This is a genomic window from Stenotrophomonas sp. 3(2025), from assembly GCF_052665395.1.
On the sequence record NZ_JBQOIF010000010.1, the window covers coordinates 56,272 to 110,684 of the forward strand.

A 54,413-nucleotide genomic window follows, 5' to 3' on the forward strand; every position below is an offset into this window, starting at 1 on the left:
GCGGGGGAGGCTGGGGGCGGTTGGAAGCAGACCGATTACGAAACGCACGCGCCGATCGTGCAGCCTGATCGGCCCAACGAACTGTGATGGAGCGGTGGTGGCCGGTCGCAGCAGGCCACCGTCCGCCAAAATTGGTCGCGTCAAGCTATTGCGACGCAGCCCGCGCAGGCTGAATCCAGTCAGCCATCTGAAACCGCCGCTGTCGTAGGATCTGCACCGTGATCGGGGCCGATGGACGGACCCTCCCGGCCGGCACCCGCTGGCCACATGCAAGGGAGATGCAAGCAATGCAGGTAATGGATGCCCATGGGGGCAATGAACAGATCGCCTCCGGCCGTCGGTACTGGAAGGTGCTGGCCCTGTGCCTGGCGCTCACCGCGTGCCAGGCGCCTTCTACCCCGGCATCGGCCGAAGCGGCGGCCGCTCCGGTTCCGCTCGCCGCGGCAGCGCCCCCCCATGCAGTGACCGGTGATTCCTCTCGGTACCCGGATGCGTCCTACACGGACGGTCGCCTGCGCCCTGCTTATGGCTGGTGCGTGGATGGCGTGGAGGATGCGGGCAAGCTGCAGGCCTGCGGCAAGGATGAACTGGCCTATCAGGAAGGGCGCCTGCAGGAGGGTGCCAGCAAGACTGTTACCGGGCTCGACGCTGCTGCGAAGCAGGCGTTCCTTGCCACCCAGGTGACCTGGCGCAGCGATACCGACCGTCATTGCGCCGCTCCGACCAATGCCGGTGTGGATGACCTGCAGAAGGCACAGGAGTGCCGCCTGTTCCGCGTGGCCAACCGTGCCGACGCATTGATGGCGCAGAGCGCCCCGCCCGATACCTCCTACACCCAGGCAACGCTTCGACCGGAATTCATCCGCTGTGTGCAGCAGGCCCGTGGCATGAACGACCATATCCAGGCCTGCGGCGATACCGAGCTGGCCTACCACCAGACGCAGCTGCAGGCCGAAGTGGCGCGCCTGATGAACGGCCCCGACAGTCCGGCCAAGGACCGCTGGATGGACGAACAGGCCACTTGGGCCGAGGACACCGACAAGCGCTGCAGCCCGGCTACAGAGAGCGTGGGCCAGGCGCTGGACGCGCAGTCGTGCCTCATCAACCGCTACGCCAACCGCGCGGTGGAACTGCAGGCGCGCGAGCGCCGTTGATGTCAGCTGAAACCTGAATTCAGTCAGGCATCGGCATTCTTCGCTGGCGTAGCATCCTCACCGTGATGGGGCCGATGGACGGCTCCTCTTTGCCGACCCACCCGGCGACTCACCAGGGAGAAGCAAGCAATGCAAGCCTTGAGCGCGCCTGCGCGCATTGATCGATCCGCCTTTGAAATCCGACGCGGAATTGCGCTGGTGCTGTGCCTGTTGCTGGGCGCCTGCCAGGCCCCTTCGGCCGACAGCGCCACGGTTGCCGCTGCCGCCAGCGCAGATGAGCCCACACCGGCAGCCACATCGACACCGGCCAGCGCGACGCCTGCAACTACAGCCGCAGATGCCGACGCGGATGCCGATGACTTTCCCGCGCCGCTGCCCGATGCCTCCTACACCCAGGCCAACCTGCGTCCTGCGTACACCCGTTGCGTGGACGCCAGCGAAGCGGTGACAGCACGCCTGCAGGCATGTGGCGACGAGGAGTTGAGTTACCAGGAAGACCGCTTGGCCGAGATCGTTGCCGGTGTCGTGGCAAGTCCCGACAGCAAGGCCAAGGATGACTGGATGGATGCGCAGGCTGCCTGGTGGTCGGACACCAATCGCCATTGCCGCTGGGATCCCAAAACCGATGGCCAGGGCCAGAGGCTGGACGCGCAGTCGTGCCGCATCAACCGCGTGGCCAACCGCGTTGACCAGCTGCAGGCCGCTGCACGGAGCAAGTGACCTCAATCCACCGCATTGCCAACTGAGAGGAGTCCTTCGACATGGATGTAGTGACCGACGCAAGGAAGGCGATGGAACACTGGCATCGCGGCCAGACCTCCGCCCGTTTTGAAACCGACAACCGTGGTCCAGGCTGGATTTCCTCGGGCAAGGGTGACCATGGCGGCGTGTCCTATGGTAGCTACCAGTTCGCCAGCGCCGTTGGCGGGGTGGACGAGTACCTGAAGTCGTCCCGCTATGCGGACCAGTTCCACGGCCTGAAGCCTGCGACGGAGGCCTTCAGCGAGCGCTGGAAAGCGGTGGCCGCACGCGACGAAAAGGGCTTCGCCCAGGAACAGCACGATTTCATCCAGCACCAGTATTACGACGTGCAGATGGATCGCCTGAAGAAGGTCGGCGTGGACCTGCAAGGTCGCGGCCCTGCCGTGCAGGACGCGCTGTGGAGCACGTCGGTGCAGTATCGCAACATGACCCGTGGTGTATTCCAGAATGGCCTGAAACAAGCCTATGGTGATGATTACAAGCTGTCCGATCTGAGTGATGAGCAGATTGTCCGGGCCGTGCAGGATTACAAGCACGCCAACGTCCAGCGCCATTTCGAGAGCTCGCCCAAGCAGTGGGATTCGCTGCGCGAGCGCACGCTCAATGAAAAGTCCGAGCTGGTTGCGCTGGCGCGCTACGACAGGATCAACCACGACCCGCAACCGTACCGGGGCAAGACCTACGAACAGGCGTTCGGCGAGCCGGCGCATCGTCAGTCCGCCGCGCGCCCGGCACGTGCACCGATGGCCGACGGTGTGCTGGTGCAGGGCGAACGCGGCAATGAAGTGCTCGCGCTGCAGCAGAAGCTGGCGCAGGCCGGCTACACCGGTGTGGATGGCAAGGTGCTGAAGCCCGACGGCGATTTCGGCAGCGATACCTACCACGCGGTGCGTCAGTTCCAGAAGGCGCATGGGCTGGAAGAAGACGGCAAGGCGGGGCGTGACACGCTGTCTGCACTGAACGCCGGGGTTCGCCCACCCGCACAGACACCGGCACCGCCATCGGTACCCTCGCCAGAACGCCACGAGCCGAAGGCGCCCTCTACGGATGGTGCGCCGCTGGCGGCCGCCCCCGGTGGCGGCCGCATCACGGTGATCGAGCCCTACGGCAATGTCACCAGCAACCGCACGCTGGCCCACGGCATCAGTGGCGAAACGGCCTATCGCGAACTGAAGATCCATCACCCCAACACCAATGCCGAAGCCGTGCGCACCGGCGATGCCCGCAAGGCCGACCGCCAATCGGGCATGGTCGAAGGCGAGATGGAGAACATCCGTACACGTGAGGACAAGAATGACATTCCGCTGGTGCGCAAGGACCTGATCCTCACCGATCGCCTGGGCAGTCGCGATGTGATGATTCCGAACCCGGTGGCCGGCTACGCGCAGTTCAACAAGGACGCGACCAATTCGATCAGCCTCTACAGCCACCCGGCCGGCGATCCGCGCCGTGAGCTGGTAGGCCAGGTGCTGCACGGCGCCGCCGGCACGTCGCCCTACAAGAACGGTGACTTCGTCGAGTACGGCGCCCCGCTGATCCAGCAGTCGAACGCCGGCAGCAAACCGGTGCACGCGCATATCGAAGTGGAGCCAGCGCAGTTCCGCCGCTACCTCGGCGACATGCTCAACGACCGCATCACCCTCGGCGGCAAGGTACTCGCGCAGGGGCCGGAAGCAGCGCAGGCCGCACGCGCCACGCAGCAGGCGCCGATGGCCGACGGCATGCTGGTGAAGGGCGAACGCGGCGATGAGGTCAAGGCGCTGCAGGGCAAGCTGGCCGCGCTGGGTTACACCGCCGCCGACGGCAAGGCGCTGGGTACCGATGGCATCTTCGGCAAGGACACGCTGGCAGCGGTCAAGCAATTCCAGGCCAACAACGGCCTGGAGCAGGATGGCAAGGCCGGCCGCCAGACCCTGGCGCGCCTGGACGACCCGGCCGCAGTGAAAGCCGGCGCGCAGACCGCCGCCGCCCCGGCACGCGCCGAACCGACCGCACCGGCAGCGCCCAGCATGCGCGATCCTTCGCATGCCGAGAATCCGCGCTTCAACCAGGCCCTGGAGAAACTACAGGAGCTGCAGCAGCAGCGCGTGCAGGCTGACCTGTGCCCGCTGTTCGCCAATGCACAGGAAACCGAACGCGCCGCCGGCCAGCTGGCCTACGAGAGCAAGGTCGCCGGCATGCGCCAGATCGACCATGTGGTCGCACGCCCCGATGGCAGCGGCTTGTTCGCCGTGCAGGGCAATGTCGGCGACCCGGCTGCGCAGCGCACCTTCGTCGACAGCCGACAGGCCGTGTCGCAGTCGGTCGAGGCCAGCACCCGCCAGACCGAGGAACTGGATGTCCAGTTCAACCAACGCGTGCAGGAACAGCAGCAGGAGCAGGTGCGCAACCGCGGCCTGTAAGCCTGCTGCACTGTGGCCGAAGTCTCCGGGCCCAACGCCCCGGGGCCTTCTGTCGATTCATTCTGCAGGGTCGACCCGCCGGTACACCCCGAACTGGGTCCTGCGCTGGCCCATCGGGATGATCAGGGCCAGCAGGACTGCGCCTCCGTCCACCTGCTTCACAACCAGGTCGTTTTCCACCGTGCAGGACAGTTCCACGCGCGACCAGACGCAGCCGGCGCCGGCCTCGCCCGGTTTGCACGATGACCACCGGTTGATGACCAGCTGTTCTCCTTCGGCGCTGTAGCTCTTGCTGGAAGCGCTGCCTGCAGCCTCGATGCCGGTGCCGTCGGCGGCATGGAAGCGGGCCACCAGCCGGCTCGCCTCCTGGCGGATCGTGACCTGGTGGATGTCCTTGTTGTAGACGCCAAAGAGCCTGGAAAGCGCGCCGATGGGCGCATTTTCCTGTCCTGCCGACAGGTAGGACGGCCGGTTGTCGAAGGTGGCGCCTTCGGTGAAGTCGCATCGTGGGCCGAGCTTGATCTCCGCGAGGCGCGTGTCGCGGACGCTGCTGCAACCACTGCCCAAGGCCAGCACCGTCAGCAGGGTGAGGCAGGCGAGGCCAGAGCCCGCCAGCGAGGATGCAGTCGGTTTCATTGTGGCTTCCCTTCCAACAGATGCGGTGCAACAGGAACTCGCGTACCGAGTATCCCCACGCAAGGGCGGCAGCGGCAACCCGGCCTGCATCCCCGGCTGCCCGCCGCCATTCATCCGCCCGGTGTAAACTATTGATCTCACTGGCAATGCCAGTCTCCACGATCAACCGCCCGATGACGTCCGCCACCGCCCGTTACGCTGATTCCCTGCGCCTGTCCGTCGCCCCGATGATGGACTGGACCGACCGCCATTGCCGGGTGTTCCACCGCCTGCTGGCGCCGGGTGCGCGGCTGTACACCGAAATGGTGCACGCCAATGCGGTCATCCATGGCGATCGCCAGCGCCTGCTCGGTTTCGATGCCAGCGAACAGCCGCTGGCACTGCAGCTCGGTGGCAGCGATCCGGCCCTGTTGGCGCAGGCCGCGCGCATCGCCGCCGACTGGGGCTACGACGAGGTCAACCTCAACTGCGGCTGCCCGTCCGACCGCGTGCAGGCCGGGCGTTTCGGCGCCTGCCTGATGCGCGAGCCGGTGCTGGTGGCCGAATGCGTGTCGGCCATGGTCGAGGCAGTGGACATCCCGGTGACGGTGAAATGCCGCCTGGGCGTGGACGAGGACGACAACTACGAGGTATTCGCCAGTTTCGTCGACCGCCAGGTCGAGGCCGGCGCCGCGATGGTGGTGGTGCACGCCCGCAATGCCTGGCTGAAGGGCCTGTCGCCGAAGGAGAACCGCGAGGTTCCGCCGTTGAAGTACGACTGGGCCTACCGGCTGAAGCAGGAGCGCCCGGCACTGCCGGTGGTGCTCAATGGTGGCCTGGCCAGCATCGAGGCGGTGCAGGCGCAGGCCGCGCACGTCGATGGCGTCATGCTCGGTCGCGCGGCGTACCACGACCCCTACCTGCTGCATCAGCTGGAAGCGCTGCAGACCGGCGCGCCGCTGCGTCCGCGCGGCGAGCTGCTGCGCGCCCTGCGCCCGTACATCGAAGCCCGCCTGGGCGAGGGCCTGGCCCTCAAGCACATCACCCGCCACATCCTCGGCCTGTTCCACGGCCAGCCCGGCGGCCGCGCATTCCGCCAGGTGCTGAGCGAGGGCGCCCATCGCCCCGGTGCCGACTGGATGTTGGTCGAGCAGGCGCTGGCAGTCACCGAACGCGAAGCCGACCGCGCCGCTGCGTGACGTCAGTCACATTCCTGACTTGACAAGGGCGGCCGTTTCGTCCCGAATGTTCACTTAGATGAACAGCGGTCTGGAGCATCTGGAAAAGTTCAGACCGGATTCACTGCCCGAAACCAAGAATTTGCAAAAGATTTGTAAAACGCCGGGTTTCATTCCGGTGCCCGGATTTACGACTTTTGAACGAATCGCCGTGCTCGGCTAGGATCGCATCGATGTCTTCCGCTCCCTTCCACCGCTGTATTGCCCTGGCCACCTGCGTGGTCCTGGCGGCTGCCCCGCTGTCTTCGGCGCTGGCGCAGGACCCGCAGCGGGAACAGGGGCGCGCAGAAATGATGGAGCGTGGAGGCCGTGGCGCCAGCAACGAGCGCTCGCTGTCCGATGCCGTGCGCCGCGTGCAGCGCACCACCGGTGGCCACATCCTGGGCGCCGAGCGTGTGCCGTTCGATGGTCGTGACATCAACCGGGTCAAATACATGGACGACCGCGGTCGGGTCCGCTACATGGACGACCCCGCCCCGGCACGTTCACAGCCGCGCACGCCGCGGTCGGATATGTCATCACTACGCGGCGATAACCCCTGAACAGGGATAGTTGTCGCTATCAACCCGTACCCACAGGCCTCCGGGCCGCACCCAGCACACTAGGGAGAGTTCATGCGTATCCTTCTGGTCGAAGACGAAGCCCCGCTGCGTGAGACCCTGGCAGCCCGGCTCAAGCGCGAAGGTTTTGCCGTCGATGCAGCGCAGGACGGCGAAGAAGGCCTGTACATGGGCCGCGAAGTGCCGTTCGACGTCGGCATCATCGACCTTGGCCTGCCCAAGATGTCGGGCATGGAGCTGATCAAGGCCCTGCGCGACGAAGGCAAGAAGTTCCCGGTGCTGATCCTGACCGCGCGTTCGAGCTGGCAGGACAAGGTCGAGGGCCTGAAGCAGGGCGCCGACGATTACCTGGTCAAGCCGTTCCATGTGGAAGAGCTGCTGGCCCGCGTCAACGCGCTGCTGCGCCGCGCCGCCGGCTGGAGCAAGCCGACCCTGGAATGCGGTCCGGTTGCTTTGGATCTGGCCGCGCAGACCGTCAGCGTGGCCGGCAGCAATGTCGACCTCACCAGCTACGAGTACAAGGTGCTGGAGTACCTGATGATGCATGCCGGTGAACTGGTCTCCAAGGCCGACCTCACCGAGCACATCTACCAGCAGGACTTCGATCGTGACTCGAACGTGCTGGAAGTGTTCATCGGCCGCCTGCGCAAGAAGCTGGACCCGGATGGCGAACTGAAGCCGATCGAGACCGTGCGCGGTCGTGGCTACCGTTTCGCGATTCCGCGCAACGAGGGCTGAGGCCTTCAGCAGGCGATAAACGATGTCCGGCCGTCTGTGGTTCTTCCGACGCTGGCGGCCGCGCTCTCTGCAGGCGCGCCAGATGTTCGCCGCGTCCGTGGGTCTGGTCGCGTTCCTGGCCCTGGCCGGTTACGCGCTTGATGCCGCCTTCGCCGATACGGCGAAGGCGAACCTGCGCGAGCGCCTGAAGAACTATGCCACCGCCTATGCGGCCGGCATCGACTTCACCCGCGACCGCTCGCTGTACATCCGCGAGCAGCCGCCGGATCCGCGTTTCGACGTGCCCGGCAGCGGCCTGTACCTGCAGGTCGTCATGCCCGACGGCAAGGGCAATTCGATGTCCGCCGAAGGCCCGATGCTGCCCACCGTCGGCGGTGGTCTGCTGGCCCCGCGCCAGGAAGTGTTCGAAGGCCCGCTGCCGATGATCCAGATCGACGGCAGCCAGGGCTCGGTGTACCGCTACGGCTTGGGCCTGGTGTGGGATGCCGACGCCGACCCCGCCACCGAATTCCCATACACCATCTACGTGATGGAAGACTCGCGCGCGCTGGGTGCGCAGCTGCGCGTGTTCCGCAGCCGGGTCTGGTTCTACCTGGGCGGCATCGGCCTGATCCTGCTGCTGCTGCAGACGGTCATCCTGCAGTGGAGCCTGCGCCCGTTGCGGCGGGTGATCACCGAACTGACCAAGGTCCAGCGCGGCGAGACCGAGCGCATGAGCGAGCGCCACCCGCGCGAGCTTGAGCCGTTGACCGACAGCATCAATGCCTTCATCGAGGGCGAGCGTGAGAACCTGGAACGCCAGCGCAACACCCTGGCCGACCTGGCGCACAGCCTGAAGACGCCGATTGCGGTGCTGCGTACGCAGATGGACAGCGGCGCCGGCGATGGCGCCCTGCGCGAAGAGCTGGACGTGCAGCTGCAGCGCATGAACAACCTGGTGTCCTACCAGCTGGCACGCGCGGCCTCGTCGGGGCACAAGCTGTTCTCGGCACCGCTGCCGATCGAATCCAACGCCGAGGAAATCGTGCGCGGCCTGGAGAAGGTCTACGCGTCCAAGGGCGTGCTGTGCGAATTCGACATCGACCCGGCCGCGCGCTTCCACGGCGAACCAGGTGACCTGCAGGAGCTGCTGGGCAACCTGCTGGAGAACGCGTTCAAGTGGGCCAAGCGCCGCGTGCTGCTGACCGCGCAACCGTTGCCGGCGCCGAATGCGCGTCGCGCCGGTCTGCTGCTGGCGGTGGATGACGATGGCCCGGGCATTGCTCCGGAGGACATCGGCAAGGTGCTGCAGCGAGGCGTGCGCGGCGATGAGCGCGTACAGGGCCACGGCATCGGCCTGTCGATCGTGCAGGACCTGATCAAGGACTACCGCGGCGAGCTGCAGGTGTCCCGTTCCAGCGAACTGGGCGGCGCCCGTTTCGAAGTGCGGCTGCCGCCGGGGCCGTAACGATCCGTTGCAACCCGATCCGGTCGACGTAGACCCTCGGGTAGCGCCGGGCCATGCCCGGCGGACGGATGAATCACCCGACCATTGCCGGCGGCTCACCATAGAACCGCCGCAGATGCGCAGCCACCTCCGGCAACGCTTCGGCCAGCAGGTCCGGCGCAGAGAAGTGGTACTCGCTGGCGACCGCGAAGAACTCTTCCGGCGCCTCGGCCGCATACGGATCGATCCGTGTTTCCACGCCGGCATCCACCTGCGCACAGAACGCGTCGTACGATCTCTGGAAGTCGGCAGCCCACTCGCGTTGCCATGCACGTGGCAACGGCGGCGTGCCGTCCATCGCACCGTCGAGTGCATCCAGCTTGTGCACCATTTCATGCACGGCCACGCAGTAACCCTCATGCGGTGCCGCCAAATCGGCCTGCACATCGGCCCACGAAAGAATCAACGGACCGCTGTCCCACGACTCGCCGATCAGCTCGTCATCCCACTCGTGCAGTACGCCGGCGGCATCCATGTGGCTGCGATGCACGCGGAACGCATCGGGGTAGACGATCAGCTGCGACCAGCCTTCCAGCCCCACCTCGCCGAACTCCAGCAGCGGCAGGCAGCACAGTGCGGCCAGCAGCACGCCATCGGCCGGCTGCAGCTGCAGGTCGCCGATGGGGGAGATGGTCTTCTCATGCAGGAAGCGCGTGGTCAGCGCGCGCAGGCGTGCATGCCGTTCGTCGTCCAGGCCGCGCAACCACGCTGCGCGGTGGCAGGCATCGTTCCAGTGTGCGTCTTCGATCGGCCGCGGCGCGGGCCGCAGCCACTGCAGCAACGACTTGATCAGCGGAACATACCCGGCAGGTAGCTGTGCCACTTCGGCGCACGGATGCGCTGCAGTACATCGTCGTCACCGCCACCACCGCTGCTGGTCGCGGCGGCCGGACGTACCGGTGCCGGCTTTGCGGCCGTCGCTGTCGGCGCGTTTGTCGGTGTGCGCTGCGAGGCTGCATCGCTGGCCGAATAGACGCAGGCGCCACGGTTGTCATCAAGCGCTGCTGTGGCAGACGCCGCGAAGGGCATCGTCAGCAGGATCAGGCAATGGGCATAACGGCGCATTGACGACATCCACGTTAAGGGAAGGTGAGTTCCCGATTCTAGCCCGAACCCGGCGCCAGATTGGAAGCCCGGCGGAACCGGGGCCGGCGGGCGCCGCTGGCGGGTTTCCCGCATAATTCCGTCCTGACCTTGTGGAAGCTGCCGTGGACGATCGCCAATTGCTGGCCAAACTCGCTGCCGGTCGCCTGTCCGGCGACGCCCTGGCCCGTGAGCTGGGCCAGACCCGGGCCGCCATTTGGAAGCGAATTCAAGGGCTTAGGGCCGCCGGCGTCGAGGTTGAAGGGCGCGCAGGCGAGGGCTACGGGCTGACCCGGCCGGTCGACCTGCTGGACGCCGGGGCCATCCGCGCCGGCCTGCCCAAGGAGGCCGCAGCACTGCTGCACGACCTGCAGGTGGCCTGGACGGTGGACTCCACCAACGCCGAATTGCTGCGATGCAGCGCGCCCCAGCGCGGTGTAAGCGTCCTGTTGGCCGAGCGCCAGACTGGCGGCCGTGGCCGTCGAGGGCGCACCTGGGCGTCGCCGCTGGCCGCCCATGTGTATCTGTCGGTGCTGCGCCTGTTCGAGGGTGGCCTCGGCCGCTTGGCCGGGCTGAGCCTGGTCGCCGGCGTCGCCGTGGCCGAAGCCCTGCACGACCTGGGCTACACGCAGGCGCAGCTGAAGTGGCCCAACGATGTGCTGGTCGATGGCCGCAAGCTGGTGGGCCTGCTGGCCGAGGGTGGTGGCGAATACGCCGGCCCGGCGCGTGCAGTGATCGGCATCGGCATCAACGTGCACATGCCGCCGGCCTTCGCCGAACAGATCACCCAGCCGTGGGTGGACCTGGACACGCTGGCCGGCGCATCGGTGGATCGCAACACGGTGGTGGCCGCGGTGCTGGCACGCCTGCTGCCGGCGCTGGAGGAATTCGACCGGGAAGGGCTGGCGCCGTTCCTGCCGCGTTACGCAGCGTTCGACATGCTGGCCGGGCGCGAAGTGCGCGTGCAGCTGGATGGCGAATGGCAGCACGGTACCGCGCTCGGCCTGGCTGACGATGGCGCGCTGCGCGTGCGTATCGATGGCCGCGAGCGCCTGCTGCATGCCGGCGAAGTCAGTGTGAGAAAAGCATGAGCGACTGGTTGTTCGATCTGGGCAATTCGCGCTTCAAGTTCGCGCCGTTGCAGGGTGACCGTGCCGGTGATGTGCAGGCCTGGGCGCATGGCGCCGAAGGCATGGCCGGGCAACCGCCGCATAGCCTTCCCAGTGGCGGCACCGCGTTTGTGGCCAGCGTCGCCGCGCCATCGCTGACCAGCGCGATGCTGGATCAGCTGCAGTGCCGCTTCGAGCACGTGCATGTGGTGCGCACCAGTGCCCAGTGTGCAGGCGTACGCATTGCCTACGCCAAGCCGGAAAAATTCGGTGTCGACCGCTTCCTGGCGCTGCTGGCTGCCGCCAAGGCACAGCGGCCGGTGCTGGTGGTCGGTGTCGGCACCGCGTTGACCATCGACCTGCTCGATGCCAACGGCCAGCACCACGGTGGACGCATTTCCGCCTCGCCGACCACCATGCGCGAGGCGCTGCACGCGCGCGCGGTGCAGCTGCCGGCCAGCGGCGGTGACTACAGCGAATTCGCCAACGACACCGCCGATGCGCTGGCCTCCGGCTGCGATGGTGCCGCCGTGGCGCTGGTTGAACGCAGCGCCCGCCAGGCACAGGCGCTGCTGGGCGTCATGCCGTCGCTGCTGGTGCATGGCGGGGGCGCACCCGCGCTGATGCCGCTGCTGGACGGCGCCGACTGTCACCCCTCGCTGGTGCTGGATGGCCTCGCCCGCTGGGCGGTGCACCAGCCCGCAGGCTAGTATCGGCGCATGCTGACCCGTGCCCTGATCGTCGTGCTGGCGATCCTCAATCTTGGTGTTGCCACCTGGTGGCTGTTGCGCGATGAACCCGCGCGCGCGCCGTTGCCACCGCCCCCGACCGGCGTGGCCGAGCTGCGCTGGTTGCCCGGTGGCACCGATGCGGCCGTGGCCGCGCAGGCCTCGGCCGCGGCACCCACTGAAGCACTGGTGGAGCGTGAGGCAGCGCCGGCTACCGCCGTGGCCGCTGCCCCCGCACCGGCAGCGGCGACACCTGCAGCACCCGGCAAGCCCGCCGAACCAGTGAAGGCGCCTGAGCCGATGGCCGCCGTCGCCAAGCCAGCGCCCGAACCGGTGGCTGAGAAACCCGCAGCCCCGGCCGTACCGCCGCGCTGCCTGGCGCTGGGCCCGTTCGCCGACCGCGCCGCTGCCACCGCTGCGCAGAGCCGTGCGGGCAACCTGTTGAGCCAGGTGCGCCTGCGCGAGCAGCCCGCCGCCAGCGGCAGTGCCCGTTACCGCGTGCTGTTGCCCGCCGCCGCCAGCCGCGATGACGCGCAGGCCACGGTCAAGCGCATCGTCGCTGCTGGGCTGAGCGACTACTACATCATCAGCCAGGGCGACGAGGCCAACGCCATTGCGCTGGGCCAGTACCGCAACCGCGAGGGCGCCGAACGGCGCATGGCCGCGGTGCAGGCCGCCGGCTTCCAGCCGCGCCTGGTGGCCAGTGGTGATGCCGGCCAATGGTGGCTGGAAGGGCAGCTGGCCACCGGCAGCGAACCGGCCCAGGCGCAGCAGCGCAGCGGTGCCGCGCAGCAACGGTCGCTGGAATGCACGCGACTGCGCTAGAATTCCCAAACCACGGCGCTGCCGTCGGCGTTTCACCCCGTGCCGCTTTAGCTCAGTTGGTAGAGCAACTGTCTTGTAAACAGTAGGTCATCCGTTCGATTCGGATAAGCGGCACCACAGAGGAATCGCCGAAGCGCCTTGAATTCAGGCGTTTCAACGAAGAAGGTCAGCGCATTGCGCTGGCCTTTTGGCATCCGCCGGTAAAATTAGCCCTTCTTTTTTGGTTTCACGGCCGCGCTCACCACTGGTACAGAATGGTCGTAGAGCTGTCGCATGGCCTCGGTCATGTGGCCACCGGATGCCTTGTCCCCGCTGTCGGTGATGCCCCGATGTTTCAGGCTGTGAGGCGCGAAGCGGCTCTCCCTGTCGATGATTCCCTCGGATATGGCACGTCGGATCAACCCCTGCCAGGCGCTGTCCAGAGCCGACTTGCTCAGGGGGTCCGACTCTGTGACGATCAGGCGCCGCTGTTCCGGGTTGATCGGCGTGGGCCGGCGATGGGCGTCCATCCGCTCTTTCCTGTACGCCTGAAGCCAGCTGACGGCGTCGTGCAGTTCTTACGTCCACTTCGTGACGATGTCGCGGGAAACGCTTGTCTCATGCTTCAGGCCATGGCCAGCCTCTCCGCTCTCATCGCTCGCGGATGCGCTCATGAAACGTGCGTCACGCTTTGCTTACTGAGAAATGCCCCACTAGGATCGGAACCGCAGCGCTGTGGCGTTGCAGGGGGGGATACCACTTTCTCGCAAAGGAGCATGCATGAAGTTGGTCATATCTGGGACACTGCTATTGGCTTTAGTAGTAAGCGCGCCAACAAAAGCGCAGCAGCTGCCCCCGCAGACAGGATTGGGTGACTGCGTAGATTTCATAATCTACGCTTCGCCTACATTGACAAATCAGGTGAACACGGCTCCCTACACCTTTGCATACTCAAGCTCTTCATGGATCGATAAGGACAACAAGGTGGTTTACGTGATGAACTACACCTGTTCTTCGGAAAATCTTCATGGCCTCTATGGAGCCGTGGGCCAGGTCTCACATGAGATGGGGCATGCATTTTTTGATGCGCCGGCATCCTTGGCAGGACCCAAGGATGCATTCGTCAAGCGCATGTGCACGGATGAGGGGCGTGCTGTCCTGAACAATTGGAAAGCCCGATCAGAGATCTTGGATACATCAGAGGGGACGGCAGAAATTCCACTTATCGCTTCGAATTCCTCACAGCTACAGGCAATCATATTGGCCGGCGGCGAGAAGCTTGACGAAAGGGTTGGAAGCAGCTTCTGCGACAACAACACCAACTCATTGACAGGCGAAAACTATCGCACCTTCTATGGAAAATGGTACGACGAGAACGTGGGCCCACAATCCCTTTATGGCACGGAGGTCTGAACTATGAAGACCAAAATTTTCGCCGCCATGTCGGCATTGGTAATACTTTATGTAGCGCCTTTGCACGTGCGAGGGGCAGGCACGGATCTACCCATTCCGAAAGCCTCAGAGCCAGCTTCTCGTGAAGACCAAAAAGCTCTGTGGAAGAGGGTGGAACAACTCTCATTTGCCGCCGTGGCCGGTGCGGACAGCGTCAAGCGTGCTTTAGCGCTGGAGCGCGGCCGTCTGCCTGGCGGAGAAGTATCTGATCTGGCTATTGGTGATCGACTCACTGGCACAAATGTTGCGCTACAGCTCGATCCTGCGGGAAAGCTGGAAGAGCTTTCATTCGACCTTCGCGGAGGCTGCATTTCGACGCGAACTCTTCTGTCGCAGTATCCCAATCTACTGGTTCTTCAGGTTCCGCATGACCCGCGGGCCAATTCGCTGGTCGGCACCACCATTGGAGGTGCACTGGCAACATTCCGAATGGCCCCAGGACCAGGACCTTGCGCGATCGGTGTGACCGTCCAGACCATTGAAATGGCCAAGGCGCAGCTTCTGCTGCGCTGAGGTAAAACGCGCCGCCGGCAGTTGCACGTCGGCGGCGCCTAACGCAAGCAATTTGTGCGGAATTGAAGCCAGACGCCTTACGCGATCTGGCGGGCGCTGTACTGAACAACAGCCTTGCCGGCAATGAACAGGTCATCGGGGGCAGCATATGGCGGGAACAGCAGGTCGGCGCTGACGATGTAGACCCCATCGGACCGGCGCTGCAGGCCCTTGATCTGCGTTTCGCCGCCAATGTTGATCACGTAGATGGCGTCACCATCGAAGTAATCGACGGCGGTATCGACCATCACCACGTCACCATTGTTGATGACGGGTGCCATGGACGGGCCTCGACCAGTGATGAGTTTGAGACGACCAAGCTGGGGCAGGAATCCAAGGCGTTGCCGGGTATCCCACTCTGCATAGTCCATGCTCCGGATCACTTCCGGGAACTCCTCATTCACCACACCCACTCCCACTCACGCGTGCCATTGGCCCCTTCGTCCGGGCCAGTGAACGACAGCGACATGACTGCATCGCCCACGCGCTGATCGGACAGGCAGGCCAGCGTCCGTGCGAATGGCTCTTCCCATGGGTTGCCGAAGAACTCCACGTGCAGGCCGCCCTACAACGGCGCCACGGTCACCCGTTCCTGCAGCGCTGCCCACAGCGGGCCGGCCGGGTCCTGGATATCCAGCTCATGCTCGGCGGCACTGTCCAGATTGAAGGCATGGATGCGTTGCTGCAGCGCCAGCAGTTGCTGCTGCGCGTGGTCGATGGGAGGAGCTGTCATGTGTGCATACCGGACGTCCGTGTGATGCGCCCGATGATAGCGCTGGCCTGATGGCGGTGGTCTGCGGCCCGTGATCGGTTGCTTGATATTCCTCACGGTCGAGCAACTCCGGCAGCCCCCATACTGGCGCCCTCCACTCAATCCTCACGAGGAAGCCGACCATGCGCCGCCACCGCTTGCCCTTGACCGTCGCGCTGCTCGCCAGCGCCTTCACCGCACCGGCGATGGCCGCCGTGCCGTTCTTCAATGCCAGCTGCCCCGGTGGGCTGGATGTCCATGCAGACGAGGGCGGGCCGGTCTATGTGCAGGGCCGCGAGACCACCCTCAAGCGCTTCAACGATCGCTATTTCGAAGCGCGCGATGCCAACAGCGGCACCACGCTTTCAATCAGCACCGGTGACGACGGTACGCCGCAGGTCAGCTACACCGGACGCGGCGGTGCCAACGGCATCTGCCAGGTCAGCAACAACGGCACGCCGGCGGCTGCCGTGGAAGGTGGCAGGCACCATCGTGATCAGGAGCGCGATGACGATGCAGCACTGCCACGCGAGGTGACCTGCGAATCCACCGACCAGCGCCAGGTGTCCTGTGACATGGACACGCGTGGCAATGTGGAGATCGTGCGCCAGCTCAGCCGTACCCGTTGCGAGCAGGGCAGCAACTGGGGCCTGTCGCGGCATTCGGTCTGGGTCAACGGCGGCTGCCGCGCGACGTTCCGCAACATGTCCAAGGCTGCAGCCAACGCGCCAGCGGGCGATACCGCGCTCGGTTCGTGCAACGCAAGCAAAGGCGCACAGGGCACGCTGGTGACCCAGGTGCCGGTCGGCACCGATTACCAGGAACTGATCATCGATTATCCCGATGGCCGTTTCCTGTGCATGATGCGCAACGACGGCCGGGTGCAGAGCGTGACGCCGATTCGCCGCCGCGGGGGTTGAGCTCATCGTGCCTGCAGCCCTAAGGTGACCACCCTTACACCCGTCTGGCGGCACCACCATGTCCCATCTTCTGGCCAAGGCAGCCGAGAAACAGGATCTTGACCGAATCGACGCATTGCTGGATGCGGGTGCCGATATCGAGTGGCAGCACAAGGGCACCGGACGTACTCCGCTGCTTTCGGCTGTGATCGCCGGAAAGACTGACTCGGTGTTGCGGCTTTTGGACCGTGGCGCCAACATCCAGCACGCCTGCACGGCGGTGGGCTTTACCGCAATGGGATGGGCGGCCGAGCGCAACGACGCAGACATCGGACGCCTGCTGATCGCACGCGGCGCCTCGCTGGACGCGGCCTCCCCAGAACTGCATCGCACACCGCTGATGGTGGCGGCGCAGGGCGGTCATCTGCCGATGGTCGAGCTGCTGCTGGCTGGCGGTGCTGATGTCGCACGCGTGGATTTCGAAGGACGTAATGCGCTGTCGCTGGCCGAAGCGCGCGGGCATGCGGCTGTGGTGCAGTGCCTGCAGGCAGCGGGCGCGCAGATGCCACCGATGTTGGAGGAGGCGCCGCCGCTTGCGTGGCCTGAACCGGCCGCAGAGGGGGAACCGGCATCAGTGGTGCGTGGCTATATGCTGGCCTGCAATGAGTGGGAAACGCGTGGTTACCGTGATGCCAAGGTCGGTGGAGTCCTGCTCGGTAGTGCAGCATTCCAACAGGAGCGCTCGGACATCCTCGCGGCCTGGTGTACCGACCGGAAGCGGGTGTATTCCACGGGCATGTCGGTGGGCAATCCGCCGGTGCACGTGCCGGAGGACCTGCTGGCCGCGGTCGGTCAGCCGACGGCCTCCAAGGCCGAAGTCCTGGTACGTGACCATGCACAGAAATCCCGCGCGCTGCGTTACGAGCGCCTGTTCGTGCTCAAGCGCGTGGCTGGGCAGTGGCGGATCGACCTGCTGAAGAAGCGCCTGTTCCGCACCGAAGCGTGGTCGTCGGCGATTCTCTGAGCACGGCCCGAAGTGCCGTCAGCCGGCGGCGTTGTACAGCACTACCCACGCCAGCATCAGGGCGAACATGCCGGCGAACGTCAGGCCAAACCACAGCGCCGCCACCTTCACGTTGCCGATCAACGCTGCCAGCATCCGCTGCGGCTCGCTCTTCAGGATCGGATATTCGGCGTGTGCCTTGCGCAGACGCTGCCAACCCAACCCGAGGAATACCAGGGTCGAGAACGGCACCAGCAGGAGCGTCGCCTGCATCAGCCAGCCATTCGGCGACGCATCCATCGAGCTGCTCAGCAGAATCGCAAAAACGGCGATGGGCAGCGCCCCGATGAAAAAGCGCGGCCAGGCGGTGTTGATGAAGGGCGACATCGCAATCTTCCATGAGGGGCGGTCGGGTCCGCGCGGCATCATGCCATGCCATGGCCCTGCTGCACCGCCGCGAGTGGTGTCACATGCGTCTGGCTAGACTGTGCTTCTTTTTCGTTCGCAGGAGGCACCCATGGCCCATCATCCCGCCGTTACCCTGATCGGCGTCCCCACCGACATCGGGGCGGGCCATCGCGGCGCCCGGCTGGGGCCGGAAGCGCTGCGCGTGGCCGGCCTGCCTGAAGCACTGGAAGCGCGTGGCGTGGACGTGCGCGACCTCGGCAACCTGGACGGCCCGCGCAACCCGTGGACCGCGCCGGTGCAGGGCTACCGTCACCTGGACGAGGTGGTGGCGTGGAACCACGCGCTGATGGAAGCCAGCTACGCCGAACTGCAGGCCGGCCGCATGCCGATCATGCTGGGCGGCGACCACTGCCTGGGCATCGGTTCGATTACTGCCGTCGCGCGTTGGTGCCGCGAGCAGGGCAAGGACCTGCGCGTGCTGTGGCTGGATGCGCATTCGGATTTCAACACCAGTGAAGTGACCCCGTCGGGCAACATCCACGGTATGCCGGTGGCCTGCCTGTGCGGCCTCGGCCCGGATGCGCTGACCAGGCTGGGTGGCACCTCGCCGGCCATCAAGCCTTCGCAGATTCACCAGATCGGCATCCGTTCGGTGGACCCGGAAGAAAAGCGCCTGATCAAGACCCACAAGGTCGATGTCTACGACATGCGCTACATCGACGAGAACGGCATGAAGCGCACCGTGGAAGCGGCGCTGGCCGGCATCGACGAGAACACCCACCTGCACGTCAGCTTCGACGTCGATTTCCTCGACCCGAGCATTGCCCCGGGCGTGGGCACCACCGTGCCGGGCGGGGTGAATTACCGCGAAGCGCAGCTGGTGATGGAGATGATCGCCGACAGTGGCCGCATGGGCTCACTGGATATCGTCGAACTCAATCCGCTGCTGGACAACCACAACAGCACCGCCGAACTGGCCGTGGACCTGGTCGAAAGCCTGTTCGGGAAATCGACCCTGATGCGCGACTGAGAGGATCCAGCCTGAACGGTTGGACGAACCGTTCACACGCGCTCCACGCCCCTGCCGCCAGATTGCACCTCACGCGGCAGTGTTTGCTTCTAGCCAGCCTGCCGCCCCGATCAATACAACCGAACCCCGTGATTGAGCGGTGTAGCGGCAAACCCAAGGAGAAGCCCATGAAGCGCGTAGTTGCCCTGATGCTGTTGTCGATGTTCTCGGTGGCCCTGCTGGCCGGTTGCAACACCGTTGCCGGTGCCGGCAAGGACGTGCAGAAGGCTGGTGAGAAGGTTGAGGATGCCGCCAAGGGCAACTGAGCCTGAGGTGGTGCGCACTACGGAAAGGCCGGGATCTTCCCGGCCTTTTTCATGCGCGCTCGCTGCGTGTGGACGCCGCGTGTCGACCGGTAGTGAACCATTCAAGCAGGTGAGCAGGGCTTTCATGGCCGGTTGACCGTGCTTCAACGTGCACTGCGCGATGCTGCAGCCACGGTAACAACGCCGTTGCATACCAAGGAAGCCTCAGCAATGAACAAAGACATCATTTCCGGCAAGTGGTCCCAGCTCAAGGGCAAGGCCCAGGCGAAGTGGGGCGATCTGACCAATGACGATTTCGATGTGGCCGAGGGCAATGCCGAATATCTGGCGGGCCGCCTGCAGGAGCGCTATGGCTGGGCAAAGGACCGCGCAGAAACCGAAGTGCGCGACTTCGAGAAAGCGATGCACAAGGATTACCCGGACTACAAGTAACCGGGCGTCGAACGCCCGCGTTATGCCCCCACCGACAACGCCCGCGCCGGAAGGTGCGGGCGTTGTGCTGTTTGCCAGATCAGCGCACCGGCGGGTCGGGCACGTAGCGGTTGGGGAAGGCCTGTGGCTGGCGATCCAGGCGCGAGGGCGAATCGATCAGGATGCCGCGTGCACGCAGGTTGCGGGCGCTGTCGTAGCGCAGCTGCAGCACCTGTGCCGGGCTGCGGGTGGCGCGTTCGAAATCGGTATCGCGCACCGAAGAACTTTCGCGCGCACCGTGCCCGGTGCCCAGCGCAGGTGCCTGCGACTTGGCCGAATAACCTTCGATGCGGCTGGCGCTGGCGTCGGCCGCCGCCGAGGCTTCGGCCGCCGCCGGTGCCGGCCCGGCGCGACCGCGCAGGATCGGCTGCGGACGCGGATACCAGCGACGTGCTTCCTCGAACACCGCCACGCCGACCACGCCGACGTTGTCCGGGCGGCCGGTGCGGCTGGCATAGCTGCCGCTGGGGCTGCTGAAGACGAACTGGGCCACTTCGTCCTGGGTCTTGCGCCAGCCGGTGATGTCGGCGCGCTGGCCAGGGTTGAGCACGTAACCGGTCTGCGAGGGATCGGCGTCTTCGCCGGAGATGGCGTTGACCCCGTCCACCGACAGCACCACCAGCACCCGTCGCGGGCTGTCGTTGTACAGGCGCACGGCATAGCGGTGGCCGCGCTCACCGGCCACCCAGCCCTGGCCGTCGGCCGGGTAGCTGCGCAGCTCGGTGCCGCGGTCGCGGTCGACCAGGGCCACGCGCACCGGGCCGTCCTGCGGCATCGGCGGGGGCAGCGGAGCCGGGCGGAAACCGGCCAGGGGCAGAATCAGCAGCAGGGGCAGCAGGCGTTTCATCGGGCGTCTCCAGCGGGGTTGGGTGAATGAACGCGCCGGAGGCCCTGACGGGGTTGACCGTGTGCACGGTAAACTGGCCGCGTTCATAGAAGGTTTCCGCACGCAGTCATGACGACCCGAGTCCTTACCGGCATCACCCCCTCCGGCACGCCCCACCTGGGCAACTACGTTGGCGCCATCCGCCCGGCCATTGCGGCCAGCCGCGCGCCGGACATCGAGAGCTTCTTCTTCCTGGCCGATCTGCACAGCCTGATCAAGTCGCAGGACCCGCAGCGCACCCAGCGCGCGACCCTGGAGATCGCTGCCAGCTGGCTGGCCTGTGGCCTGGACCCGGAACACGTGTGGTTCTATCGCCAGAGTGACATCCGCGAGACCACCGAGCTGATGTGGTTCCTGACCGCCATCGCCAGCAAGGGCATCCTCAACCGCGCCCATGCCTACAAGGCGGCGGTGGACAAGAACCGGGAGGAAGGCCAGGACGAGGACGCAGGTGTCAGCGCCGGCCTGTTCATGTACCCGGTGCTGATGGCGGCCGACATCCTGATCTTCAAGGCCAACCAGGTACCGGTGGGCCGTGACCAGATCCAGCACATCGAGATGGCGCGCGACTTCGCCCAGCGCTTCAACCATGTGTACGGCAAGGAATATTTCCCGCTGCCGGACGTGGTGATCGACGAGCAGGTGGCAACCCTGGCGGGCCTGGATGGCCGCAAGATGAGCAAGAGCTACCACAACACCATTCCGCTGTTCGTGCCGCGCGAGGAGCTGAAGAAGCTGGTGTTCTCGATCCTGACCGACTCGCGTGCCCCGGGTGAGCCGAAGGACACCGAAGGTTCGGCGCTGTTCCAGATGTACCAGGCGTTCGCCACCCCGGAGCAGACCGCAGCCTTCGCCAAGGCCTTCGCCGATGGCATCAGCTGGGGCGATGCCAAGCAGCAGCTGTTCGAGCGCATCGACAGCGAACTGTCGCCGCTGCGCGAGCGCTACAACGCGCTGATGGCCGAGCCGGAGAAGATCGAAGCACTGCTCAAGCGCCGTGGCCAGCAGTTGCGTGAGCAGCTGGCAGCACCGCTGCTGGAAGAACTGCGCCACGCGGTGGGCCTGCGTGATCTGTCCGATGCCGGCGACATCGCCAGTGAAGATGCCGGTGAAGCCCGCGCCGCTCCGCCGCTGTTCAAGCAGTACCGCGAGAAGGACGGCCGTTTCTACTTCAAGCTCACCGCCGGTGACGGCACGCTGCTGATCCAGAGCGAAGGCTTCGACTCGCCGCGCGATGCCGGACAGCTGATCGCCGTGCTGAAGCAGGCCGAGCAGGGTGACCAGCTACAGAGCGATCTGTTCAAGCTGGAAGCCGAGGTGGATGCGGTGCTGGCGGCGTTGGCCGTGTTGCGAGCCAACTGATCGGTAGTGCCGACCTTGGTCGGCGCTGTTGGATGGTGGATGCCGGCCAGCGGCCGGCACTACCACGGCATTGCACCCATGGCATGATGTGCGCGCGCCTTCGGCGCGATGACATGGAGTCTGCAATGGCCTGGTTGTCGCTGCTGCTGTTCCTGCCCTGGTTCATTCTGCTGGGCAGCCTGTACTGGCTGTTTCCGCGCCAGCCGCGTACCGCGCGGCGACGCCTGTTCGATGGCGCCACGCTGGCACTGGCGCTGTCGCTGAGCATCGTGGCGATGCTGTGGGGTCACCACATCGGTCTGGTACAGCCGGGCGCCGGGCCGATCTGGCCGCAGGTGCTGGCGGTGCTGTATGCCTATGGCGCGTTCCTGGCGGTGCTGGTACTGGCGCTGCTGCTGAGGCCGCGGTTTGCATTGCGCTGCAGCTGATTGGTAGTGCCGGCCACTGGCCGGCAACTGCATTCAACTGGCCAACCCGGGATTGCCGGCCAGCGGCCGGCACCATCCGACCAAAGCCGCATCGATCACGCCATGCCGGCGCGCCTACCATGGGTGTCTGTTCCCGATCCTGCCAGGTGCGCGTCGATGACCGCCGATCCCAGCATCCACACCATCGATACCGGTTTCCAACGGCCTGATTTCGATGCCGCCTACCTGATCATCGAAAACGGTCGCGCCGCGTTCGTCGACTGCGGTACCGGCCTGTCGGTGCCAGCGATGCTGCAGGCCCTGGCCAACAACGGGCTGGGCGTGGAGGCGGTGGACTGGCTGCTGCTGACCCATGTGCACCTGGATCATGCCGGTGGCGCTGGCCTGCTGATGCAGCAACTGCCCAACGCGCGTGCGGTGCTGCACCCGCGCGGCGCGCCGCACATGATCGATCCGACCCGGTTGATCGCCGGTGCCACGGCTGTTTATGGCGCTGAGGAAATCGCCCGCAGCTATGGCCGCATCGAAGCGATTCCCGAGCAGCGCGTGGTGGTGGCTGACGACGGCCAGCGCATCGACCTCGCCGGCCGCGAGCTGGTACTGCTGCATACCCCGGGCCACGCGCTGCACCACTACTGCGTGTGGGATGCGCGCAGCCGCAGCTGGTTCACCGGCGATACCTTCGGTATCTCCTACCGCGAGTTGGACAGCGCGCAGGGCGCTTTCATCTTCCCCACCTCGTCGCCGGTGCAGTTCGACCCGGAAGCGATGAAGGCGTCGATCCAGCGCATGCTCGGTTACGCACCGCAGGCGATGTACCTGACCCATTACGGTCGTGTGGAACAGGTCGAAAAGCTGGCTGGGGATCTGTTCGAACAGATTGATGCGATGGCGGCAATCGGCCGCCAGTGCGACGGTCGCCCCGATCGTCATCGCTGCCTGCTGGCCGCGTTGCAGGCGCTGTACCTGGAGCGTGCACAGCAGCATGGCTGCGCGCTGGACCAGGCTGCAGTGAGCGAAGTACTGGCGATGGATATCGAACTCAACGCGCAGGGCCTGGCCTGCTGGCTGGACCGTGTATCGCGCTGACCTGCGCACGCCCTGGCGGCGGAGATCCGCTGCGCCTCTGGTAGATCCACGCCATGCGTGGATGACACGGTCCCGGGCCGCGCCGCGATGTCACGACCACGTTACACTCTGGTGACTTTCAAGCTAGCCGTGGTGTTGCCGTGAACCCGATGCGCGTATTGCTGCTGTCGTCCTGCCTGTTCGTCGGTGGCCTGGCCCATGCGGCCAATGACCTGCCCGGCGGCGGCATCGATCCGCAGGCGCTGTCGCGTCATGTGCGTGTGCTCGCCTCGGACGAATTCGAAGGCCGTGCACCGGCCACCGAAGGCGAAGAACGCACCGTGCAGTACCTGATCGAGCAGTTCCGCAGCTACGGCCTGCAGCCGGGTGGCGTGGACGGCAGCTGGGTACAGCCGGTACCGCTGGTGCGCGCGCAGCTGGACGGCCAGGCCAAGGCCAGTCTTGCCCTGAAGGGCGGCAAGCGCGCGCTGGCCAATGGCGTGGACGTGACCCTGCAGAGCCTGCAGCCGCGCAAGCGCGTGCAGATCAAGGAGGCGCCGCTGGTGTTCGTCGGCTACGGCATCGACGCGCCCGAGCGCCACTGGAATGACTATAAGGACGTGGACCTGCACGGCAAGATCGCCGTGGTATTGATCAACGATGCCGATTTTGAAGCCGACGCGCCAGGTGCGTTCGATGGCAAGGCGGTGACCTACTACGGCCGCTGGACCTACAAGTTCGAGGAAGCCGCGCGCCGGGGTGCCGAAGGCGTGCTGATCGTGCACGAGACCGCACCGGCCGCCTATGGCTGGGCCACGGTGAAGAGTTCGGGCACCTCGCCGCTGTTCGACATCGAGCGCGGCCAGGCCGAGGCGATGGCCCAGCACACGCCGCTGCGTGGCTGGATGCAGCGTGAGCTGGCCGAACAGATCTTCGCCGACGCCGGCCTGGATTTCGACACCGAGAAGCGCAAGGCGATGAGTGCGGACTTCCGCCCGGTTGCGCTGGACAACGCGAAGCTGAGCGTCGATTTCGCACTCAAGCGCGAGCAGGTGGTGACCCGCAACGTGGTGGCCAAGCTGCCCGGTGGCGAGCACGCTGATGAGGCGGTGATCTTCTCGGCGCACTGGGATGCCTTCGGCATCGGCCAGGCCGACGCCAAGGGTGATCGCATCCGCCGTGGTGCGATCGACAACGCCACCGGCGTGGCCACCGTGCTGGAACTGGGCCGGGTGTTCGCCGCCGGCCCGCAGCCGCAGCGCACCCTGTACTTCGTCGCCCTGACCGCCGAAGAGAAGGGCCTGCTGGGCGCCAGCTACTACGCCGCGCACCCGCTGGCGCCGCTGGACAAGACGGCTGCGGTGCTGAACATCGAGATGTTCAGCCCCGATGGTGCCACCCGTGACATCGCCTCGTGGGGCAAGGGCCGGGTGTCGCTGGAAGGCGACCTGGAACGCGTGGCCAAGGCCCGTGGACGCAGCTACAGCCCGGATCCGAACCTGGAAGCCGGCTTCTTCTACCGTGCCGACCACTTCGCCTTCGCCCGCCTGGGCGTGCCGGCGATCACCATCGGCCCGGGGCTGGACAAGCTTGAGGGCGGCGTCCAGGCCGGCCGCGCGCTGCGCGAGAAGTACTTCGCCGACTGCTACCACCAGGCCTGCGATGCATGGACGCCGAGCTGGGATCCGGCGGGCCACGCGGCCGACACCCTGCTGGTCTACGACCTGGGCGCCGAACTGGCCAACAGCCGTCGCTGGCCGCAGTGGGAGAAGGAATCGGAATTCCACGGCGCCCGCGAGAAGAGCGAAGCCGCCCGCCGGTAAACGCACGGCAATGCCGGCCGCTGGCCGGCAACCTCCAAACGCATGGTAGTGCCGGCCGCTGGCCGGCAACCTCATGAACCTTCCGAAAGGATGTGCAGTTGCCGGCCAGCGGCCGGCACTACCCTTCTCGGCCGCGTGGCCGCAGCAGCTTCCAAGCGCCCCAACCGGCGGCGGCGAGCGCGGCCAGGTAGCAGGCCACCATCGTACGCAGGCTGGCCACCGGTGCGGGGTTGATGCCCCGGCTCAGACGCAGATGCAGGGTGCTGGCACCGCTGCCCAGATCCGCTGCCAGCTGCAGCACCAGGGCCGCGCAGAACGCCAGCAGGGCAATACCGAAGCCGATGCGTGGCCAACTCGCCTGGGCGCCGGGCCTGAGGATCAGCCATGCCAGCAGGGTTGCCGCGCCCAGACCCAGTGCGATCCACACCAGCGGCGTGGCAGGAGATGCGGCGGCCACCGGCACTGCACCGGTGGCCGCGATCGCTACGGCGCGCTTACTTGCGGGTGCCGTCGAGCCAGTTGGGGCCCTTGTTGGTGAGGAAGAACACATAGACCACCAACGATACCGCGATCGTTGCGGTGACGTAGATGGCGAACCAGTCCACGTGGCCGGTCTTCAATGCGCCCTGGTACAGCAGCGGTGCGGTGCCGCCGAACAGCGAATTGGCCAATGCATAACCCAGGCCCACGCCCAGTGCACGCACGTGGGTTGGGAACAGTTCGGCCTTCACCACAGCGTTGATCGAGGTGTAGCCGGTGAGGATGACAAAGCCCAGTGCCAAGGTCAGGAACGCCAGCGTCGCATCATGCTGGTGCGGCAATGCGGTGATCAGGTACCAGCTGTAGAGCACGCCGCCCACGCCGAAGAACACCAGCAGGGTCTTGCGGCCGATGATGTCCGACAGCCAGCCGCCGACCGGCTGCAGCACCATCAGGAACGCCAGCACGCCCAGATTGATCAGCGTGCCAGTCATCGGGTCGTTACCGGCGAAGGCGCTCTGGATCATCTTCGGGCCGTTCACCGAGTATGTGTAGAAGGCCACGGTGCCACCGGCGGTGATCAGGAAGCACAGCAGCAGCGGACGCCACTGGTGCACGAACAGTTCGTACATCGAGCCGGACTTCCTGTCCTTGCCCTCGCGGGCCGCTTCGATCGACGACTCCGACAGCGACTCGTCCATGCCACGGCGCAGCCAGAACACGACCACGGCGGCAATGCCACCGATGCCGAACGCGATGCGCCAGCCCCATTCGGAGATTTCCGGCTTGCCCCAGAAGGTCAGCATCAGCAGCAGGGTCAGCTGCGCCAGCACGTGGCCACCGACCAGGGTGACGTAATGGAAGGAGGACAGGAAGCCGCGGCGACCGGGGATGGCGGCTTCGGACATGTAGGTGGCGCTGGCACCGTATTCACCACCGGTGGCAAAGCCCTGCAGCAGGCGCGCCAGCAGCAGGATGACCGCCGCCCAGATGCCGATGCTGGCGGCGGTGGGGGTGATGGCGATGAGGAACGAGCAGAGCGCCATCAGCGTGACCGACACGGTCAGCGCCAGCCGACGGCCATGGCGGTCGGCGAAGCGGCCGAAGAACCAGGCGCCGATCGGGCGCATCAGGAAGGTCGCCGCGAAGATCGCCCACACATACATCGTGGAGTTCTTGTCATCCGGTGAGAAGAACTGCGATTCGAAGTACACGGCAAACACCGAGTACACGTAGACGTCGTACCACTCCACCAGGTTGCCGGCGGAGCCTTTGAGGGTGTTGGAGATGGAACGCCGCAGGGCGGCGCCGTCGGTGCTGGGGACAGCGGATTGGGACGTGGTGCTCATCCGGGTGGGGATCCTCGATGCGGTGCGTCCATGCGGGAAATTGCGCTGCCAGGCGCGCGGTGCGCTGCCGGCCAGCCTCCTTGGTACTGCATCCCACGTCAACGCCGGGTGCCGAACGGGCGGGCGGGGGATGTGACCCTATAGCGTGCCAGCGGGCGGAAGGTCAGGCCATAACCAATACGTGCTAGGCCGGATGCCTGAGCCGCGCGTCTGGCGACATCTTCAGGACTTGTGGGGACGCGAAGTTTCGACCGGGGACACAATGGCGGTTCTGAAGCTGTTTCGGGCCCAAATGCGACAAAGTGCGGCGGTGGCGGCCAGAAGCATTAGCGACGCTGCAACTTCCCACGCAGGGACGTCGACATACAGCAGGCGCACCGGCATGGCGGCCATCGAGGTAAATGGAAACCAGGAGAGCAGCTGGATGAACGTGCCATCCGGGGCGCGCAATCCGCCGAAGCCGATCATGATCATGGTCACCGGAAAGGCAGCCAGACTGTTCCGGAATGCTGAATGGGGGGAGCGGATCATTGTGGCGCAAGCGGCGAAGAACCAGTTCCAGAGCAGCAGCCCGAACAGGCAGAAGGCCAAAAGACTTGATGCGATTGCCCAGGAATTGTCTGGAAGGTGGATGGGCCCCATCGTGCTACCGGAAACAAGTACCCATCCAACCAGTGCATAGGTGCCATACACCGTGACCGTCTTGAGGCCATGGAGGATTGCAGCGCTCACCTTGCAGTCAAGCCAGAAGCCTGGCGGCGTCGCGCTCAGGATCATCTCAGTGGCCGAAGCAAACCGCTCTGCCAACAATCCATGGAACAACATTCCAAGACAGCCCAGGATTGACAGCATTGTCAGCACGACCATCGCGATGGAGACGGCAGCCAGTGGCGCTTGACCCCTAATCATCACGCCGTTCTGATCCATGACCTGCAGCAGGACCGGGGTATCGGCTTTCTGCAGTTCCTCAGTGGATACGTCAAGGGAAGACAGAATATGGCGACGTTGCAGCACGTTGAGGCTCTGCTGAAGATCACCCGCCCAGCTGGGAGAGCGTGCGATCTCAAGTGAGTAGCCGTCTTCGCGGGATTTCAGAATGGGATAGCTGTCGCTTGCAGTGATCTCTCCTGTGTCCAGAAACCGGAAGCGATCGTGCGTCAGACCCGCCACTGGCGTATCAGCAGCGTGTAGATACACGACAGAAGCGGCTTCGCGGGTGACAACGGCATCGCCGGCGAGCTTCACCAAGGCGATCACGATTAGCAGAAGCATCCCCAGGAGTTCCCCTTTCATATCCAGATGCCTTCGGAACTCAAACCCGCATATGACAGCGAATCTTCTCATCCGCATGCTTTCATTTTCCATAGGGACAACCCGGAATGGTCGAAGCGCCGTCACCGCTGGTCCCCTTCATGGTTACAGGGCAAAGATCAAACGCTGTTGCGGGAACCAAGCGACGCTCCTTCAGTACCAGTACCCGCGTTGCAAGACGCTGCAGCAGTTCGAGGTGATGGGCCGAGAGAAGGACGGCTGCCCCCTGCTGGGCTGCCCGGGTGATGAGAGTTGCAGCTGCGACCTGATTGAGGGGATCAAGGCCGGAAAATGGTTCATCCAGTATCAGGACTTTAGGGTGATGGAGCATGCACGATGCCAGCTGCAGTTTTTGCAGATTTCCCTTGGAAAGGCTGGAAACCCGGTGTGATTCCCGGTCGAGGAGACCCACTTCCTGAAGCCAGTGTTGTCGCGCCTGTTTGGTCCGCGCTCCACTCATGCCTCTGAGCTGAGCCCAGAATTCAAGCGACCGTCCCACCGTAACTTCTCCAAAGAGACTCCTGGATTCGGGGAGGTAGCCGATTTCTGTATGCGAAAGCGGAGACGAGTGCATCCCATCCCAGTGACTTACATGACCAGAATCGGCGGGAATGAGATTGCAGATGATGCGGAAGAGCGTCGTCTTTCCTGCGCCGTTCGCGCCAATGAGACCCACAATTTCGCCAGCGCAGACCTCGAGGTCGAGTTCGTGCAGAACAGCCTTCTCACCAAAGCGCTTGCAGATGCGATCAATTGTCAGCATGACCGGCCCCCTGCTCGATCCGGGCCGCGAGCTGGAGTGCCCTTCCCCTCATGAAACGGCTGTGTCTGGAATGGACAAGCCTGACCAACTCAAGTGCGGCGTCGGGTGTCGGACTGCTTGCAACCAATGCTTCCAGTGCAGCCATTCTGACCCGTTCCACGGCGTGGCTGCGGAAGATGTCGCGAAGAACATGTTGCGCCTCGCCATTTCCGGACCCTGCGGCAATCATGAACATCGGGAGTGCGCTGGATCTGTTGATCACATTCGAGATCGTCCAGTTCTCTGGATGAAATTCGTATTGGTCCATTGTGACGCTGCGCAGAGAGTGTTCCATGATGTTGATGCTTACGGAGAATCGCTCTGGTGCGATCTGTCGATGGATGTCCGTGAAAGCTCTGTACAGCAGGATCTTTCCCTCTGACAAAGCGGATCTCTCGATGAACTTCAGGTCGACCTGCTCGCCAGGAACGCCAGGCACTTTGGCGTAGTCGTACTCAAAGTAGTCGCTGCTGTATCCAGGGCCCTGATAGCCAACGGTGAGGAAATTGAAGTTGTGATCGTGAGGGACGCCATAGAAGAAGGCTCCCTTTCCGCTGGAGAGCAGGATTTCATCGTTCTCCCCCGGCCAGAAGCAGGCCCGCAGGAAATAACTCTGGCCAGCCACCTGAGGCGCATGGAGCATGAACACCTGAGGCGTATAGTCATTGTCGGCCTGAATGTCTTGATTGTCTTTGAGCTCCCCACAGATCATCTCCGAAAGGAAGTCGCGATTGTTCGCCAGCTGCTTGAGTGCAGGGGCGACAGAGATCATTGAGTCATGATCTCGGGGGTCGAGCGAAGACTGTCGCAGGTGTTCGACCAAGTCGGAAAGTTCGATGACTTCAGGTGATTCATATTGAATATGAACGGGCATGGTTGATTTCATCCATTGTTCGTACATTGCGCGGCAAGCATCCGGATCTCGTCGTCGGAATCCGACCTCGACATTTCGTGGAGCCTCCGACGTGCCGCCTCCGGATCCAACCGGTGGAGCGATCGAATCGCATGCCAGCGTATGAATGGTGTCGGATGCGTTGAGATGTGCAACAGCATCTGCACATTCCGTTGGCCCGGAATCTCGGCGAGAACGCTGGCGAGGAGGTGAAGTCGTGACTCCTCTACATTGGCTGCCGTATGACCAAAGAGTGTGCCGCTGCCTACAGCGAAGTGCTGTGTCGTGCTCAGGCGCGGTTGACGTGAGATGCAGATCAGCATGCCTACCGGGCGCATTCCGTTGCAGAGATGCATGCCCTGTTTTCCGCCTTCAAGGAAGACGTGGTCGTCAGCGCAAGCTCGCTTGATCTGTGGTGTGGAAAGACGGGCTTCGCAGTCGGCATCGCCAGACTCGACGTTGAATGTCCGGTACTCCACATCCTGCCCACGGGCGAAAAGTATCAATGAGTCTGAGCCGGAGATTGAAATCCCGGTGTCGGCAGTTGATCGCGTTGAGAGATTGAGCTTGGTCGGCAGGCTCTGCATGTAGTGAACCTGTACTGCAGAATCCTTGTAGATGACCAGACCATTCAGCGGTGACTTGGCGAAAAAACGCTCTGGGGTGACGTAGAGCGGGCTTTTGAGATGTTTTTTGCATTCGTGCAGGAAATGGTCTGCCAGAATGATCGGGTCAAACTGACGGCAGATCGATATCATCAGGCGCTCGTTCAGATGTACGTCGCCGCGGCCATTGATATCCATGCTGAGCTGACGAACCCGCGCTGCGCAGCCAGATTCTCTCAAGACATCGAAAAGCGTGTTCTTGCTGCCGTAGATGGCTTTCAAACTGCGCAGCTCCGCAGGTTCGTCAGCCAGATCGGACATCCTTTGAGGATTCTCCATGGTGCCTCCCAAGAGTTGGTGGACCGGGAATCCGGTCCACCTTGGCATCCGATTCACTGCGGGGTTGGGTGGATACCCCGGTTGATGAATATTCCGACGACAATGCCAACTGCGGCGCAACCTGGGCCAGTGGTTTCGATAAGAACACAGGATCCGTACATGCCTACGGATCTCTTCTGCCCTGGCAGATCGGAGGATTTCATTGTCATTTCCTCAGGTAGGCAGAACGGCAATTACGATTGCGACGGCAATCAAGACCGGCTCGATGGGAGAGCAGAGCAGGGATGTTCCAGTCATCCCTACCGGTATGGCCAAAGGGGGTAACGAGGTGTGCACTTGATTCTCTCCATGTGAGGTTCTGATGGCCCGCAGATCTGTGCAGGCAGGTTCGTTGTCGTGCATCAAACGCCGTGATTCCTTGACGCAACTCCCAATTCCGCGTCCCCGGTTGATTCGTGTCAGCCGCCGCGCGGAAAAGGTGTCTCCTCGGCCGGAGGTCATCAGCCGCAGACTGAGTGCGGGCCGGGAAAACTCCGAGCCTGCCGTAGGCGAAAATCAGCTTGTCGAAAACTGGGGTGATATCCGTCAGCCGAACGTCCTAAAATCCGTCTTCCCCCGGCTCCCTGGTGTGTCATGTCGGCTCCCCCCGTTCCGTCTGCGGCTGCCCCCCGGGGTGGCCTTGTCGTGCTGGCACTGCTGCTGGTCTATGTGGTCTGGGGTTCGACCTACCTGGGCATCGCCAAGGCCCTGCATGGCGGCGCGCTGCCATTGACGATGGTCTCCGGCAGCCGGTTCATCATTGCCGGCGGCCTGATGTACCTGGCGCTGCGCCTGTTCTGGAAGATGCCCGGACCCACCCTGCGGCAGTGGCGCAACCTGGTCATCATGGGCGTGACCATGCTGGTGCTGGGCAACGGCATGGTGGTGCTGGCCGAACGCGAGGTGTCATCCGGCCTGGCCGCTACCGCGGTGGCCTCGGTGCCGTTGTGGATGGCGCTGTTCTCGGCCCTGCGCGGGCAGCATGCCAGCAAGGGCGAATGGCTGGGCATCGCCGTTGGCTTCGTCGGCGTGGTCTGGCTCAACGCCGGCAGCAGCCTGACCGCATCGCCCACCGGGCTGGTGCTGCTGCTGATCGCGCCGGTCGGCTGGGCGTTCGGCTCGGTGTGGGCACGCGGGCAGGATCTGCCGGGGCCGTTCATGACGGCCGCCGGGCAGATGATCTGCGGTGGCGTGCTGCTGGTGCTGATCGGCCTGGTCGTCGGCGAGCGCCCCACCACCCTGCCCGACAGCGGTGGCCTGCTGGCGATGGCCTACCTGTGCGTGTTCGGTTCGATCGTGGCGTTCACCGCTTACGTCTGGCTGCTGCAGAACGTGCGCCCGGCGCTGGCCGGCAGCTACGCCTACGTCAATCCGGTGATTGCTGTCCTGTTGGGGGCTGCATTGAATGGTGAATGCTTTGGTTGGCGCGATTTCCTGGCCATGACGGTGATACTTCTGGGTGTGGTGGTACTGACGATGGCAAGGACACGCAAGCGATGAGCATGGACGAGAAAGAACAGCGACGGGGCCTGTTGATCACTGCCTCCACCTTCGTGCTGTGGGGGCTGGTGCCGGTGTACTGGCATCTGCTCAACGAAGTGCCCTCGTTCCAGATCATCGCCCATCGCATCATCTGGAGCGCCGTGCTGGTGGTGGCCTGGCTGCTGATCGCCTCGCGGCTGGGCTGGTGGAAGAAGATCGCCGCGCAGCCGCGTGCGCTGCCGATCCTGGCGGTATCGAGCCTGACCATCGCCTTCAACTGGGGCCTGTACATCTGGGCGATCAACGCAGGGCATGTGATCGAAACCAGCCTGGGCTACTTCATCAACCCGCTGGTGAACGTGCTGCTGGGCGTGCTGGTGCTGAAGGAGCGCCTGCGCCGCGTGCAGTGGCTGGCGGTGGCCATCGCCGCGGTGGGCGTGGCCTGGCTGACCCTCGATGCGGGCACGCCGCCGTGGATCGCGCTGGGCCTGGCGTGCTCGTTCGGCCTGTACGGCCTGCTGCGCAAGCTGGTGTCGGTCGATCCGGTGGCCGGGCTGGGCGTGGAAAGCCTGTACCTGTTCCTGCCCGCGCTGGGCTTCGCGCTGTGGTCGGAAAACGGCCATGGCGGTGGCTTCTTCGGTGGCTGGGGCTGGGCCAACGACCTGATGCTGATTTTCGGCGGGGTGATCACGGCGGTGCCGCTGATCGGCTTCGCCTACGGGGTCAAGCGCATCCCGCTGTCGCTGGTCGGCATCCTGCAGTACATCGCACCGAGCCTGCAGCTGCTGCTGGGCGTGTTCTTCTTCCACGAGGCGTTCGACACGGCCAAGGCGATCGGCTTTGCCGCGATCTGGGCCGGCCTGGTCCTGTACGTCGGTGACAACGTACGGGCGATGCGCGGCGCGAAACGGTAGCGCCTCGGGGGGGCAGAGCCTTCGCGATGAAAAGGGGCCGACCCCCACAAAAAAGAACGGCGCCCCGAGGGGCGCCGTTCTGCTTCCATCCACGGCCAGGAGAGAGTTGGCCGGGGCGGGAACGCGGTTGCAGGCTTAGAAGCGCTGCTGGTACTTCATGTACATGAAACGACCGATGTCGAAGCCACCGTAGTAGGTGAAGCTGCTGTTGGGCTGGCTGTACATGATCGGACCCTGGTGGTCGAACACGTTGTTCAGGCCCAGCGACACGGTGCCATCCCACGGCAGGCTGTAACGCACCTGCAGGTCGTGGAAGGTGTTGGAACCCACCTTGCGGCTCGGCTGTGCATCGGTATACGGCGAAACGAAGTCGGCCATGTTGCAGTCCGGGCCACCGCCCAGATCGTACGAGCAGGCTTCCTTCATGCCCGAGTAGTAACGGGCGGTCCAGCCGATGCCGAGGTTGCCGTACTGCCAATCCAGGTTGAAGGTCGAACGTACGCGGAAGTCACCGGCCCAGCCCACGCGCTGCTCCACCGGGGTGGTGGCGGCGCTGTCGTTGCGCTGCTCCAGGTAGTCGGTGTAGGTGGTGTTCCAGTTGATGGCGAACTTGCCGTAGGCGGTTTCCGGCAGGCGGTAACGCACACCGATGTCATAGCCGGCGGTTTCGCGGTAGCCGGCGTTGACCAGCGAACGATCCAGCGCCGAAACCTGGCCGCGGGTGGCCGCAGCGGTGGAACGGGTGAAGCGACCGCATGCCGAATCCACGCCCTGCACGTAGCACTGGTTGAGGATGTCGGTAGCCGACTCGCCCACGATGGCGTTGTCGATGCGGATCTTCCACCAGTCCAGGCTGACGTCCAGGCCCTGCACGAATTCCGGGCTGTAGACCAGGCCGACGGTCCAGGTCTTGGCGGTTTCCGGCTTCAGTTCCGGGTTGGAACCGGAGTTGAAATCGGAGGTGGCCTGCTGGCCCGGGCGGTTGGCAAGGTTGCCGTCCGAACCGGTCTGCTGACGGAAGTTGGCAGGCACGTTCAGCGCCTGGCAGCGTGCTGCCACGGTCGGGCTGCTGGCGGCGATGCCGAACTTCGTATCGCACGGATCGGTGAACGAATCGCGGCTGGAAACCGCGCCACCGTAGAGATCGTCCACGGTCGGTGCACGGAAGCCGGTGCCGTAGGTGGCGCGCACCAGCAGGCTGTCGATCGGCTTCCACTTCAGGCCGAACTTGCTGTTGGTGGTCGAACCGAAGGTGTTGTAGTCGGTGTAGCGACCGGCCAGGTCCAGCGACAGCTCGCGGGCGAAGGCCATGTCGGCCAGCAGCGGCACCTGCATTTCCAGGTAGACCTCGTTGAGCGAGTAGTCGCCACGGGTCGGCTGGCCGGTGGTGCCGGCGATCTGGCCCTTCTGCACCATCAGGTCCGGGGTGTAGCTGGCTTCTTCGCTGCGGTGCTCAACGCCCATCGCGCCCATGATGTCGCCGGCCGGCAGGGTGAACAGCGAGCCGGAGATGTTGGCGCTGGCGACCTTGGTGGTGCTGCGCATCTTGTCGACGAAGCGGGTGAACAGGTAGTCCTGCACGTCCTGGTTGCCCAGCGAGCCCGGGCCGGTGTAACCCATCGGCGCAGCCGGATTCCACGGCACGCAGCCGGCGATCACCGCACCCGGCGTACCGCAGCGGGCCACATCGCCGTCCATGAAGGACGGGCCGACGGCCAGGTTGACGTTCGGCTGGTACATGCTGCCGGTGCCAACGCGCTCGCCTTCATTGCGGTTGTACATGTAGCTGACGTTCCAGTCCCAGTAGCGCGAACCGGTTTCGAAGCTGCCTTCCAGGCCGAGGCTGGCACGCTTGGTTTCCAGCGTGTTCTCGGTACCGCGCGGCAGCTCTTCGGTGCGGTGCGAGAACAGCACGTCCTGGCCCCACTTGTTGAAGGTGCTGTCCTTGGACAGCGCAGCGCGCGTGCCGTTGCGCGACTGCGCAGCCGAGACCGAGTACGGGTAGCCGGCCAGGTGCTTGGTCGACTCGCGCTTGCTGTACAGCGCATCGGCGACGATGCGCAGGTTGTCGGTGATCGAGAAGCCGCCGTTGGCGAACACCGAGGTGCGCTCCAGGCCGCTCAGCAGGCTCATGTTGGTCTTGGCGTTGGCGCCGTCAGCCGGATCCGGCGTGTGGAAGTTGCCGGCGCTGCTCGGGTCGCCGCCCGGGCCCACGGTCAGCGGCTTGCCACCGACGGTGACCGTGCCCCACTGGGTGGTCGGGCTCAGCGCGTCGACGTCGTCGGCATGGCGCGGCCCACCCGGGTAGCGGCTGAACGCGCGCGCATCGCCGAGGATCTCGTCTTCCTTGGTGCGCTCGGCGCCGACGCTGAACCAGCCGCGGTCGAAGGTCTTGCCGAAGGTGGCGCTGTAGGAGCGCTTCTGGCCGTCGCCTTCACCGTACTGGCCGACATAGACGCTGGCTTCGCCACCGTCGAAGTTCTTGCGGGTGATGATGTTGACCACGCCGGCGATGGCATCCGAGCCGTACAGCGCCGAAGCGCCATCGGTCAGCACTTCCACGCGTTCGACGATCGCCGACGGAATCGAGGCCAGGTCGGAGTAACCGCCGGCGCTGACGCCCATGCGGCGGCCGTCGATCAGCACCAGGCTGCGTTCCGGGCCGAGGTTGCGCAGGCTGACATACATGCCGCCGAAATCGCGCGAGGAGCTCAGCGAGGACGAACGGCTCAGGCTCGGTGCGCCGGCTGCCGTGACGTCCTGCAGGATGTCGGCAACGTTGACGTAGCCCTTCTTCTCGATGTCGGCGCGGTTGAGTGCCACCACCGGCTGCGCGGTCTCGACACTGGCCTGGCGGATGCGCGAGCCGGTGATCTCGATGCGGTCGAGGTTGGTGGGGGTATCACCGGCTTCCTGTGCGAAAGCGGGCGTGGTGCAGCTGGCGGCCAGCGCGATGACGATCGCGTTGCGCAGCGGGGTGGTCTTCAGGGACATCCGTGAAATCTCGTGTTTCAGAAAAAACATGCGTCCGTTCTATGGACGCGTGGGGTGCTGCAAACCAACGTGGGGGCCGGATTCTAGAGTGTTTTCATCGGCAACTGTTTGTCCGCGCGCGCTGTAACGCCGCGAAAATGAATCGCAACCAACAATCCACAGGTGCACTGTGCGCAACGTCACGCGCGCTGCGTTTGCGATGGGCAGAGGCACCGATAGCGGCGGTGTCTGCGCAATCTGTAATCGTTGTTGCGTGCGTACACGCATCCATCCACGCATGGCGTGGATCTACTGCAACAACGTCGGCGTCCACACCATGCGGATGGGCCAGTAGATCCACGCCATGCGTGGATGGACCAGTAGATCCACGCCATGCGTGGATGGGCCAGTAGATCCACGCCATGCGTGGATGGGCCAGTAGATCCACGCCATGCGTGGATGACGCGCAGAAAAAAGGGACGAAGCCTTCGCTCCGTCCCCTGCGCAACGTTCATTCAATCAATGCGTGATGCTCAGGTCTCGCGCAGCGCCGTGGTGATCGGCAGGCGTGCCGCGCGCAGCGCCGGGAACAATCCGCCCACCAGGCCGATGCCCAGCGCCCACTTCAGCCCGCTCCACAGCAGTTCCGGCGATACATGGAACTTGAACACCACCGCGCTGAAGTTGCTGCCGATGGTGGACACGCTGTAGCCGTTGAACAGCAGCCACGCCACCGCGCAGCCAAGCAGTCCGCCGAGCAGGGCCAGCAGCATGGTCTCCAGCATCACCGCAGTCACCACCGGCAGGCCACGGAAGCCGATCGCACGCATCGTGGCGATCTCGCGTGCGCGCGTGGCCACGGCGGCATACATGGTGTTGAGCGCACCAAACACAGCGCCTACGGCCATGATGGTGCCGATCACCTTGCCGAGGATGTCGATCAGCTTGGTCAATCCACCACCCTGCTTGCTGTAGTAGACGCGGGTGGTTTCCACGTCCAGCTTCAGGCGCGGATCGGCGGCCACGGCGGCCTTGAACTGCTCGAAGCCGGCCTTGCCGTCGGTACGCACGCTGATCGACTGCCAGGCACTGCGCTGGTAGGTGGTGGCCAGCGTGTCGGCGTCGGTCCACAGTTCCGAGTCATGCGCATCGCCGGTAGCGAACACGCCCACGACCGTCCAGGTCTGGTTGCCCAGGGTGAGCGTTTTGCCAACATCCATGTCGCGGAACTGGCTCCTGGCGCCCTGGCCGACCACGATCTCGCGCAGGCCGGCGGCGAACCGGCGGCCTTCGACGATCCTGACCTTGTCATGCACGGCCCACGCCTGCGGGCCGACACCGCGGAACTGCGCATTGACGTCGGTGCCATCGGCCTTGGACACCAGGTTGACCACCTGCGAGAGTTCCGGCGACAGCAGCGGCCGCCCCTGCGCATCGCGGGTGATGCCGGGCAGGGTGGACAGCGTCGGGACCTGCTCGCGGGTGATGACCGAGTTGGTCTCGGCCTGCGAACCGCCGCGCAGCACGATCGCGGTGGTGTCATCGCCGGTGTTGTTGAGCGTGGCCTGGAAGCCTTCGCCCATCGCCAGCATCGCCACCAGCACGCCGACCACGCCGGCGATACCGACCACGATCACCGAGGAGGCACCCCAGCGCTGCGGCAGGCTGGCGATGCCGATGCGGGTGGCGGCCAGGGCCAGCCGGCCACTGCGGGTGAGCGCCAGCCACAGCCCCAGCAGCACCGCGATGGCGGCGACGCCGATCCACGGCAGGCTGATCCACACCACCAGGCCGACGACCAGCAGCAGTACGGTCACCGCGTTCCCCAGCCACTTCTTGAGCTTGTTCATGTCGGTGTCCTCTTCAGCGGCCGGCGAGCGCGTCGACGATCTTCAGGCGCTTGGCGCGCAGTGCGGGCAGCAGCCCGACCACGATGCCGATCACCACGATCAGGACGATGCCCACCAGCCAGGTCGGCGTCGGTACGTGCGGCGGCAGCATGCCCATGCTCTTGGGACTGATGGCCGGCAGGATCAGCGCCGCCAGGCCCATGCCGATCAGTCCACCGAGGCCGATCAGCAGCACCGATTCGACCATCACCAGGGTCAGCACCGTGCTGTCCTTGAAGCCCAGCGTCTTCAGCGTGGCCAGTTCCGGAACGCGCTCGCGCACCGCCTGGGCCATGGTGTTGCCGGTCAACAGCAGCAGGGTGAAGAACACCGCGCCCATGATCGAGGTGACGATCATGCCGATGTCGGCGAACTGTTTCACGAACGCCTGCTGGAACGCCGATTCGGTCTGGGTCTTGGTTTCGTGGTCGGAATTGGCCGAGATCGCATCGATGGCCTGCGCCACCCGCGAGGACTGGTCGGGGTTGTCCAGCGTCACCGTGTACCAGCTCACCTGGTTCTTGATGTAGTCGTTGGACTCATCGAAGTACTTCCAGTTCATCATCAACTGGCGTTCCTCATTGGCCGCCAGTGCGCGATCCTTCGAGCGGTAGATGCCCTTCAGTTCCAGCGGCCAGTCGTTGCTGCCGCCACGCGGGAAGATGGTGGCCTGCAGCGGGATGGTGTCGCCGATCTTCCAGCCGAACTGCTTGGCCAGCGTCTCGCCGACGATCGCGCCGGTACGGGTCTGCTGCCAGTCCTGCAGCTGCGCCGGGTCGATCTGCAGCTCGCGGTAGACATCGAAGTAGTTGGGCGCTACCGAGAAGTTGGGGAAGAAGTTCTTCGGGTCCTGGTAGATGCCGCCGAACCACATGCCGTAGGTGACATCGCGCACGCCACTGACCTGGCGGATCTGCGTTTCCAGGCGGATCGGCAGCGACTGGGTGATCGACAGGCGCGAAGCCACCACCAACCGGTTGGCACCTTCCACGCTGCCACCGGACGAGAACGCCACGCGCACCGAGTCGAGCATGCCGAACAGCAGGAACGCGGCCACTACCGACAGCAGGGTCAACAGGGTGCGGGTGCGGCTGCGGAACAGCTGCGCCCAGACCAACGAGAAGTATTTCATCGCAGTGGCCTCCGTCAGTGGGCCAGCGGCGCGTCGGCCAGCTCGCCCTTGTCCAGGTGCACCGTGTGGGTGGCGTACTCGGCGGCCTTCGGGTCATGGGTGACCATGATGATGGTCTTGCCGTGTTCGCGGTTGAGCTGCTGCAGCAGGCCCAGGATCTCTTCGGCGGACTGGCGGTCAAGATCGCCGGTAGGTTCGTCGCAGATCAGGAAGGTCGGGTCGGAGACGATCGCGCGGGCGATCGCCACGCGCTGCTGCTGGCCGCCGGACAGTTCGTTGGGGCGATGGCTGCGGCGGTCGGCCAGGCCGACCAGGGTCAGCGCGATCTCGGCATTGCGCTTGCGCTGCGCCGCGCTGAGGTGGGTCAGCAGCAACGGCAGCTCCACGTTCTTCTGCGCGGTCAGCATCGGCATCAGGTTGTAGAACTGGAACACGAAGCCGACATGGTGGCTGCGCCACGTCGACAGCTGGCCGCCACTCATCTGGTCGATGCGCTCGCCTTCGATGCTGATCTCGCCGCCGGTGGGGTTGTCCAGACCGCCGATCAGGTTGAGCAGGGTGGTCTTGCCGGAACCGGACGGGCCCATCAGTGCGACGAAATCGCCGCTGGCGATATCCAGGTCGATGCCGTGCAGCACCTGCACCTTTTCGGGGCCACGCTGGTAGGTCTTGGTGATGTTGCGCAGTGAAACCAGGGTCGACATGGGTGGTTCTCCACGAAAGGCGGGAAACGGGAAAGCGTCCCGGCCAACGGCCGGCGCGCGTCGAACAGTGGTGCTATCCAGCGGTACTGCCGGTGGCGCCATGCAGGCGCCGGGCCGTTACTGCGCTTGTTTCTGCTTGACCCTGGTGCCGTCGCGCAGGGTGTCCGGCGGGTTGACCACCACCGACTCTCCTGCGCTCACGCCCTTGAGGATCTGGCGGTCCTTGCCCATCGCCTGGCCCGCCTCGACCGTGCGCTGCTGCACACGGTTGTCATCGCCCAGCGCGAAGGCCACCGACGCACCCTCACGTTCGACCACCGCAGTGGCCGGAACGCGCACGCCCTGTGGCTTGGCTTCGGTCTGCGGCTTGGCCTGTTCCAGGAAGCTGACCCGCACGCCCATTTCCGGCACGATGCGCGGGTCCTTCACTTTCAGTGCCACCCGCACCTTCACCGTGGCCTTGCCGCGGTCGGCAGTGGGGACGATGGCGATCACCTCGGCCGGGATCTTCCAGTCCGGGTAGGCGTTGAGCGTGGCTTCCACCGGCATCTTCGGCTGCACGCGGCCGATGAACGCTTCGCCGACCTCGACTTCGATCTCCAGCGATTCCATGTCGACGATGGTGCCGATGCCGGTACGGGTGAAGCCACCACCGGCCGACAGCGGCGAGACGATTTCGCCGGGCTGCGCGGCCTTGGCGGTGACCACGCCGGAGAACGGCGCGCGCACGATGTTGTTGTCCACGCCAAGGTCGGCGATGGACAGCTGGTCGTTGGCAACCTTGACGTTGCGTCGTGCGGTTTCCAGCTGCGCACGCAGGCTGTCACGCTGGGCCACGGCCTGGTCGTACTGCGAACGCGAGACCAGCTGCTGGCCGATCAGTGCCTGCAGGCGGCTGGCTTCAGCGGCGGCCTGCTTCTGCTGGGCTTCCAGGCCGACCACCTGGCTGCGTGCGGCCTGCAGCTGCGAGGCGTACAGGTTGCGCTGCGCGTCGGCATCGATCGGGTCCAGGGTGGCCATGATCTGCCCCTGTTCCACCCGCATGCCTTCTTCGATCATCACCTCGCGCACCTTGCCGGTGATCTTGGCCGACACCGTGGCCATGCGCCGGGCGACCACGTAGCCGCTGGCGTCGAGCACCGAGCTGCTGGCGCTGCCCTGCTGGATGGCCACCGCCGGCGCGGTGTCCACTTCCACGGTGGGCGCGCGGCCGAACAGTGCGAATGCACCACCGGCCAGCAGCACGATGATCACGGCCACGGCGATCCACAGCCAGCGACGGCCACCACTGCCGCCACTGGAGGCGGGCGGCGGCGACTTGCGGTCGATACGGAGTTCCTTCAACAGCTCGGCAGAAGCGTTCATTCGTTCCATCACAGGCGTTCGGGCGGGTGTGACCGGAAGGGCAGGCAGCGGCGGTTCCGGCGGTGGAGCGTGCGGCACAGCATGAAGGCAGGTGCATCGGCGATGGCAGTGACAGCTGTCATCCGATGTCATTGACGGCGGCAACTGCGAAATGTGACCACGGCGGCACAGGATGGCAACGTCCCCGCTACCGGTACCGCCATGGATACGATCGCCCCGTCGCTGGCCCGCCTGCAGCAGGTGCAGGTGCGTTACCGCGACCATACCGCCCTGCACGGCATCGACCTGCAGGTGCGCGGTGGCCAGGTACTGGCCCTGCTGGGCCGCAACGGTGCCGGCAAGAGTACCGCGATCAGCGTGCTGTTGGGCCTGCGCCGTGCCGACTGCGGCCAGGTCGAGCTGCTGGGCGGTGATCCGCAGCAGCGCGCCAGTCGTATCAGCCTCGGCGTGATGCTGCAGAGCACCAGCCTGCCGCCGATGCTGCAGGTGGATGAACTGGTGGCGCAGGCGCGCCGCCGCCTGCGCCGGGTCGGCTGAACTGGCATGATCGGCAGCGATCGTCCCCGCCTGGAATCTCCCATGCCACCGAGCTGGCTTGCGTCCCTGCTGCGCCCCGCGCCGGATTCGGCGGTGGCCGAACTGCTGCGGCGTGGCAAGTCGCCCTGGAGTGGTGCGATCCACCTGCTGTGGTCGGTCTGGATCTTCCTCACCCCGGTGCTCGGGAATGGCTTCACGCTGCGCTGGTTGTTGCTGACGCTGGCCAGCTATCCGTTGTTCCTGCTGTTCTATGCCAGGGTGATGCTGGCGCCACGGCACCACGCCTGGCGCTACGCGCTGGGCATGATTGCGATGGCCCTGGCGCTGCTGCCGTGGTATCCGTCGGGACTGAGCTACTTCGTGTTCGGCTGCGTGATGATCCGCATGAGCAGCCGCGGCGGCTGGTGGGTGTACCTGTTGCAGCTCACCGGCCTGAATCTCCTGTTCTGCAGCACCGCGCTCTACTTCGGTTATCCGTGGCAGGCCATGGTGTGGATGCCGGCGGTGTCGTTCATTGTCGGGCTGGTGGTCAACGTGGAGGCCTTGAGCCATCAGCGCGACGTTGCCCTGCAGCTGTCCCAGGACGAGGTGCGGCGCCTGGCGACCACCGCCGAGCGCGAGCGCATCGGCCGTGATCTGCATGACCTGCTGGGGCATACGCTGTCATTGATCACGCTGAAGCTGGAACTGGCGCGCAAGCTGTACGACCGCGATGACGCGCGTGCCCGGCAGGAAATCGGCGAGGCCGAGGACATTGCCCGCGAGGCGCTGGCGCAGGTACGCAGTGCGGTCACCGGCATCCGCGCCAGCGACCTGGCCGGCGAACTGGCCTCGGCACGCCTGCTGCTGGAATGCCAACAGGTACACCTGCAGTACATGCCGCCGCCACCGATGCCAGTGGAGGTAGAGCGTGGGCTGGCACTGGTGCTGCGCGAGGCGGCGACCAACATCGTGCGCCACGCGCAGGCGACCCGGGTGCAGGTGGATTTCATGCTTGAGGACCGACAGTTGGTGATGCAGATACGCGATGACGGCCGTGGTGGTGTGCAGGCCGAGGGCAACGGATTGTGTGGCATGCGTGAGCGCGCAGCGGCGCTGGGTGGCCAGTTGACGCTGCAGTCGCCGCGCGGGGAAGGCACGCTGCTGACCGTGCGCGTGCCCCTGGTGGCCGCGACTACACCGCTGTCGCCGGCATCGCTGGCACAGGGAGGCGCGGCATGATCCGCATCCTGCTGGCCGAGGATCAGGCGATGGTGCGCGGCGCGCTGTCGGCGCTGCTGGGTCTGGAACCGGATATCGAGGTACTGGGCAGTGCTGCCGACGGCGAAGCCGCCTGGCGCATGCTGCAGCAGCTGCAGCCGGACATCCTGGTCACCGACATTGAGATGCCGGGGCTGAGCGGGCTGGAACTGGCCCAGCGCATCGCCCGCCATGAACTGCCGATCAAGGTGGTGATCGTGACCACCTTCGCCCGTGCCGGTTTCCTGCGCCGCGCGCTGGAAGCGGGCGTACTGGGCTATCTGTTGAAGGATGCACCGGCCGAGAACCTGGCCGAAGCACTGCGCAAGGTGAAACAGGGTATCCGTGCGATCGATCCGCAGCTGGCGCTGGATGCGTGGTCGCAGGCCGACCCGCTGACCGACCGTGAGCGCCGCGTACTGCGCCTGGCAGGCGAGGGCCGCACCGCCAGCGAGATCGCCGAGCAGCTGGGGCTGTCGCACGGCACAGTGCGCAACTACCTGTCCGAATGCATTGGCAAGCTGGGTGTGGCCAACCGGATCGAGGCGTACCGGCTGGCGCGGCAGAAGGGGTGGTTGTAGGGGGTGTCACTTTTCTTTTCGCGTGCACCGCGCTGCAGGAGCAGCGCGGAACGGCGTAGCCGGCCCGTAGGGTGGCGCACATGGATGTGCGCCATCAAAGAAAGTAACCAAAAGAAACGCGCCGCCGGCCGCGAGCCGGTGCTGCGCACCGGTACCCTGCGCTTCTCGGTCCGTCGAGGGACGGCGCGCAGAAGTCAGCCGACTAACAGTCGGCTCTACAGGACATCGGCGCCTCTTCGCCCTCGCCGGACCTGTGGTGCTCGGCTCGCTCAAGGCGGAATGGAAGGTCACGATCAACGGCAAAGGCATCCACGCATGGCGTGGATCTACTGGGTGCAGCTGCGGCTTTTGACGTTGGGTCCGCCTTCAAGCGAGCCGAGCACCGCAGGTCCGGCGAGGGCGAAGAGGCGCGGGTGTCTGAGCGCAGCGAGTTCCCGCGCCGTCCCTCGACGGACCGAGGAGCACAGGGCACCGGCGTGCGAAGCACGCCGGCTCGCGGCTGGCGGCGCGTTTCTTTTGGTTACTTTTCTTTTCGCGCGAAAAGAAAAGTGACACCCCTCCGCAGTCGCGGAAAAGGGCAGCCGGGAACCCCCGGCGAACCCATTCACTCCTTCCCGCGTGCCATCGCCTGGAACACGCCATCGCGGCGCACCCACAGGTGGAACAGCGCCGCACCCACGTGCATCAGCACCGTGGCGAACAGCACGTAGGCCAGCAGGCTGTGCGCATTGCGCAGCGCGGCGTACAGCGCTGGCGTGTGCGGCACGATCGGCGGCAGGTGCAGGCCACCGCCCAGCACGATCGGGTAGCCGCCGGCCGACAGCATCGCCCAGCCGATCAGCGGCATCGCCAGCATCAACGTGTACAGCATCCAGTGCGAAGCCTTCGCCGCCAGCACCTGCCACGCGGGAAGATCCGCTGGCAGCGGCGGTGGGCGATGGCGCAGGCGGTTGTACAGGCGCAGCACCGCCAGCAGCAGGATGGCGATACCCAGCGGCCGGTGCAGGTCGATCAGCATGGGGCGCAGGTGCAGCGAGGCGACCATGGTCACGCCGATGAACAGCATGGCGATGATCATCAGCGCCATGGACCAGTGCAGTACCCGGGCGAGCAGGTTGAAGTGGCCGTTGCCGGTACTCATCGTGCGTCCCCCTTCGTCTGTGCCGCCGCACCGCTGGCGCGCTCGCGCTCGCGGCGGTTGAACGACTGCGAATACACCGCCGAGCGCGCAGCCAGGATCGGGTCGTCGCTGCCGCGCACGCCGCTGGGCACGATCAGCGGATCGAAGTTGAGCTGGCCGCAGACGCCTTCTTCCTGCGACTGCATGCGGTCGAGGCTGAGCACGCCCGCCACCACCTGTTCGCGCGATTCCGGCCACGGCACCGAGGGATCATCGATGGCATCGCCCGGCGCGGCCAAGCTGACCACCAGATTCCAGCGCACCGGGCCGGTGGCCAGGCGCTGCTGCAGTTCCTGGCTGAGGAAATCGACATTGGCCTGCTTGCGTGCCTCTGCATCCATCTCCACCAGCGGCGCCTGCGGCTGCCAGCGCCAGCGCACCGCGCGTTTCTGCCCCTGCGCGTTGGTGAACCAGAAACTGTTGACGCTGTTGAAGGTGGTGTTGGCCCAGCTGCTGGTCCACGGTGCGCTCTTGGCCCACTGCTGGAAGGCCTGTGCGCTGGGGTACCTGGCCAGCACGGCCGCCATCTTCTGCGGGTCGGGCTTGCCGGTGGCCGGATCCGGAATCTGCGCGCGGGTCTGCTCGTAGAACGCCTCGGCGGTGGGCACGGCGAAGAACGGGAAGCTGTTCATCGCCATCCGCCATTCCTGCCCGTCATCGCCCACCAGCTGTACGGCGATGCTGCGCACGCGCGCGCTGCCATCGGCGCCGTGCGGATCGCCACCGCCGATCGATAGCCGGCCCAGCACCGGAACCTTCGCCTGCGAGAACACCCGCGCGCTGGACAGCGTGGGCGCCTGTGCGCTGGGTTCGAACCAGCCACTCACGCACACGCCTTTGCTATGCGCGCGGCGGAAGCCGGGATGCGCAGGGCCGGTGGCCTCGATGGTGTCGGTGAAGCGCTGTGCGGTCAGCCGGTCGCGGCCGATCCAACCGGCCAGCCAGGCGAAGGCGAGGGCAACGATGCCCAGGATCAGTGCGATCAGCGCGATCCAGGGCAAGGGCGAATGCCGGCGCGGCGCGCCCGGCTCCTGGCCGGCGCGGGTGTAGCGGAAGAGCGACATGGTCGGAGTCCTGCCTTCACGGATGTGTGGGTGGGCGACCACACCATCCTCGCAGAACCCGGCCGGGGCCGAAATTCAATTTTTCGTCAGATTTGCAGGGTCATGCAGTGCCGACCAAGGTCGGCACCCACCGGCATGGGTAGCGCCGGGCCATGCCCGGCGGCTCCATCAGCCGTAGCGTGCCTTCAGCATCGTCCAGGCCGAACGCAGGGCCAGGGCTTCGCCACCGGCCGGGCGGCCCGGGCGCTCGCCATCGTTCCAGGCATACACGTCCAGATGTGCCCAGCGCTGTCCGTCTTCCAGGAAGCGTTCCAGGTACAACGCGGCGGTGACCGAGCCGGCCATGCGCGAACCGGCGTTGGCCAGGTCGGCGATGCCGCTGCTCAGGTAACGCAGGTACGGACGCCACAACGGCATGCGCCACACCGGATCGCGGGTGGCGTCGCCAGCCTGCAGCCACTGCTGGGCAACCGTGTCATCGTTGCTGAACAGCGCCGGCAGGTCCGGGCCCAGCGCGATGCGTGCCGCGCCGGTCAGCGTGGCGAAGTCCAGCACCAGGTCCGGCTTCTGCTCACCGGCGAACGTCAGCGCGTCGCACAGGATCACCCGGCCTTCGGCATCGGTGTTATCGATCTCCACGCTCAGGCCCTTGCGGGTGGCGATCACTTCGCCCGGGCGGAAGGCATCCGGGCCGATCGCATTTTCCACCGCCGGTACCAGCAGGGTCAGGTGCACCGGCAGCTGCTGGGCCATCACCAGCCCGGCCAGCGCCAGCGCGTGTGCGGCGCCGCCCATGTCCTTCTTCATGTTGCGCATGCCATCGGCCGGCTTGATGTCCAGGCCGCCGGTATCGAAGCACACGCCCTTGCCGACCAGTGCCAGCGCCGGGTCGGTCTCCTTGCCCCAGCGCAGCACGATCAGCCGCGGCGCACGGTGCGAGGCACGGCCCACCGCATGGATGGCCGGGAAGTTCTGCGCCAGCAGTTCGTCGCCGGTGATGGCTTCCACCTGCGCGCCATGCGCTTCAGCCAGGGCACGCGCGGTGTCTTCCAGCTGCTGCGGGCCCATGTCTTCGGTCGGCGTGTTGACCCAGTCACGCACGCGCAGGCTGGCGGCGATCAGGTCGGCCACTTCGCCGGTCGGTGCAGCCACCAGCTGGGCTGGCGCGCGGTTGCGCTTGCGGTAGCGGTCGAAGCGGTAGCTGCCCAGGCCCCAGCCCAGCTGCAGCAGTGCCTGTTCGGCGGCCGGCAGTTCGCTGGCCAGCTGCCACACGCTGCCTTCCGGCAGGGCATGCGGTGCATGGGCGTAGCTGTAGGCATCGGCACGATCGCCGACGCCGATCACCGCGCCAGCCAGGCCATCGGCGCCGGGCAGCAGCGCAACCGAATGCGCGCCCGCAGTGAAGCCCTGCGACTTCAACCACGCCTGGGTGGCAGCCGATTGGCTGTTCTTCCACGCCTCGAACTGGCTGCGGTCCAGCACGTGCAGCGGCAGTGCGGCGGTGGTGTCGGCGGTGAAGCCAGTGATCTCGCTCATGCGTCAGGTACTCCGGGATGCGTCAGCGTCGGCGGCGTCGAGGTTGGCATCGAGCCAATCGGCCAGGCCGGTGAGGGTGTCGAACTGCAGGTCAGGCTGCAGCTGCGGATGGTTCCAGGTGGCCGCTTCGCGGTTGATCCAGCAGCCGCGCAGGCCGGCAGCCATCGCGCCGGCCACGTCCATCTCGACGTGGTCGCCCACGTGCAGCACCTGCGCCGGGGCGACGCCCAGGCGGTCGCAGGCAGCGTGGAAAATGCTCGCTTCCGGCTTGGCTGCGCCATGCTCGCGGGCGCCCAGCTGGAAGCTGAAGTGATGGGCCAGGCCGATCCGTTCCAGATCGGCGTTGCCGTTGCTCAACGCGGCCACCGGCACCCGCGCGGCGATACGCGCCAGTGCGTCGAGCGCATCGGGGTAGCACTCCACCTGGTTGCGCGCGGCGTAGAACACTTCATACGCCGGTTCCAGAAGATCCAGGCTGGCGCCACTGTTTTCCAGCGCCTCCTGGATCGTCAGCCGGCGCAGCGCGCTCAGGTCGAAATGCAGGTGGGGGTTGTCGCGGAACGAGCGCTCGCGCAGTTCGCGCATGGCCGCCACCGGATACATCGCGGCAGTGGCGGGGCTGTGTTCGCGCATCCAGTCGAACAGGACCTGGTCGATGCGGGCGCCGATCGGAGCGAACGGCCACAGCGTATCGTCGAGGTCGAGGGTGATGGCAAGGACAGGGAATTTCACCCCGCCATTCTACGCCTGCCCGCGCGGGCTTTCATGCGCGAGGCGGGCAGGCGCTGCAGCTGTAACGCCCGTCGATGGAGCGCGCCTCACTCCAGCAGCCGCGCCCAGCCGTGCATGCCGTCCAGCCGCGCCAGCACCAGCTTGATGCAGACCAGCAGCGGTACCGCCAGCAGCAGGCCGATCATGCCCCAGGCCCAGCCGAACACCATCAGCGCCAGGATCAGCACCAGCGGTGACAGTTTCATCTGCCGGCCAAGCACGATCGGTGTCACCAGCTGCCCTTCCAGGGTATGCAGGATCAGGTAGGCGGCCGCAGGCAGCAGTGCCTGCAGCGGGTCGCGGAACTCGACAAAGCCCATCAGCAGCATCAACCCGACGCCGAGCAGCGGGCCGACATAGGGGGCGAAGTTCAGCAGGGCCGCCACGGTGCCCCACAGCAGCGCCTCCTGCAGGCCGATGCCCAGCAGCATCAGCACCGCGGCCAACAGCAGGCCGACAACCGTGTTGATCACGCTGATGGTCAATACGTAGCGCGACACCTCATGCTCGATCGAGCGCAGGATGTCACTGGTGAAGCGCTGCTGCTGCCGGTTCGGGAACAGGGCGATCGCTGCACGCTGCAGGCTCTGTCCGTAGATCATGAAGAACAGCGTCAGCAGCACGACGGCCAGCACCGAGGCGGCCAGCCGCGGCGCACGGGTGAGCATGCGGTAGGGGTCGTCCAGCTGGGTGCGGATCACCTGCACCTTGCGGTTGCCGTCGCCGCCGGCCACGCGCGCGAAATTCTCTGCGGCCTGGTTGGCCTGCTGCACCGGCTTGGTCAGATCCTGCACCTGGCGCGCAACCTTGCGCAGCTGCTGCGGTGCTTCCTGTGCCCAATCCATCGCCGGGCCGATCAGCTGTACCGCCAGCGCACCGGTCACGCCCAGGCCGGCGCCCAGCACCAGCAGGGCGGCGAGCGCGCGCGGAATCCACAGCTTCTGCAGCAGGCGCAGGATGGGGTTGCCGACCAGGGCGAAGAACATCGCCAGCAGGACCGGCAGGATGATGTCCTGCGCCGCCCACAGGGTGAACGCCACGGCCAGGGTCGCCAGGATCACCAGCGACATCGGGCCACGTGGGCGCGAGGGCGGCGGCAGGGGTGCGGACTCGTCCGGCGCAGGCGACGACGGGGACAACAGGGGCTCGCTCATCGACGCACCGACCAGAAAGAGAAGCCCATTATCGGCCCGCCGCGATCAACGCGGCGGGTAAGGTTCGTCAACGTTCGGACAACTCGGTCGCCGCTTCGGCCGGACGGGGCTCATGCGGCTCGGCCTCGGCCACCGGGGGGCGCGCTGCCGGTCGTGCGGCGGCGGCGGGTGGCGGCCCGGCCGCTTCATCCACCTGGTCGGCAGCATCGTCTGCGGTTTCCGCCGCCTGCGCCGCCACCACCGAAGCAAACGCGGCCTGGGCGCTGGCGAACAGGCTGGACACCGAACCGACCATCTGCAGCCAACGCGCTCCGTTGACCTTGCCCGGAACCTCCAGCTTGCCGGCGATGAACCCGCCGGCCAGACCCACCACCACGATGCGCAGTGGCGACCAGCCCTGTCGCCAGACCTGGCTGAGCACGTTCCAGTGGTCCTGGGTCTCGCCGAGGCGCACGGCCATCACCTGTTCGCAACGTTTCACACGCCGCTGCAGTGCACCGAACTTCATGGCTTGCCCTCCGGAATCTGCACGCCGGCATCGGGATCATCATCGGTGGGCTCATCGAACAGGCCCAACCGGGACAACTGACGCCGGGTGGCGTGCATGCCGGTGTGGTGGAAGAAGTAGGAAACGCGCCAGATCGCATAGCCGGTGACGGCCAGGCTCAGCAGCGAGGTGATCAGCAGGGCCTGCAGCCAGCTCAGGCCGAAGCTCTGCAGCAGGGCGATGAGGGTGGCGGCCATCAACAGCCAGGCCGACGCACCGAACACGATGGCGACGCCGGCCCAGGCCAATGCGCGGCCGAACGCGCTGCGGGCCAGCGCGAAGTCCGCCGACGCCAACCGGCGCAACGAACGCAGTGAATGCTTGGCCGAATCGGCAGTCGCCCGGCCGGCTGCGCCGACCTGGCGGATGCTTTCGTCCAACGGCGGCGTGGCCGCCGGATCAGGACGTTGCGTGGTGTCTTCGCTCACGCCGCAGCTTACTTGTCGCTGCCGCGGGCCAGCTTGGCGATGATCCAGCCGGTAGCGAAGGCCACGCCGAACGAGGCCAGCGGACGTTCGCGGATCAGCTCAGCAGCGCTGTCGATCAGGTCCTTGCCCTTGTCCATCAGCGCATCGACCTGTTCCTTGGCGGCGGCACCACCGAACTCGGCAGCCGCCAGGCCCGACAGCGCGCTGTCGGAAAGTTCAGCCTTGACGTTGGCCTTGCCGATGCGCAGTTCGTCGGTCGCGGCGCCGGTGGCGCCCTTGATCGCACCGCCGGCAGCACTGGCGGCCTGCTTCAGGTGGGAACCGGCTTCACCCAGGTGGTCCTTCAGGTTCTCGGTATTGGTGGGGCTCATCGAATCACTCCTGTTGCGATGGGGGAACGGGCGATCGGCGCTTGGCCGACCTGGATGTACAGCAATAGCATCACGTGGGTATAGGGGGCGTTACGGCCAGGCGATCAGCGCATCACCAACTGGCCCTGCTGCTGGCCATTGTTGCGCAGCACGCGCAGCACCAGCGTGGGCGGGCGCTGCTGGAAATTGGCGCGCCAGCTGGCCAGGTCGGCGAACTCGCCCACCGTGGCGTCGGTGATGATGTCGCCCTGCTGCAGGCCGTTGCCGGCGGCGCGGCTGCCGCGCTTGACCTCGCTGACCAGCACGCCGCCCACCCCGGACTGACGCAGCGATTCGGGCAGGTCGACGAAGCTGGCACCGGTCAGGCGCGGGTCCAGGCTCTCGCCGCTGACCACGCGCGCCTGTTCCTTCAGCGTTGCCTTGATCTGCAGTGGCTTGCCTTCGCGGCGAACGTCCAGGGTCAGCACGCTGCCCACCGCCGCCAGGCCTTCCACGTTGTGCAGTGCTTCGGCACTGTCCACACGCTGGCCGTTGGCCGAAACCACCACATCGCCCGGCTTCAGTCCTGCGGCGGCACCGGCCGAACCGGCCAGCACGCGGGTCACCAGAGCGCCACGGGTTTCGCCCAGGCCCAGGCCCTGCGCGATCTGCGCGCTCAGGTTCTGGCTTTCGATGCCCAGCGTGCCGCGCACCACCACGCCATGCTTGACCAGCTGGTCAACCACGCTGCGGGCCAGGTTCGACGGAATCGCCAGGCCCAGGCCGATGTTGCCGGCCATGCTGCCCTGCGGGTTGAAGCTGGCGGTGTTGATGCCCACCAGCTGGCCCTGCAGGTTGACCAGCGCGCCACCGGAATTGCCGGGGTTGATCGATGCATCGGTCTGGATGAAGTTCTGGTAGCCCAACCCGCGGATGCCACTGCGGCCCACCGCCGAGACGATGCCCGAGGTGACCGTCTGGCTGAAACCGAACGGATTGCCGATGGCAACCACGAAGTCGCCCACCCGCAGCTGGTCGCTGTTGCCCAGCTTGATGTCGGTCAGGTTCTGCGCCGGAATGCGGATGAGCGCGATGTCGGTGTCGCGGTCCGAGCCGAGGAACTCGGCCTTCACCGTGCGCCCATCGGCCAATGTCACCTGCACGTCATCAGCGTTGTCGATGACGTGGTGGTTGGTCAGCACCAGGCCTTCGGTGGCATCGATGATGACGCCCGAACCGAGTGACTCGTTGATCCGCTCCTGCGGGATGTCCGGGAACAGGCGGCGGAAGAACGGGTCATTGAAGAACGGGTTGCGTACCCGCACCACCTGCTTGGTGTTGACGCTGACCACCGCCGGCATCGCCTTTTCCAGCATCGGTGCAAGCGAAGGCACCGCCTGCCCGGCAACCGCGGCCGGCAGCGCTGCGGAGGTGGGCAGTACCGCCGGCAGCGGAGCGGCATCGGCACGGTTGTCCAGGTGCGCATTGAGGCCGGTGGCAACGAAGCCGCCGAAGGCAGCGGCGATTGCGAGCGTAAGCAGGGTGGGAAGCGGTCGCATGGGAGTCGGTTCGCAGGCTGAGGTTGGGGCCGTTGACGCATACGGTAGAACAAGCTGAATGAGTGTGTCGCGATCTGGATAAATGGCCCATGAAAATCCGACCCTTGCCGCAGGCGCCGGAAAGCTGACGCGCGCACCACAACGCTGTTCGCGACAGCCGCGAGCGAGCGCCGCAAGGCATGCCGGCAGCGCCCTGATACACCGTGACACTTGCGCAGTTCCGCGCATCCCGACCTTGCGATGACGCCCAGTGCTGTGCGGATGTGTGGCTGCTGCCAGTGCCTGCATCGGCATGCCAACGTCAGGCAGGCTGTGCAGCACACTGCTTAAAAAAAGGGGTTTCCTGACTGCGGGGCGCGTCAGCTGCCGCCATCGCTTACATCAGTTGCGTCGCACCGGATGCGATTGACCGGTCGTGCCCGTTCCACGATAGCCATTGTCGGTATAGCATCGCCCCGTTTTGACAATCCAGGCCCCCAGGAGGGCAACATGAGCAACGGTAATGGTGTGTCGGTCGTGACCGACGCCGTCGAGAACGTGAAAGAAACCGCCACCAATGTCGGCGAGACCATCGCCCACGCCGCCGAAGACGCAGTGAAGTCGGTCAAGAAGACCGTCAAGCGCGCCAGCAAGGCTGCCACCACCCGCGTCGCCAAGGCCAAGAAGGTCGTGGCCAAGGTCGAGAAGACCGTTGCCAAGAAGGCCGAGAAGGCTGCCAAGTCGGTCGGCAAGACCGTTGCCAACGCCAAGAAGAAGCTGGAAGCGGCCAAGAAGAACGCCAAGGCCGAAGCGGCTGCCCTGAAGAAAGAAGTGGCCAAGAAGAAGGCGGCTGCCGGCAAGGCCGTGACCAAGAAGGCTGCTGCTGCCAAGAAGACCACCAAGGCTGCCGGCAAGAAGGTCGCTACCGTGAAGAAGGCCGCCACCAAGAAGGTTGCGACCGCCAAGAAGGCTGTGGCCAAGAAGACCGCTGCTGCCAAGAAGGTTGTCGGCAAGAAGGTCGCTACCGCCAAGAAGGCGGTGGCCAAGAAGACCGTGGCCGCCAAGAAGGTCGTCGGCAAGAAGGTCGCTACCGCCAAGAAGGCTGCGGCCAAGAAGACCGTCGCTACCAAGAAGGTCGTCGGCAAGAAGACTGTCGCTGCCAAGAAGGTCGTCGGCAAGAAGACCGCCGCTGCCAGGAAGGTCGTCGGCAAGAAGGCCGCCACTGCCAGGAAGGTTGTCGGCAAGAAGGCCGCCACTGCCAAGAAGGTTGTCGGCAAGAAGACCGCCGTCGCCAAGAAGGTTGCCGGCAAGAAGGTCGCCGCTACCCGCAAGACGGTCGCCAAGAAGACTGCACCGCTGAAGAAGGCCGTGGCCAAGAAGGCTCCGGCCAAGAAGGCCGTACGCAAGGCTGCCAAGCGCAAGTAATCGCGCGTGGTTTGAAGGCCCTTCCGCTCATCGGGCGGGAGGGCCTTCTGCGTTTTCGGGGCGGGCTGATCGGTGCGTGACGTGGATCTGCGGCAGCAGCCTGGGGCAAGATGAAGGTCTTCCGCAGGAGCCCTGACCATGCGCGGCATCGATTTCAGTTCCTGGCAGGGTGTGCTGTCCACTCTGGCCGGGTTGGTCCTGATCACCCTGCTCGGCGTGGGCATCCGCCTGCTGGTGATGCAGACCCTGCAGCAGCGCCGCGAACGAGAGAACCGGCAGATCAATGAGCGGCTGCGTACCTTGATGGCGGCCTACAAGACGCTGGGCGGCTCCTTCACCGGTGAGCTGGGGGTCGATCCGGCCCACCTGCGCGACCTGCGGCAGCGGGCTCACGAAGAGGGCATCGCCGAGCCGGGCTCGGACCGGGCCCGGCGCATCCGCGATGCGGTCGAAGCGGCCTTGTCGGACATCCTGCTGCTGGGCACCGACGAACAGGTACGGCTGGCCGCCCGCGCTGCCAGTGAACTGGCACAGGGGCGCGCGGTACACACTCACGAACTGGTGATCTCGCTGCGTGACTTCGTCCGCGAGGCGCTGGACCTTGCGCCGGTACCGGCCGACCTGGAGATCCCGCGCCAGGGGCCTACCCGCCCTGCGGCCGGCGGCGGCG

General features: G+C 65.5%; 58 protein-coding genes and 1 tRNA gene (2 of these 59 only partly in view). 31 read left to right on the forward strand and 28 right to left on the reverse strand.

The genetic code is table 11. From position 1 onward, the window contains the following. From ACUXVE_RS09780 to ACUXVE_RS09795, 4 genes are all read left to right on the forward strand, one after another. Positions 1 to 87, forward strand: the end of a protein-coding gene (locus tag ACUXVE_RS09780; RefSeq protein WP_222387946.1) for a hypothetical protein. Its footprint begins 369 nt before the window's first position; the window shows 87 of its 456 coding nt (coding positions 370-456); its start codon lies off the left edge, out of view; the stop codon is at positions 85 to 87. A gap of 209 nt (positions 88 to 296) precedes the next feature. Continuing rightward, entirely contained in the window at positions 297 to 1,154 is an 858-nt protein-coding gene (locus ACUXVE_RS09785; protein ID WP_445514316.1) for a lysozyme inhibitor LprI family protein, read from the forward strand. 129 nt (positions 1,155 to 1,283) lie between these two features. Then, on the forward strand, positions 1,284 to 1,874 hold the full coding sequence (locus ACUXVE_RS09790) for a lysozyme inhibitor LprI family protein (RefSeq protein WP_099844663.1): 591 nt from the start codon (positions 1,284 to 1,286) through the stop codon (positions 1,872 to 1,874). Positions 1,875 to 1,915: 41 nt separating this feature from the next. Next, positions 1,916 to 4,318 (forward strand): VgrG-related protein, encoded by a 2,403-nt coding sequence (locus tag ACUXVE_RS09795; protein ID WP_445514317.1) that lies wholly within the window; start codon positions 1,916 to 1,918, stop codon positions 4,316 to 4,318. 57 nt (positions 4,319 to 4,375) lie between these two features. On the opposite strand, the gene ACUXVE_RS09800 is transcribed toward ACUXVE_RS09795, so the two are convergent. Next, positions 4,376 to 4,954 (reverse strand): hypothetical protein, encoded by a 579-nt coding sequence (locus ACUXVE_RS09800; protein WP_222387942.1) that lies wholly within the window; start codon positions 4,952 to 4,954, stop codon positions 4,376 to 4,378. 146 nt (positions 4,955 to 5,100) lie between these two features. Between ACUXVE_RS09800 and dusA the strand changes: the two genes are divergently transcribed. The 5 genes from dusA (at position 5,101) to ACUXVE_RS09825 (ending at position 8,916) form a co-directional block, all read left to right on the forward strand. Continuing rightward, on the forward strand, positions 5,101 to 6,132 hold the full coding sequence (gene dusA, locus ACUXVE_RS09805; RefSeq protein ID WP_445514318.1) for a tRNA dihydrouridine(20/20a) synthase DusA: 1,032 nt from the start codon (positions 5,101 to 5,103) through the stop codon (positions 6,130 to 6,132). A gap of 58 nt (positions 6,133 to 6,190) precedes the next feature. Continuing rightward, positions 6,191 to 6,334: a hypothetical protein gene (locus ACUXVE_RS09810; RefSeq protein ID WP_222387940.1), complete on the forward strand. Its 144-nt coding sequence runs from the start codon at positions 6,191 to 6,193 to the stop codon at positions 6,332 to 6,334. A 10-nt stretch (positions 6,335 to 6,344) separates the two neighbouring features. Continuing rightward, positions 6,345 to 6,713 (forward strand): hypothetical protein, encoded by a 369-nt coding sequence (locus tag ACUXVE_RS09815; RefSeq protein ID WP_025878314.1) that lies wholly within the window; start codon positions 6,345 to 6,347, stop codon positions 6,711 to 6,713. A gap of 72 nt (positions 6,714 to 6,785) precedes the next feature. Further along, positions 6,786 to 7,469: a response regulator transcription factor gene (locus ACUXVE_RS09820; protein WP_004136763.1), complete on the forward strand. Its 684-nt coding sequence runs from the start codon at positions 6,786 to 6,788 to the stop codon at positions 7,467 to 7,469. A gap of 22 nt (positions 7,470 to 7,491) precedes the next feature. Then, positions 7,492 to 8,916, forward strand: coding sequence for an ATP-binding protein (locus ACUXVE_RS09825; protein ID WP_032978238.1), 1,425 nt, complete (start codon positions 7,492 to 7,494; stop codon positions 8,914 to 8,916). Positions 8,917 to 8,989: 73 nt separating this feature from the next. On the opposite strand, the gene ACUXVE_RS09830 is transcribed toward ACUXVE_RS09825, so the two are convergent. Then, a complete protein-coding gene (locus tag ACUXVE_RS09830; protein WP_193600430.1) occupies positions 8,990 to 9,778 on the reverse strand; it encodes a M90 family metallopeptidase in 789 nt (262 codons plus the stop codon). After that, positions 9,745 to 10,020, reverse strand: a complete 276-nt coding sequence (locus ACUXVE_RS09835) for a hypothetical protein (RefSeq protein ID WP_093820751.1) — start codon at positions 10,018 to 10,020, stop codon at positions 9,745 to 9,747. Before ACUXVE_RS09835 ends, ACUXVE_RS09830 begins: the two co-directional genes overlap by 34 nt. A 143-nt stretch (positions 10,021 to 10,163) precedes the next feature. Between ACUXVE_RS09835 and birA the strand changes: the two genes are divergently transcribed. From birA to ACUXVE_RS09855, 4 genes are all read left to right on the forward strand, one after another. Further along, a complete protein-coding gene (gene birA / locus ACUXVE_RS09840; protein ID WP_093820899.1) occupies positions 10,164 to 11,129 on the forward strand; it encodes a bifunctional biotin--[acetyl-CoA-carboxylase] ligase/biotin operon repressor BirA in 966 nt (321 codons plus the stop codon). Further along, on the forward strand, positions 11,126 to 11,857 hold the full coding sequence (locus tag ACUXVE_RS09845; protein ID WP_445514319.1) for a type III pantothenate kinase: 732 nt from the start codon (positions 11,126 to 11,128) through the stop codon (positions 11,855 to 11,857). The genes birA and ACUXVE_RS09845 overlap by 4 nt, the downstream gene beginning before the upstream one ends. Before the next feature lie 9 nt (positions 11,858 to 11,866). Further along, positions 11,867 to 12,700 (forward strand): SPOR domain-containing protein, encoded by an 834-nt coding sequence (locus ACUXVE_RS09850; RefSeq protein WP_222387937.1) that lies wholly within the window; start codon positions 11,867 to 11,869, stop codon positions 12,698 to 12,700. Between the two features lie 41 nt (positions 12,701 to 12,741). Beyond that, a tRNA-Thr gene (locus ACUXVE_RS09855) sits at positions 12,742 to 12,817 on the forward strand. Between the two features lie 89 nt (positions 12,818 to 12,906). Here ACUXVE_RS09855 and ACUXVE_RS09860 read toward each other — a convergent pair. After that, the gene (locus ACUXVE_RS09860; RefSeq protein ID WP_222387936.1) at positions 12,907 to 13,209 is read right to left on the reverse strand and encodes a hypothetical protein; all 303 of its coding nucleotides are present in this window, start codon (positions 13,207 to 13,209) and stop codon (positions 12,907 to 12,909) included. A gap of 250 nt (positions 13,210 to 13,459) precedes the next feature. Between ACUXVE_RS09860 and ACUXVE_RS09865 the strand changes: the two genes are divergently transcribed. After that, entirely contained in the window at positions 13,460 to 14,092 is a 633-nt protein-coding gene (locus ACUXVE_RS09865) for a hypothetical protein (RefSeq protein WP_222387935.1), read from the forward strand. Positions 14,093 to 14,095: 3 nt separating this feature from the next. Then, positions 14,096 to 14,644 carry a hypothetical protein gene (locus tag ACUXVE_RS09870; RefSeq protein WP_222387934.1) on the forward strand — a complete coding sequence of 183 codons (549 nt, stop codon included), beginning with the start codon at positions 14,096 to 14,098 and terminating at the stop codon, positions 14,642 to 14,644. A gap of 77 nt (positions 14,645 to 14,721) precedes the next feature. Here the strand turns inward: ACUXVE_RS09870 and ACUXVE_RS09875 are convergent, their stop codons facing one another. Next, the gene (locus ACUXVE_RS09875) at positions 14,722 to 15,087 is read right to left on the reverse strand and encodes a S24 family peptidase (protein ID WP_261311837.1); all 366 of its coding nucleotides are present in this window, start codon (positions 15,085 to 15,087) and stop codon (positions 14,722 to 14,724) included. A gap of 161 nt (positions 15,088 to 15,248) precedes the next feature. Further along, positions 15,249 to 15,416, reverse strand: a complete 168-nt coding sequence (locus tag ACUXVE_RS09880) for a hypothetical protein (protein WP_222387933.1) — start codon at positions 15,414 to 15,416, stop codon at positions 15,249 to 15,251. Positions 15,417 to 15,577: 161 nt separating this feature from the next. Here ACUXVE_RS09880 and ACUXVE_RS09885 point away from each other — a divergent pair, with 161 nt between their 5' ends. Together ACUXVE_RS09885 and ACUXVE_RS09890 are read left to right on the forward strand one after the other, a co-directional pair. Beyond that, on the forward strand, positions 15,578 to 16,354 hold the full coding sequence (locus tag ACUXVE_RS09885; protein WP_222387932.1) for a DUF3011 domain-containing protein: 777 nt from the start codon (positions 15,578 to 15,580) through the stop codon (positions 16,352 to 16,354). Positions 16,355 to 16,412: 58 nt separating this feature from the next. Next, the gene (locus ACUXVE_RS09890; protein WP_445514320.1) at positions 16,413 to 17,357 is read left to right on the forward strand and encodes an ankyrin repeat domain-containing protein; all 945 of its coding nucleotides are present in this window, start codon (positions 16,413 to 16,415) and stop codon (positions 17,355 to 17,357) included. A gap of 18 nt (positions 17,358 to 17,375) precedes the next feature. Here the strand turns inward: ACUXVE_RS09890 and ACUXVE_RS09895 are convergent, their stop codons facing one another. Then, positions 17,376 to 17,723, reverse strand: coding sequence for a hypothetical protein (locus ACUXVE_RS09895; RefSeq protein ID WP_093820738.1), 348 nt, complete (start codon positions 17,721 to 17,723; stop codon positions 17,376 to 17,378). 130 nt (positions 17,724 to 17,853) lie between these two features. On the opposite strand from ACUXVE_RS09895, the gene rocF reads away from it, so the two are divergent. The 3 genes from rocF (at position 17,854) to ACUXVE_RS09910 (ending at position 19,511) form a co-directional block, all read left to right on the forward strand. Continuing rightward, entirely contained in the window at positions 17,854 to 18,774 is a 921-nt protein-coding gene (gene rocF / locus ACUXVE_RS09900; protein WP_445514321.1) for an arginase, read from the forward strand. A gap of 167 nt (positions 18,775 to 18,941) precedes the next feature. Then, positions 18,942 to 19,079, forward strand: coding sequence for an entericidin A/B family lipoprotein (locus tag ACUXVE_RS09905; RefSeq protein ID WP_019661832.1), 138 nt, complete (start codon positions 18,942 to 18,944; stop codon positions 19,077 to 19,079). Positions 19,080 to 19,289: 210 nt separating this feature from the next. After that, a complete protein-coding gene (locus ACUXVE_RS09910; RefSeq protein WP_025878332.1) occupies positions 19,290 to 19,511 on the forward strand; it encodes a CsbD family protein in 222 nt (73 codons plus the stop codon). Positions 19,512 to 19,590: 79 nt separating this feature from the next. Here the strand turns inward: ACUXVE_RS09910 and ACUXVE_RS09915 are convergent, their stop codons facing one another. After that, entirely contained in the window at positions 19,591 to 20,397 is an 807-nt protein-coding gene (locus tag ACUXVE_RS09915) for a hypothetical protein (protein ID WP_445514322.1), read from the reverse strand. A gap of 108 nt (positions 20,398 to 20,505) precedes the next feature. Between ACUXVE_RS09915 and ACUXVE_RS09920 the strand changes: the two genes are divergently transcribed. From ACUXVE_RS09920 to ACUXVE_RS09935, 4 genes are all read left to right on the forward strand, one after another. Further along, positions 20,506 to 21,798 carry a tryptophan--tRNA ligase gene (locus tag ACUXVE_RS09920; protein ID WP_222387930.1) on the forward strand — a complete coding sequence of 431 codons (1,293 nt, stop codon included), beginning with the start codon at positions 20,506 to 20,508 and terminating at the stop codon, positions 21,796 to 21,798. Between the two features lie 125 nt (positions 21,799 to 21,923). After that, positions 21,924 to 22,226, forward strand: coding sequence for a hypothetical protein (locus ACUXVE_RS09925; protein ID WP_222387929.1), 303 nt, complete (start codon positions 21,924 to 21,926; stop codon positions 22,224 to 22,226). A 156-nt stretch (positions 22,227 to 22,382) separates the two neighbouring features. Beyond that, positions 22,383 to 23,315 carry an MBL fold metallo-hydrolase gene (locus ACUXVE_RS09930; RefSeq protein WP_445514323.1) on the forward strand — a complete coding sequence of 311 codons (933 nt, stop codon included), beginning with the start codon at positions 22,383 to 22,385 and terminating at the stop codon, positions 23,313 to 23,315. Between the two features lie 149 nt (positions 23,316 to 23,464). Next, complete coding sequence (locus ACUXVE_RS09935; protein ID WP_093820728.1) at positions 23,465 to 25,117, forward strand: M28 family metallopeptidase; 1,653 nt, start codon at positions 23,465 to 23,467, stop codon at positions 25,115 to 25,117. 118 nt (positions 25,118 to 25,235) lie between these two features. Here ACUXVE_RS09935 and ACUXVE_RS09940 read toward each other — a convergent pair whose 3' ends face one another. The 6 genes from ACUXVE_RS09940 to ACUXVE_RS09965 form a co-directional block, all read right to left on the reverse strand. Beyond that, on the reverse strand, positions 25,236 to 25,574 hold the full coding sequence (locus tag ACUXVE_RS09940; RefSeq protein ID WP_445514324.1) for a hypothetical protein: 339 nt from the start codon (positions 25,572 to 25,574) through the stop codon (positions 25,236 to 25,238). Positions 25,575 to 25,611: 37 nt separating this feature from the next. Continuing rightward, positions 25,612 to 26,946, reverse strand: a complete 1,335-nt coding sequence (locus ACUXVE_RS09945; protein WP_093820724.1) for an MFS transporter — start codon at positions 26,944 to 26,946, stop codon at positions 25,612 to 25,614. A gap of 222 nt (positions 26,947 to 27,168) precedes the next feature. After that, the gene (locus ACUXVE_RS09950; RefSeq protein ID WP_261311836.1) at positions 27,169 to 28,239 is read right to left on the reverse strand and encodes an ABC transporter permease; all 1,071 of its coding nucleotides are present in this window, start codon (positions 28,237 to 28,239) and stop codon (positions 27,169 to 27,171) included. A gap of 61 nt (positions 28,240 to 28,300) precedes the next feature. Beyond that, positions 28,301 to 29,020 (reverse strand): ABC transporter ATP-binding protein, encoded by a 720-nt coding sequence (locus tag ACUXVE_RS09955; protein WP_445514325.1) that lies wholly within the window; start codon positions 29,018 to 29,020, stop codon positions 28,301 to 28,303. After that, on the reverse strand, positions 29,007 to 29,960 hold the full coding sequence (locus ACUXVE_RS09960) for a transposase (RefSeq protein WP_261311835.1): 954 nt from the start codon (positions 29,958 to 29,960) through the stop codon (positions 29,007 to 29,009). The genes ACUXVE_RS09955 and ACUXVE_RS09960 overlap by 14 nt, the downstream gene beginning before the upstream one ends. Next, a complete protein-coding gene (locus ACUXVE_RS09965) occupies positions 29,942 to 30,877 on the reverse strand; it encodes a HEAT repeat domain-containing protein (RefSeq protein ID WP_222387926.1) in 936 nt (311 codons plus the stop codon). Before ACUXVE_RS09965 ends, ACUXVE_RS09960 begins: the two co-directional genes overlap by 19 nt. Before the next feature lie 651 nt (positions 30,878 to 31,528). Between ACUXVE_RS09965 and yedA the strand changes: the two genes are divergently transcribed. Both yedA and rarD read left to right on the forward strand, forming a co-directional pair. Then, positions 31,529 to 32,434: a drug/metabolite exporter YedA gene (gene yedA, locus ACUXVE_RS09970; protein ID WP_445514326.1), complete on the forward strand. Its 906-nt coding sequence runs from the start codon at positions 31,529 to 31,531 to the stop codon at positions 32,432 to 32,434. Further along, entirely contained in the window at positions 32,431 to 33,330 is a 900-nt protein-coding gene (gene rarD, locus ACUXVE_RS09975; RefSeq protein WP_445514327.1) for an EamA family transporter RarD, read from the forward strand. The genes yedA and rarD overlap by 4 nt, the downstream gene beginning before the upstream one ends. A 135-nt stretch (positions 33,331 to 33,465) precedes the next feature. On the opposite strand, the gene ACUXVE_RS09980 is transcribed toward rarD, so the two are convergent. The 5 genes from ACUXVE_RS09980 to ACUXVE_RS10000 form a co-directional block, all read right to left on the reverse strand. Then, positions 33,466 to 36,324: a TonB-dependent receptor gene (locus tag ACUXVE_RS09980; protein ID WP_132826205.1), complete on the reverse strand. Its 2,859-nt coding sequence runs from the start codon at positions 36,322 to 36,324 to the stop codon at positions 33,466 to 33,468. A 512-nt stretch (positions 36,325 to 36,836) separates the two neighbouring features. Continuing rightward, positions 36,837 to 38,153: an ABC transporter permease gene (locus tag ACUXVE_RS09985; protein ID WP_093821259.1), complete on the reverse strand. Its 1,317-nt coding sequence runs from the start codon at positions 38,151 to 38,153 to the stop codon at positions 36,837 to 36,839. Positions 38,154 to 38,166: 13 nt separating this feature from the next. Then, a complete protein-coding gene (locus ACUXVE_RS09990) occupies positions 38,167 to 39,324 on the reverse strand; it encodes an ABC transporter permease (protein WP_222387922.1) in 1,158 nt (385 codons plus the stop codon). A gap of 14 nt (positions 39,325 to 39,338) precedes the next feature. Continuing rightward, positions 39,339 to 40,028: an ABC transporter ATP-binding protein gene (locus ACUXVE_RS09995; RefSeq protein WP_025878346.1), complete on the reverse strand. Its 690-nt coding sequence runs from the start codon at positions 40,026 to 40,028 to the stop codon at positions 39,339 to 39,341. A gap of 117 nt (positions 40,029 to 40,145) precedes the next feature. After that, positions 40,146 to 41,393 (reverse strand): efflux RND transporter periplasmic adaptor subunit, encoded by a 1,248-nt coding sequence (locus ACUXVE_RS10000; protein WP_445514328.1) that lies wholly within the window; start codon positions 41,391 to 41,393, stop codon positions 40,146 to 40,148. Between the two features lie 201 nt (positions 41,394 to 41,594). Between ACUXVE_RS10000 and ACUXVE_RS10005 the strand changes: the two genes are divergently transcribed. From ACUXVE_RS10005 to ACUXVE_RS10015, 3 genes are read left to right on the forward strand one after another with little or no spacing between them, the layout of a single operon-like run. Beyond that, positions 41,595 to 41,930: an ATP-binding cassette domain-containing protein gene (locus tag ACUXVE_RS10005; RefSeq protein WP_445514329.1), complete on the forward strand. Its 336-nt coding sequence runs from the start codon at positions 41,595 to 41,597 to the stop codon at positions 41,928 to 41,930. Positions 41,931 to 41,936: 6 nt separating this feature from the next. Next, the gene (locus ACUXVE_RS10010; RefSeq protein ID WP_445514330.1) at positions 41,937 to 43,151 is read left to right on the forward strand and encodes a sensor histidine kinase; all 1,215 of its coding nucleotides are present in this window, start codon (positions 41,937 to 41,939) and stop codon (positions 43,149 to 43,151) included. Beyond that, positions 43,148 to 43,750 carry a response regulator transcription factor gene (locus tag ACUXVE_RS10015; RefSeq protein WP_025878350.1) on the forward strand — a complete coding sequence of 201 codons (603 nt, stop codon included), beginning with the start codon at positions 43,148 to 43,150 and terminating at the stop codon, positions 43,748 to 43,750. Before ACUXVE_RS10010 ends, ACUXVE_RS10015 begins: the two co-directional genes overlap by 4 nt. Before the next feature lie 604 nt (positions 43,751 to 44,354). Here ACUXVE_RS10015 and ACUXVE_RS10020 read toward each other — a convergent pair. The 9 genes from ACUXVE_RS10020 to ACUXVE_RS10060 form a co-directional block, all read right to left on the reverse strand. Next, the gene (locus ACUXVE_RS10020; RefSeq protein WP_222387919.1) at positions 44,355 to 44,891 is read right to left on the reverse strand and encodes a cytochrome b; all 537 of its coding nucleotides are present in this window, start codon (positions 44,889 to 44,891) and stop codon (positions 44,355 to 44,357) included. Continuing rightward, complete coding sequence (locus ACUXVE_RS10025; RefSeq protein ID WP_222387918.1) at positions 44,888 to 45,994, reverse strand: catalase family peroxidase; 1,107 nt, start codon at positions 45,992 to 45,994, stop codon at positions 44,888 to 44,890. The genes ACUXVE_RS10020 and ACUXVE_RS10025 overlap by 4 nt, the downstream gene beginning before the upstream one ends. A 168-nt stretch (positions 45,995 to 46,162) precedes the next feature. Further along, positions 46,163 to 47,530, reverse strand: a complete 1,368-nt coding sequence (locus ACUXVE_RS10030) for a leucyl aminopeptidase family protein (RefSeq protein WP_222387917.1) — start codon at positions 47,528 to 47,530, stop codon at positions 46,163 to 46,165. A 3-nt stretch (positions 47,531 to 47,533) separates the two neighbouring features. Next, positions 47,534 to 48,262: an HAD family hydrolase gene (locus tag ACUXVE_RS10035; protein WP_025878355.1), complete on the reverse strand. Its 729-nt coding sequence runs from the start codon at positions 48,260 to 48,262 to the stop codon at positions 47,534 to 47,536. Positions 48,263 to 48,348: 86 nt separating this feature from the next. Further along, positions 48,349 to 49,455, reverse strand: a complete 1,107-nt coding sequence (locus ACUXVE_RS10040; protein ID WP_222387916.1) for an AI-2E family transporter — start codon at positions 49,453 to 49,455, stop codon at positions 48,349 to 48,351. A gap of 67 nt (positions 49,456 to 49,522) precedes the next feature. Continuing rightward, entirely contained in the window at positions 49,523 to 49,963 is a 441-nt protein-coding gene (locus ACUXVE_RS10045) for a protein sip-5 (protein WP_222387915.1), read from the reverse strand. Next, entirely contained in the window at positions 49,960 to 50,430 is a 471-nt protein-coding gene (locus ACUXVE_RS10050; protein WP_222387914.1) for a phage holin family protein, read from the reverse strand. Before ACUXVE_RS10050 ends, ACUXVE_RS10045 begins: the two co-directional genes overlap by 4 nt. Before the next feature lie 8 nt (positions 50,431 to 50,438). Beyond that, a complete protein-coding gene (locus ACUXVE_RS10055; protein WP_025878359.1) occupies positions 50,439 to 50,801 on the reverse strand; it encodes a hypothetical protein in 363 nt (120 codons plus the stop codon). Positions 50,802 to 50,905: 104 nt separating this feature from the next. After that, entirely contained in the window at positions 50,906 to 52,339 is a 1,434-nt protein-coding gene (locus ACUXVE_RS10060) for a Do family serine endopeptidase (RefSeq protein ID WP_093821269.1), read from the reverse strand. A 489-nt stretch (positions 52,340 to 52,828) separates the two neighbouring features. Here ACUXVE_RS10060 and ACUXVE_RS10065 point away from each other — a divergent pair, with 489 nt between their 5' ends. Further along, a complete protein-coding gene (locus ACUXVE_RS10065) occupies positions 52,829 to 53,743 on the forward strand; it encodes a histone (protein WP_445514331.1) in 915 nt (304 codons plus the stop codon). A gap of 138 nt (positions 53,744 to 53,881) precedes the next feature. Further along, positions 53,882 to 54,413, forward strand: partial view of a hypothetical protein gene (locus ACUXVE_RS10070; protein ID WP_445514332.1) — the 5' portion only. The gene runs 164 nt beyond the window's last position; 532 of the gene's 696 nt are visible here — the first part of the coding sequence; the start codon lies at positions 53,882 to 53,884; its stop codon lies off the right edge, out of view.

Bases quoted from the DNA above. Each gene is read 5' to 3' on its own strand.
- ACUXVE_RS10040 (WP_222387916.1), bottom strand. From the start codon at position 49,455: ATGAGCGAGCCCCTGTTGTCCCCGTCGTCGCCTGCGCCGGACGAGTCC.
- ACUXVE_RS09870 (WP_222387934.1), top strand. From the start codon at position 14,096: ATGAAGACCAAAATTTTCGCCGCCATGTCGGCATTGGTAATACTTTAT.
- ACUXVE_RS09820 (WP_004136763.1), top strand. From the start codon at position 6,786: ATGCGTATCCTTCTGGTCGAAGACGAAGCCCCGCTGCGTGAGACCCTG.
- ACUXVE_RS09860 (WP_222387936.1), bottom strand. From the start codon at position 13,209: ATGGACGCCCATCGCCGGCCCACGCCGATCAACCCGGAACAGCGGCGC.
- ACUXVE_RS10055 (WP_025878359.1), bottom strand. From the start codon at position 50,801: ATGAGCCCCACCAATACCGAGAACCTGAAGGACCACCTGGGTGAAGCC.
- ACUXVE_RS09865 (WP_222387935.1), top strand. From the start codon at position 13,460: ATGAAGTTGGTCATATCTGGGACACTGCTATTGGCTTTAGTAGTAAGC.
- ACUXVE_RS10060 (WP_093821269.1), bottom strand. From the start codon at position 52,339: ATGCGACCGCTTCCCACCCTGCTTACGCTCGCAATCGCCGCTGCCTTC.
- ACUXVE_RS10020 (WP_222387919.1), bottom strand. From the start codon at position 44,891: ATGAGTACCGGCAACGGCCACTTCAACCTGCTCGCCCGGGTACTGCAC.
- ACUXVE_RS09915 (WP_445514322.1), bottom strand. From the start codon at position 20,397: ATGAAACGCCTGCTGCCCCTGCTGCTGATTCTGCCCCTGGCCGGTTTC.
- ACUXVE_RS10025 (WP_222387918.1), bottom strand. From the start codon at position 45,994: ATGTCGCTCTTCCGCTACACCCGCGCCGGCCAGGAGCCGGGCGCGCCG.
- ACUXVE_RS09890 (WP_445514320.1), top strand. From the start codon at position 16,413: ATGTCCCATCTTCTGGCCAAGGCAGCCGAGAAACAGGATCTTGACCGA.
- ACUXVE_RS10000 (WP_445514328.1), bottom strand. From the start codon at position 41,393: ATGAACGCTTCTGCCGAGCTGTTGAAGGAACTCCGTATCGACCGCAAG.
- ACUXVE_RS09995 (WP_025878346.1), bottom strand. From the start codon at position 40,028: ATGTCGACCCTGGTTTCACTGCGCAACATCACCAAGACCTACCAGCGT.
- ACUXVE_RS09815 (WP_025878314.1), top strand. From the start codon at position 6,345: ATGTCTTCCGCTCCCTTCCACCGCTGTATTGCCCTGGCCACCTGCGTG.
- ACUXVE_RS10015 (WP_025878350.1), top strand. From the start codon at position 43,148: ATGATCCGCATCCTGCTGGCCGAGGATCAGGCGATGGTGCGCGGCGCG.
- ACUXVE_RS09785 (WP_445514316.1), top strand. From the start codon at position 297: ATGGATGCCCATGGGGGCAATGAACAGATCGCCTCCGGCCGTCGGTAC.
- ACUXVE_RS09885 (WP_222387932.1), top strand. From the start codon at position 15,578: ATGCGCCGCCACCGCTTGCCCTTGACCGTCGCGCTGCTCGCCAGCGCC.
- ACUXVE_RS09835 (WP_093820751.1), bottom strand. From the start codon at position 10,020: ATGCGCCGTTATGCCCATTGCCTGATCCTGCTGACGATGCCCTTCGCG.
- ACUXVE_RS09960 (WP_261311835.1), bottom strand. From the start codon at position 29,960: ATGTACGAACAATGGATGAAATCAACCATGCCCGTTCATATTCAATAT.
- ACUXVE_RS09905 (WP_019661832.1), top strand. From the start codon at position 18,942: ATGAAGCGCGTAGTTGCCCTGATGCTGTTGTCGATGTTCTCGGTGGCC.
- ACUXVE_RS09825 (WP_032978238.1), top strand. From the start codon at position 7,492: ATGTCCGGCCGTCTGTGGTTCTTCCGACGCTGGCGGCCGCGCTCTCTG.
- ACUXVE_RS09990 (WP_222387922.1), bottom strand. From the start codon at position 39,324: ATGAAATACTTCTCGTTGGTCTGGGCGCAGCTGTTCCGCAGCCGCACC.
- dusA (WP_445514318.1), top strand. From the start codon at position 5,101: ATGCCAGTCTCCACGATCAACCGCCCGATGACGTCCGCCACCGCCCGT.
- ACUXVE_RS09845 (WP_445514319.1), top strand. From the start codon at position 11,126: ATGAGCGACTGGTTGTTCGATCTGGGCAATTCGCGCTTCAAGTTCGCG.
- ACUXVE_RS09985 (WP_093821259.1), bottom strand. From the start codon at position 38,153: ATGAACAAGCTCAAGAAGTGGCTGGGGAACGCGGTGACCGTACTGCTG.
- yedA (WP_445514326.1), top strand. From the start codon at position 31,529: ATGTCGGCTCCCCCCGTTCCGTCTGCGGCTGCCCCCCGGGGTGGCCTT.
- ACUXVE_RS09925 (WP_222387929.1), top strand. From the start codon at position 21,924: ATGGCCTGGTTGTCGCTGCTGCTGTTCCTGCCCTGGTTCATTCTGCTG.
- ACUXVE_RS10045 (WP_222387915.1), bottom strand. From the start codon at position 49,963: ATGAAGTTCGGTGCACTGCAGCGGCGTGTGAAACGTTGCGAACAGGTG.
- ACUXVE_RS10010 (WP_445514330.1), top strand. From the start codon at position 41,937: ATGATCGGCAGCGATCGTCCCCGCCTGGAATCTCCCATGCCACCGAGC.
- ACUXVE_RS09790 (WP_099844663.1), top strand. From the start codon at position 1,284: ATGCAAGCCTTGAGCGCGCCTGCGCGCATTGATCGATCCGCCTTTGAA.
- rarD (WP_445514327.1), top strand. From the start codon at position 32,431: ATGAGCATGGACGAGAAAGAACAGCGACGGGGCCTGTTGATCACTGCC.
- ACUXVE_RS09910 (WP_025878332.1), top strand. From the start codon at position 19,290: ATGAACAAAGACATCATTTCCGGCAAGTGGTCCCAGCTCAAGGGCAAG.
- ACUXVE_RS09800 (WP_222387942.1), bottom strand. From the start codon at position 4,954: ATGAAACCGACTGCATCCTCGCTGGCGGGCTCTGGCCTCGCCTGCCTC.
- ACUXVE_RS09965 (WP_222387926.1), bottom strand. From the start codon at position 30,877: ATGTCCGATCTGGCTGACGAACCTGCGGAGCTGCGCAGTTTGAAAGCC.
- ACUXVE_RS09950 (WP_261311836.1), bottom strand. From the start codon at position 28,239: ATGAAAGGGGAACTCCTGGGGATGCTTCTGCTAATCGTGATCGCCTTG.
- ACUXVE_RS09895 (WP_093820738.1), bottom strand. From the start codon at position 17,723: ATGTCGCCCTTCATCAACACCGCCTGGCCGCGCTTTTTCATCGGGGCG.
- ACUXVE_RS09935 (WP_093820728.1), top strand. From the start codon at position 23,465: ATGCGCGTATTGCTGCTGTCGTCCTGCCTGTTCGTCGGTGGCCTGGCC.
- ACUXVE_RS09880 (WP_222387933.1), bottom strand. From the start codon at position 15,416: ATGACAGCTCCTCCCATCGACCACGCGCAGCAGCAACTGCTGGCGCTG.
- ACUXVE_RS09795 (WP_445514317.1), top strand. From the start codon at position 1,916: ATGGATGTAGTGACCGACGCAAGGAAGGCGATGGAACACTGGCATCGC.
- ACUXVE_RS09850 (WP_222387937.1), top strand. From the start codon at position 11,867: ATGCTGACCCGTGCCCTGATCGTCGTGCTGGCGATCCTCAATCTTGGT.
- ACUXVE_RS09980 (WP_132826205.1), bottom strand. From the start codon at position 36,324: ATGTCCCTGAAGACCACCCCGCTGCGCAACGCGATCGTCATCGCGCTG.
- ACUXVE_RS10030 (WP_222387917.1), bottom strand. From the start codon at position 47,530: ATGAGCGAGATCACTGGCTTCACCGCCGACACCACCGCCGCACTGCCG.
- ACUXVE_RS10065 (WP_445514331.1), top strand. From the start codon at position 52,829: ATGAGCAACGGTAATGGTGTGTCGGTCGTGACCGACGCCGTCGAGAAC.
- ACUXVE_RS09930 (WP_445514323.1), top strand. From the start codon at position 22,383: ATGACCGCCGATCCCAGCATCCACACCATCGATACCGGTTTCCAACGG.
- rocF (WP_445514321.1), top strand. From the start codon at position 17,854: ATGGCCCATCATCCCGCCGTTACCCTGATCGGCGTCCCCACCGACATC.
- ACUXVE_RS10005 (WP_445514329.1), top strand. From the start codon at position 41,595: ATGGATACGATCGCCCCGTCGCTGGCCCGCCTGCAGCAGGTGCAGGTG.
- ACUXVE_RS09920 (WP_222387930.1), top strand. From the start codon at position 20,506: ATGACGACCCGAGTCCTTACCGGCATCACCCCCTCCGGCACGCCCCAC.
- ACUXVE_RS09945 (WP_093820724.1), bottom strand. From the start codon at position 26,946: ATGAGCACCACGTCCCAATCCGCTGTCCCCAGCACCGACGGCGCCGCC.
- ACUXVE_RS09810 (WP_222387940.1), top strand. From the start codon at position 6,191: ATGAACAGCGGTCTGGAGCATCTGGAAAAGTTCAGACCGGATTCACTG.
- ACUXVE_RS09955 (WP_445514325.1), bottom strand. From the start codon at position 29,020: ATGCTGACAATTGATCGCATCTGCAAGCGCTTTGGTGAGAAGGCTGTT.